Consider the following 57,671-nt stretch of genomic DNA (forward strand, 5'->3'; position numbering starts at 1 on the left):
CCAGCACGCAGCGGTCGGGCCTGACGATGGCCACCCAGCCGAGCGGGACGCGGCGTGGCAGCAGGCTCTCGTCCAGGGCCTCCAAGCGCTGGGCCGGCGCGGCAAGATGCTGAGCCTGGGAGCGCTGGCACCACTGCCAGACACGGCCACCCATGCCCTGCCAGCGCTGCAGCAGATCGGCCGGCATGCCGACCGACGGGTCGACGCCGAAGCCGATCAGGGCCCACTGGGGGCCGAGGGCGTCGTCACTGAGGACGGGCCGGCCATCGGTGGCCTGACGCACCCAACCCTGCGGCAGCATGGCGCCTGCGCGCAGCCACTCGCGGCCACGGGCGCGCCAGAACAGGCCGGCGTCGAAGGTGTTCTGCGGCTTGAGCTTGAGGTCCTCGAAGAGCGCCCGGCCGGCGGGCACCAGGCGCAGCAGGCTGACCAGCCCATGCACGGCGAACGCAGTGGCGCGGTTCTGCGGCATGACGAGGGCACCCAGCCGGCGCGCCAGTTGGATGATCTTGCGGGCATGCGGCCGGCGCTCGTTGTCATAGCTGTCCAGCACATGCTCACCGGCCCGGCCATGGATGACCGCGGCGAGCTTCCACGCGAGGTTGGAGGCATCGCGGAGCCCGGCCACGAGTCCCTGGCCAGCGAAGGGTGGCGTGACATGGGCGGCATCGCCGGCGAGGAAGCAGCGGCCCTTGGAAAAGCGCTTGGCCTCGCGTGCATGGAAGCGGTAGACGGCGGTGCGCTCGATGCGGATGCTGCCGCTGTCGCACCAGGGCGCAAGCAGGCGCCGCACCGACTCGGGCGTTTCCATCTCTTCGGGCTTCTCGCCGGGGCGCAGCATGAACTCCCAGCGCTGGCGGCCGCCGGGCGCCACCATGCGCGGCGACGGTCGGTGCGGGTCACAGCTGAATTCGACATGGTCGATGGGGGCCGGCACATCGAAGGCATCGACGATCAGCCAGTCCTGTTGGAAGCTGCGGCCTTCGAAGTCCAGGCCCAGCGTGCGCCTGACAAACGAGTTCGCGCCATCCACGCCGACCAGATAGCGAGCGCGCACCTGGCTCTCCCGGCCATCGGCATGCTTGAGGCTGGCCTGGACGCAGCGCCCATCGTCCTTGAAGCTCTGCAGGGCGACGCCCAGCCGAATCTCGACGCCCGGGTATTGCGCCAGCTTGGCGCGCAGCAGTCGTTCCAGCTCGGGTTGGTAGAAGGTGACGAGGACCGGGTGGCCGTCGACGATGCCGGCGGTGTTGATGCGGGCAAAGCGGCCAAACAGCGGCGAGTGGTACTGCACATGAGAGATGGCGACCGTCTCGAACTCGCCGTCGCGAACGCCGGCCGACTGCAGGATGCGCAGGGCCTCGTTGTCCAGCGCAATGGCACGCGGCTTCTCGAAGATGGCGCTGGCCTTGTCGATGGCCAGCACGCGCACGCCATGGCGGCCGAGCAGGTTGGCCAGGGCCGCGCCCACCGGGCCGAGGCCGACCAGCAGCACGTCGGTGTCGAACTCGGTGCTCATGGGGCAGTGATCCGGGTGGTCTGGCAGCCCAGGTCGATGCTGCCGTCGTCGGTGCGGATGGCGGCCTCGATCTGGTCGCCGGGGCGCAGATAGGCCGGGTTGCTGCGGCCCTTGCCGATGAAGAGCTTCCACTTGGTGGCGTCGCTGACCAGGTGCTTGAGTACGAACATCGCCAGCTTGCCCGGCGCGCGCGCGGCGCAGCCGGCCGGCGTGCCAGTGGCGATCAGGTCGCCAGCATGCAGGTCGTGCAGCGTCGCCAACTCGGTCAGCGTGGCCGCGGGCTGGTGGATCATGTCGGCGCAATAGGCGTCCTGGCGGCGCTGGCCGTTGACCGACAGCCGCATGTGCAGCTCGGGCCAGCGGGCCCATTCCTCAGCCGTCAACAGCACCAGGCCCGGGCCTACCGGGCCGAAGCCGCGGTAGCTCTTGCCCTTGTAGAACTGGCCTTGCGGAAGCTGTACGTCGCGGGCGGACAGGTCGTTGACGATGGTGACGCCGGCCAGCCACTGCGGCAGGTCCTCGGGCGCGACCTGCGTGCCGGCGGGCAAGGTGCGGCGCATCACCAAGCCGAGCTCAATCTCGTAGTCCAGCAGCTGGACGTGGGCGGGTCGCACTACCGGCGCGTCGGCCGCGGTGATGCACGACGGCGCCTTCGTGAACAAGGTGTTGAAGGGGAAGTTCTCGACGCGCAGGCCGGACTCGGCCAGGTGGCTGCGGTAGTTGACGCCCTGGCAGATGAACTGCTGGCGGTCGGTGACCGGCGCCAACAGCCGCACGTCGTCCAGGGACACGGTGGCCTGCTCGGGGCGCAGGGCCCAGATGGTGTTCCAGGCGTTCTCCAGCAGCTCGCCGGTGCTGGCGGCATCGAAGTTCAGCGGGGCGATGTGGCGGTCGAAAAGCACGCCCCAGCGGGGCACGACCGGCTGGGCATAGCGGACAAGGGTGATGGGCATGGAAGTGGTGGGTCAGAGCCAGGGGCGCGCCGGCGCATCCAGCGCGGCGCTCAGGAGCTTCAGTCGTTGCGGCGTGATGGCCTTGCGGCGGATCAGCCCCAGCAGGCGCAGCAAGGTGGGCAGGTTCTTCTGCGGCTTCATCGAGGCGGGCGCGTCGTCGCCCCAGGCCCAGATGCCGCCGAATTCGAGGGGCGAGTAGCAGGGCTCGACGTCGGCCGTGAACACGTCGCCGTCGGTGTAATGCTCGTACTCGAAGCCGTCGGGGTCGTACCAGTAGTCGAAGAGCTGGCTTCCCAGCAAGTGCCGGCCGATGCCCCACATGTGGCGATGGCCCTGGGCACGCAGCACCTGCTGGCCTTGGCCGAGGGCGTCGAGGTCCAGCACCTCGTAGGCGCTGTGCTCGTACTTCTCCTCAATGCCGCCGACGATGACCAGGCTGTGGTGGTCGGCTGCCTGAGCGCCGAGATCGAGGCGGCAGAAGGCCAGGCTGGGGCTGCCGTCGGGCAGGTATTGCACGTCGGTCGGGATCAGGCCCAGCACGCGCAGATACCACTGAGCCATGGCGTCGAAGTCCAGGGTCTGCAGCACCACATGGCCGAGCCGGGCAACGCGCGCTGCCTCGATGGGCGCGCGCACCGTGCGGTTGACCCGTGGTGTGCGGTCGGCGGTGTTCATTTCCGTCGGCAGCGATGGCCGCATCGGCAAGGCCTCGACACGCGGTTGATGCTGCAGCAGCCAGACACTGCGGCCGCTGGGGTCGAGCAGCTCGACGCCGGTGCCGCCGGCGGGCAGTTGCTGCGGCACCAGCCAGCGCGCGCCCAGCTCCTTCACGTAGCGGTGCAGGTCGGTGTCATCCGACATCAGAAAGGCGGGGCCGACAAAGCGGTCGCGCTCGCCGCGTTCGGCGATGGCGACGCAGGGCGCAGTGCCGGTGCCGCGGGCCAGCAGGCGCTGGGGCGTGGCGGACACGACGTGAAAGCCGAAGTCGCGCCAGAAGGTCTCGGTGGCGCCCAGGTCGCGCTTGTGCCAGCGCAGGAAGGCCAGCTCCATGGCTCGGCCCAGCACCGGTGGCCGCTTCAGCGGGCGGACACCCGGTGGCAGCCGGCTCTCAAGGTAGGAATCGGGCTGTCGCAGTACAGCGCGTTGACCAATCACGGGAAACTCTCTTCAGAACTTGTGTTGATAGCCAAGCAGGAGCATCTGCACCTTGCTTGTCAGGGAAGTACCGGCACTGGGGCCGGTGCCGGTCAAGGTGGTTTTCGGGTTCAGCTCGTAGCCCAGGCTGAGCTCGGCGCCTGGGTCGAACTGCCAGCTCGCACCGACGCTGAACGCGCGCCGGTTGACCGAGGGCACGAGCAGGTTCTGGACCGTTCGGGAGCTGGCGATCTGGCCGCCGTTGCGGCTCAGGCCCGCCCTCAGCGTCCAGCGCTCGTCGAACTGCCAAGACGCCCCCAGGCGCAGTACGGGCTGGTTGCGCCAGGCGAAGCCCTGCGGGTCCTGCATCGCCTTGATGTCACCCCAAAGGATGCGCAGCCAGTCGGCGGCCACGGTCAGGCGCTCGCTGGCCCGCCAGGCCAGCCCGACGCCGTATTGCGCCGGGATGTCCAGTCGCCCGTCGCTGTAGGCCAGCAGATCACGGTCATAACCCTCGAGCTTGCCCATGCGGCTGCGCGACTTCAGGCTCAGCCCAAGCGTCCAGTCCTCGGTCGGCCGCCACATCAGGCCGGCGCGCAGGCCCGCGCCTGTGGCTGATTGCATGCCATGGCCAGGCACCGGGGCCAGGCCACCGGGGACCGGCGCCGGGACGATCACGCCTTGGGCTTCGAACTGCTCGACCGCCAGGGTGACGCCGATGCCGAGCGAAAGCCCGGGGCTGGGCGTCCACGCGACTGCGGGGATCAGCTCCGCGACACGCAGCGTGGTCTTGGCCGCGTCGGCGCCGGGCACCGGCAGCGCGGTCTGGCCATAGCTTGATCCAGCCCCGCTGCCGGCGAGGCTCAGGCCGACCGACCAGGCGGAGTCCAGTCGCCAATTCACGCCGCCTTCGGGCGCCGGTTGGGTCTGCCGGTTGTTCAGCCGGTTGCCAGGCAAGACGTAGTCGGCCGAGGAGTGGCCGTTGAACACCTGCAGGCCGAGATTCCACGACGAAGGCAGGAAGCCCAGTCCGGCGACGTTGTTCGCCGCGGCGGTCGCATCCAGGGGTAGCGCGATGGATGCGCCGCCCATGGAGGCGTTCTTGATGCCGAAGCTGCCTGGCTGGGCACCGTTGACCGCCAGGGCGATGCCGGGACAGGTCAGAACCGCAACGGCTGCGGCGAGAGGGATGAGCTTGGTGGTGGTTTGCATGGTGTCTCCGGAGTGGCTTCTTTGAACCGTTCCAGCAATCATAATGACAATATCGTCATCTTGACAATACTGTCGTTATGAATCGAAGCCCACTGCCACAATCCAGCCATGTCTGAAGAGGATCACCGTCGACGCGTCGCGGCCGGACGCCGTGAGCGCATGCGCGCCAGGCTGCTGGCCACTGCCTTGAAGCTGGTGGCCATCCATGGGCCGGCGGCCCTGTCCATCGACGACGTGATCTCGGCCGCCGAGGTGTCGCGCGGCACTTTCTACAAATACTTCGCCTCGCCCGACGCCTTGGTGCGCGAGGTGGCCGTCGATGTCGCCAATGAGCTGATCAAGATGGCGGAGAAGGCCGTGCAGCGTCACGAGGACCCGGCGGAGCGGGTCTCATGCGGCATGCGGCTCGTGGCCAGGCTGGCCTTGGCCCACCCAGTCGCGGCTAGCTTCCTGGTTCGGTTGGGCTGGCCAGACGTCGGTGGCGCACACATCCTGGTCGAGTTCGTCGAGCGAGACCTTCAGGAGGGCTTGCGACGCGGGCGTTTCACGCCAATGCCGATTGCTCTGGCGCTGAACATCGTCGCAGGCGTGGTCATAGGGGCGGTCGATGCCATGCTCAAGCCAGGCTGCGAGAGCGACTTCGCTGAGCAAAGCGCCGCCGCTGTGTTGCGCGCGCTGGGTGTCGCCGCAGGCGAAGCCGGACGCATTTCAAGGCTGGAGCTAGATGAAGTCGAGATTTCTGCCTCAGGCCTGCTTGCTGAGGTTCTTGCTAGCCATGCCTGAACAGAGTGCGCACGTCATCGGACTGCGACATGCGTAGACCGAGCCGGACCAATCGCTCAGATGCCGCCGGACCGACTGCTCAAGAACTAACGGACTGAACGCTCAGGTAGGGCTGGCGCCGTCGTGGCTGTTGATCAGGATGATCTCGTTGGCCTCCGACTTGGTCTGAACTTGGCCGGCATGGCGCATGCGGATCATGTGCTTCGTGAACTCCGCCTTGCCTTCAACGCGGCTGGCGCCCTGGGCGACCATGAACGGCTCATACCCTTCCTTGCGCAGGCCGTGCAGGACGTCGATGGTCGGAATGTAGGTGTAGCGCTCGGACCGGCTGGCATGCTTGCCCTCCGCGAAGATGGACGGCGCCGCGACGCGCATCCGTTCTTCGCTCAGGGGGTCGTCGCTGCGAACGACGCGAACTGTGCGGGTATCAAACCGGGAGGCCAGTGTGGTGTGTGTCGAGTACATGATGGATTCCTTCGATCATTGAGAGGCTCGAAGGCGGGCACGGATGAATTCGGCATGCCCGCCCGGATGGGTTCAGGCACCGGCACGGGCCGGCTGTCGCGACGGTTGGGGCGCCCCCGCGTCATGGCCACCGCTGCGACGCGCCTCGGCCTCGGCACGCGTGTCCAGGTAGTCGATCTCCTCGACCGTGAACTCCATGCCGTAGACGGTCTCGCCGTCCTTCTCGTAGTTGTTGTTGCGCAGGCGGCCGACGATGTTCACGTGCGAGCCTCGGCCCAGGTAGTCGGCGGCGTTCTCGGCCAGGCTGCCCCACAGCGTCCACTGGATCGCCGTGGCCTGCTGCTCGCGCGCTTCACCCGAACCGCGCACCGAGTTGCTGATCGCCGTCACCGTCGCCTTCGTGATGCGGCCGTCTGGGCGCTCCACGAACTGAACCAGCACCGGACCCGCCAGATGGGCATTGCGTTGAATGACTTGAACGTTGGCCATGACCAATCTCCTTCAAGAGCGACTGCCGGGCCCCGGACTGGATGCCCTGACTGCAGATCCTCTTGCTCGGACTCCTCGCTCCCGCCCACGGGCGGGCGGGGGTGGGCATGGCCCCTTCCCTCACGGGAAGGGGTTGGGGATGGGTAGGGTTGTCTTCAGCAGCAAAGCAATGAGCCGGTTTCCCGGCCCACCGCTAGAAGATCCCCCCACAAGTCCCCCTCGCCCCAGCATGGGGGCTTCGTGGGGGGTCGCGGTGGGACGACCGACGCGGGCGCTGCCCTCCCCTCGGACGACGCAGCGCCGCAGGCGATGTGACAGCTCGCCTGGCGCAGCGCTTGCAGCAAAGTCGACCTCAACGCCACCAGCGGCGGCGGCTCTGCGGCCGGCGTGACACCAAGCGCAGCGATTGGCGCGACGGTCGAGCCGCTGCGAGCACTTCAGAGCGGCCCGGCAACGGGCTTGGCGGGTGACCGGTGTGGCGATCTGACCGGCACGGCGCGCAGCGCAGTTAATCAAGACCGGCCAGTTCGCCAAGCGGCTCGTTCACGCGCAGCGTGAAGGAACAAGAGCCACGATCACCGGGCACGGGAAGGGCCGCGACAGGGTCCATCCGTCTCACTTTCCCGTCGAGCGTGTCCGCCCTCGACGCGGCCTTACCAACGCCACGCCGCGCTCACCGTCGCAACAGCCCGCCCCACGAATCTGCAGTTCGTCCGCCCTCTCGCGCGATCCATCGCCTCGCACTCGCTGCAGCGGCCCCGACTGCAGACACTGCAATCACTGACACAGCCAACCCACCGGAGCCCACCATGAACACCGCCGCCAAGACCCTTTTCATCGCCCTCGCCGCTGTTGCCGCTGCTGCCGCCACCGGCGTCGGCCTGGCTAACCGCGCTGCAGCGCCCGCGACTGAGGTCATAAAGCTGGAGCGCGTGGTCGTGATCGGCAAGCGCGCGGACGGGATGGTCGTCGCCCAGCTGCCGCGTGTCGTCATCGAAGGTCGCCGCGCAGTGGCGAACGAAGTGACGGTGGCCTCGGCCCAGACGGCCGTCCCGATCATCTGAGGTCTCGCTGCTGTCAGTCACCAACCCGCCGCTGGCGGGTTTTTCTTCGCCGCAAAGCGGCAGCGGCCCGGCAACGGGCATGGCGGGCGAACGGGGCGGCGATCTGGCCGGCCAAGCGCGAAGCGCCGTTCATCAAGGCCGGCCAGTTCGCCGAGCGGGTCTTTCATGCGCAGCGTGAAGGACACAGGCCGCGATCCCCGGTCGCGGGAGGGCCGCGCACAGGGAGGCTTGCCTCGGCGGCCCGGAGGGAATGTCTGGAAGAGCCGCCGCGCCTGGACGCCTCTACGGCGTCCAGGTGCGGCAGACGGCAAGCGGCCCGCGCGCCGACAGCGCGCAGGCTGCTTGTCGTCAAAGATCCAGTCGAGACGCCAGGCCGCGCAGCGGCCTGGCGTCATGTGACCCGGCCCCGGGCGTGGCGGGCGCCCGCAAAGCCGAACAGGCCTGCGGCCAGATCGGCAATGCCGGCGCGGGTACGGGCCGCGCGCCGCCCAGGCAACGCCTCGGCGGCGTCAACTCAAACCGGCAGAAGAACGGGCAAGGGGCAAGGCCCCCTGCCCTCAACCTCACCGCAGAGGAGGACCTTGTCTCAGGCCCGTCACACCATCGTCCAATGGCTGTAGCTCTTAATCGCCCCGGGGCGGACAACGGGTCGACTCTCAATTTGCGGTAGGCACGCGAACGCCGGCAATGGCGCGATCACACTGCGGACCCCGCGCCGTCGTTCAGGCGCTCACTGCTTGCCCTTGGTCGGCGACCACCCGTTGGGGCCAACGCCATGTCAAGGCCACGAACCACCCCGACCATCAACATTGATGACTCTTCCCTAGAGTGACGTTCAAGCGGGGTGGCGCGGTGATCGCGAACCGTGCAGCATGAGGCCGGCTTTGCCAATCAAGCAACCCACCGGAGACGTTCATGGGTGCCAGCAAGAATCAGCAGGACAAGACATCGAGTGCACAGGGCGCTTCTGAATCCGCAAGCCCTGTCAATGCCGTAGTCAGTGAAATCACCACGTTGCGCAACGACTGCCTGACGCAATTGAAGGCAATATCCGCACGCGTGCAGCAGCTGTCGATGCAGGCATCATCCGATTGGGTGCGCAGCGTCAACGACGCCCACCTCGGCATGCAGATGCGCCAGCAGTCGCTGTTCATGGACTACCTTGGCAAGGCGCAACAGGCGCCTCTGCGTGCCGAGGCAGCCAAGGAGCTGCATGAACTCTCAACGCGCTGCTCCAGCGACTTCGAGGTCTCGCGCAGCGACGCGCACAAAGCCGTCGAGTCCTCGCGCGACCAGTTGGAAGGCGCCATCGATGCCGGTATACGAGACGCGAACCGCGAATGGGATGCCACTTGCATCGGCTTCGTCAACGCGCTTCGCGAGCGCATCGCCGGCGTAGATCCGACCACCATGGAGCCGGCCTCGCTTGCAGCCGCGGGCCAGTCACTGGCCTGGATCGCCACGCTAATGCGCCCGGTTGCCAACCGCTGAATCAGCGCACGAGGCCGACCATGCTGGTGTTGGGCCTGTCCGGTGGGCTGGATCTCGCACACGAGCGGCGGGAGCACCTGTTCCCCCCCGGCATCTGCCACGATGCCGCGGCTGTGTTGGCCGAGGACGGGTGCGTCGTCGTCGCCATTGAGGAGGAGCGACTCAACCGCATCAAGCACTGCAGCAAAGGCCCTGTGGGCGCCATCGCGAGCTGCCTCAGCGCCCGTGGCGTACGGCTGCAGGACATCGACCAGGTGCGCTATTACGGCACCGAAGTGGGCTGCGAGACCTGGATGCGCAACCTCTTCTACGGCAGCAGCGAGGCCGAGCCGGTGACGACCTATAGGCAGCTGATCCATGAGATGTTCAGCCGCGGCCTCGGTGAGACTCTTGACGACAACAAGCTCCGCTTCGTTCACCACCACCTTGCGCACGCGACCAGCGCGCATGCGCAAAGCGGCTTCGAACGCAGCCTCACGCTCACCATCGATGGCGCGGGCGACGGCCTGTCGGGCAGCGTCACGCGCTGGCAAGGCATGCGCCACGAGGCGCTCGCGACCTATCCCGAGGCGAGCTCTCTGGGCAACTTCTATGACCGCGTCATCCAGATGCTGGGCTATGGATTCACCGAGGAATACAAGGTGATGGGCCTGGCGCCCTATGGCGATCCGCAGCGCTTCCAGGCTGCGTTCTCGCGCCTGTACTCCCTCAGTCCCCACGGCAACTACGCCATCCACTGGCCGCTGCTGGAGTCTCTGTACGGCCTGGTGCCGGTGCGCAAGCGTGGCCAGCCCTTCATGCAGGTGCATAAGGACATGGCGGCTGCGCTGCAGCAGGCGCTGGAAGACATCGTGATGCACATGCTCGCGCACTGGCGCGACAGCACCGGGCTGGGCTCGCTGTGCCTGGCCGGCGGCGTGGCGCACAACAGCACGCTCAACGGCAAGATCCTTTACGGTGGCTTGTTCGACGAGGTCTTCGTGCAGCCCGCATCGGGCGACGCAGGCTGCGCGCTCGGCGCTGCGCTGTCGGCCTTCGCCGAGGCGCAGCCCGCGGCGGCCTGGCCGGGTGGCGCCGCGCGTCACGTCTTCTGGGGCAGCGACATCGGCGCGCGTGAAGCCATCCAGACGCAGCTTGAGCGCTGGCGCCCAGCCATTGAGTTCGAGGCCGTGGGTGACATCGCTTGCCGCATGGCTGCGGTACTGGCGGGTGGCGAGGCCATCGGCTGGGTGCAGGGCCGCGCCGAGTTCGGTCCGCGCGCGCTGGGCCACCGCAGCATCCTTGCCGACCCACGGCCCGCCGCCAACAAGGACCGCATCAACGCGATGGTCAAGAAGCGCGAGGGCTACCGCCCCTTCGCGCCCTCGGTGCTGGAAGAGCGCTGTACCGACTTCTTCGAGCTGCCCTCCCCGCAGGCGAGGGCGCCCTTCATGTCGTACACGCTGCGCGTGCGGCCCGAGGCGCGCGAGCTGCTCGGCGCCGTCACGCACGTGGACGGCACGGCCCGCGCGCAGACCGTCTCGCGCGAGGACGATCCCCTGTTCTGGGCGCTCATCGAGCAGTTCGGCCGCCTCACCGGCGTGCCGGTGCTGCTGAACACCTCGTTCAACAACCATGCCGAACCCATTGTCGACTCGGTAGACGACGCCGTCGCCAGCTTCCTCACCACCGGGCTGCAGCGCCTGGCGGTGGGGCCGTTCGTCGTCGACAAGCGCGTGTCGGCGTCGCAGGCGGTGTTGGGGCTCGCGCCGTCGCTGCCCGTCTTCACGCGGCTCTCGCAGGTCGTGGCCGCAGGCGACGACGGCCTACACGCCACGCTGCACGAGCTCACCACCAGCTTCGACCGCCGCAACCGGCGCCTCTCGCCCGAGGCCTACCGCCTGCTGCGGGCCAGCGATGGCCGCCGCCCGACCGCCGCGCTCGTGCACGGATGCGGCGGCGACGAAGCCACGCTGGCGCAGGAACTGGCCACGCTGTGGGAAGACCGCCTCATCTTGCTGCGCCCACCGGCGCTCTAGCCCCGTGAACACCAGCGCCGCCATCAGCGTCTTCCCGGCCTCGTTCGCGCAGCGCCGGCTCTGGTTCATCCAACATCTAGCACCGCAGAGCGCGGCCTACAACATGGTCGTGTCGCTGGACCTGCCCGCGTCCACGCGCGCCGACCACCTGCAGCGCGCACTCGACCTGCTCTGCGCCCGGCACGAGACCCTGCGTACCGCCTTCGCTCTGCAGGAAGGTGACGTGCTTCAGCGCATTGTGGCCGAGGGCGGTCTGCCGCTGCAGCTGCACGCACTGGCATCGCGCGACACCTTCGTGCCGATCATCTCGGCCGCCGCGGCCTGTCCTTTCGTGCTGGACGCGTCGCCGCTGGCACGCGCCCACTTGGGCAGCGCGCCGGGCGTGCAACCGGTGCTGGCGCTGGTGCTGCACCACATCATTGCCGATGGTGCGACGCTGCAGATCCTGCTCGAGGACCTGCTCGCGTTGCTGCACGGCCAGCTCAGCGGCCAGCCCGTGGCGCTGCCACAGGCGCCCATCGAGTACGCCGACTACGCCGTCTGGCAGCGCCAATGGCTGTCCGGCCAGCGGCTGCAGGCGCTCACCGACTACTGGCGCCAGCGGCTGCACGCACTGCCCGCGCTCGACCTCCCCGGCCGCCGCGCCGGCGCTACCAGCTCGCGCGGGCGCGTCGTGCCGCTGCGGCTGGCGCCGGTGACCTGCGCGGGCCTGCGCGTGCTGGCTGGCGCGTCCAGGGCCACGCTGTTCGGCGTGCTCCTGGCCGGCCTCGCCGTGCTGCTCGGGCGTCTCAGCGGCCAGCGCGACTTTGGCATCGGTCTGCCCGTCAGCGGGCGCAACCGCCTGGAGCTGGAGCGGGTGGCCGGGTTGTTCGTCAACTCCGTCGTCTTTCGCGCCGTTCTGCCCGAGGGCGCCGGCTTTGCCGAGTTGGTGCGCGACGTGGCGGCCCGGCTGGCAGAGGACCTCTCCCACCAGGAGCTGCCCTTCGAGCGCGTGGTGGACGCGCTGCGCGTGCGCCGCGATGCCGATCGCAATCCGCTCTTCCAGGTGATGCTGCAACTGCACCAGCCTGCTGCGCCTGCCCCGCGACAGGCGCCGCCGCGCGAGCTGCTCGACCACGGCCAGCTCAGCGCGCAACTGGAGCTGTCCTTCATCCTGCAGGACATGGGCGACGGCGGCGTGGAAGGCGGCATCGTCTACGCCGCCGAGCGCTTCGACGCGGCCTGGGTGGCGCAACTGGCGTCGTCATGGCAGGCGTTGCTGGCCGCAGCGGCCCAGGCGCCCCACGAGCCGTTCGCGCGACTGCCGCTGCTGGACGACGCGGGCCGCAGCGCCGCCCTGGCACTCGCCGAAGGCCCGCAGCGGCTGGCGCCACCAGCGTTGCTGCACGACGGGTTCCTCGCTCACGCCCGCCATCACCCCGAGGCTCCCGCGCTACGCGGCGCGGGCGACACGCTGGGCGCCGGCGCGCTGGCCGAGCGGGCCCTCGGCCTCGCCGCGGCGTTGCAGGCCGCCGGCGTACGACCCGGCGACGCGGTGGCGCTGTGCACGCCGGCCTCGGCCGACGCCATCGCCGCGATGATCGCCACGCTCGCCTGCGGGGCCGCCTACCTGGTCATCGACCCTGACGCACCCGCCGACTACCGCGAGTTCCTGCTGCAGGACAGCGGCGCCCGCGTGGTGGTGGTGCCCGCGCAGTGCGAGGCGCTGGCCTGCGGCCGGCCGCTACTCACGCTCGGCCCGGCGCGGCCGACGCAAGGCTTCCAGCCCGTGGCTGCCTCGCCCCAATCAGCGGCCTACGTCATCTACACCTCCGGCTCCACCGGCCGGCCCAAGGGCGTGCGCATCCCGCACGCGGCGGCCGTCAACCACATGCGCTGGATGAGCGAGCGCTTCGGCATCGGCACCGACGACCGCGTGCTGCAGCGCACACCGCTGAGCTTCGACGCGTCGGTGTGGGAGGTCTGGGTGCCGCTGCTCTGCGGCGCCACGCTCGTGCTGGCCGAACGTGGCGGGCCGTTCGACCCGGCGCGTCTGGCGCAGCAGCTGCGCCGCCACGCCATTACCGTGCTGCAGACCGTGCCCAGCCTGCTCGGCGCATTGCTGCCTTGCGCGCGCGGCGGCGAGCTCGAATCGCTGCGCCTGCTGTTCTGCGGGGGGGAGGTGCTGCAGCCCGAGCTGGCCCGTGCCACGCATGCGGCCTGTGGCGCCACGCTCGTCAACCTCTACGGACCGAGCGAGACCACGATAGACGCCTGCTTCCACGTCTGCGCGGAAGGCGAGCCCGCCGAGGGCTCGGCCGACATTCCTATCGGTCGCCCCGTCGACAACGTGGTGCTGCGCGTGCTGGACGACCAGCTCGGCCTGCTGCCCTGGGGTGTGCCTGGCGAGCTATGCATCGGCGGCGCGGCCGTGGGCCTGGGCTACATCGGCCGCGATACGCTGACGGCCGAGCGCTTCATCGACGACCCCTACGCACCCGGCGGCCGGCTATACCGCAGCGGCGACATCGTCCGCATGGACCGCGACGGCGCGCTGCACTACATCGGTCGGCGCGACGGCCAGGTCAAGCTGCGCGGCTTCCGCATCGAGCTGGGCGAAGTGGAAGCCCGCCTGTCGGCCCACCCCGCAGTCGCCGAGGCCGCGGTCGTCGTGCAGACGCCCGCCGAGGGCGACCAACGCCTCATCGCCTTCGCCAGCCTGCACGCCGACCACGCGGCCGCCGACCCGCCCACGCTGCTGGCCTGGCTGCGCGCCGCTTTGCCAGCGCACGCCGTGCCGCACGGCGTCGTGCTGCTGGACGCCTTGCCCCGCGGCTCACATGGAAAGATCGACCGTGCGGCGCTGCGCGAACAGGCGCCTGGTCGCGAGCGCGACAGCAGTGCCTGGCGCGCACCAGCGAGCGCGCTGGAAGGTCACATCTGCGCCGGCTTCGCGCGCCATCTGGGCCCCATCGCCGTGGGCAGCGACGACGACTTCTTCCTGCTCGGCGGACATTCGCTGCTGGTCATCCAGGTGTGCGCGGACCTTTCCCGCACGCTGGAGATGCCTGTCGGCGTGGTGGACATGTTCGAGTGCCCCACGCCGCGCGCGCTGGCCGCGTTGCTGCAAGCGCGCCACGACCCGTCGCGCGCCGTCATCCAGCCGCCACGGCTCACGCTGCGAGGTGTCGCATGAACGACAAGCTCTGGTCGTCAACCGAGGGACCCTGGCGCGGCGAAGGCATCGCCATCGTCGGCATGGCCGGCCGCTTCCCGATGGCTGACACCGTCGACGCCTTCTGGCGCCAGCTGCTGGAGGGCCGCGATTGCGTGAGCCGCTTCAGTCGCGAGGAGCTGCTAGCCGAGGGCGTGGCGCCGGCGCTGCTGGACCACGAGCGCTACGTGCGCGCCGGGGCCGTGCTCGACGGCATCGAGCTGTTCGACGCCGCCTTCTTCGGCATCAGCCCGCGCGAGGCCGAGTCGATGGACCCGCAGCAACGCCTGTTCCTGGAGGTCGTGCAGCACGCGCTCGACGCCGCCGCGCTGGACCCCACCCGCTTTCCCGGTCGCATGGCGGTGTACGCCGGCAGCCGGCTCAGCGGCTACTGGCTGCGGCTGATGAAGAACGCCGAGTTCATGGCCGGCCTCGGCTGGCATCAGGTGGCTGCGGGCAACGACAAGGACTTCCTTGCCACGCAGGCCTCCTTCCGCTTCGACCTGCGCGGCCCCAGCGTCAACGTGCAGGCAGCCTGCTCGACCTCGCTGCTGGCCGTGTCGCTGGCCTGCGACGCCCTCATCAACCGCCGCTGCGATGCCGCCGTGGCCGGCGCCGCGTCCATCGCCGTGCCACAGCGCACCGGCTATATGCATCAGCCCAGCAGCATCGCGTCGTCCGACGGCCGTTGCCGGCCCTTCGACGCGCGCGCCGATGGCTCGGTGCTGGGCAACGGCGTCGCCGCCGTCGTGCTGAAGCGGCTGGACGACGCGCTGGCCAGCGGCGACCGCATCACCGCCGTGCTGCGTGCGGTGGCCGTCAACAACGACGGGCGCAGCAAGTCCTCTTTCGCCGCGCCCAGCGTGCGTGCGCAGGCCGAGGTGCTGCAATGCGCGCTGCGCGAGGCGGCGCTCGAACCGGACGACATCGGCTACGTGGAGGCCCATGGCACCGCCACCGCGCTCGGCGATCCCATCGAGGTGGCCGCGCTGGCGCGCGTGTTCGCGCAGCGGCCCGGCAGCCCGCGGGCGCCGCTGGGCATCGGCTCGGTCAAGAGCAACATCGGCCACCTCGACCCGGTCGCGGGCCTGGCCGCCCTCATCAAGGCCGCGCTGAGTCTGCAGGAGCAGCAGATCCCGCCCAGCCTGCACTTCGAGTCGCCCAACCCGGCCATCGACTTCCAGGCCGCCGGCGTGCGTGTGGTGGCGCAGCGCGAGCCCTGGCCACGCACCGCGGGCCGGCCGCGCCGCGCGGGCGTCAGCGCCTTCGGCATCGGCGGCACCAACGTGCATGCGGTGCTGGAGGAGGCGCCGCTGCCGCCACTGGCTGCCGACGAGCCGGCGCAGGCCGAGTTGCTGCTGCTGTCGGCCAAGGCCCCCGAGGCGCTGGACGCGATGGCCGCCGCGCTCGCGCCGGCGCTGGGCGCCGTGCCGCTGCGCGACGCTGCCTTCACGCTGGCCTGCGGGCGACGGCAGTTCCGCCGGCGCCGCGCCGTCGTGGCCGCCGATGCGCAGGAGGCCGCCGCGCTGCTCGGCGCGCTGCCAAGCGCGCAGCCCGCCTGGGCGGCGGAGCGTGCGGCCGTGTTCCTGTTCCCGGGCCAGGGCAGCCAGCGCGTGGGCATGGGGCTGGCGCTGTACCGCGCCGAGCCGGTGTTCCGTGAGGCGGTGGACGAGATCCTGGCCCTCGCCCAGCCGGCCCTGGGCTTCGACGGCCGCGCGCTGATCGACCGCGTCGTGCACGGCAACGGTGGCGGGCACGACCTGACGCAGACCGCCATCGCCCAGCCGCTACTGTTCGCCATCGAGTCCGCCTGCGCACGGCTGTGGATGCATTGGGGCGTGCGCCCCGCGCAGATGCTGGGCCACAGCCTGGGCGAGCTCGTCGCCGCGCAGGTGGCCGGCGTGCTGTCGTTGCCCGACGCCGTCCGCCTGGTTTGCCGGCGCGGCGCGCTGATGCAGGCCATGCAGCCCGGCGCCATGCTGGCGCTGCCGCTGCCGGCCGCCGAAGCGCAGGCCTTGCTGAAGGAGCTGCCCGGGGACGCCTGCATCGCCGCCTACAACGCGCCGCGCCAGCAGACACTGGCCGTGAGCCTCGGCGCCGTCGAGCAGGTGCAGGCCCTGCTGCGCGCCCGTGGCGTCGAGGCGGTACGGCTGCCCACGTCACACGCCTTCCACCACCCCAGCATGGGCGATGCCGCCTCTGGCCTGCGCCAGGTGCTGGAGGGCGTCGCGCTGCAGCCCCCCGCGCTGCCGCTGGTCTCGTGCGTCACCGGCCTGCCGCTGTCGGCCGAGGACGCGACCAACCCCGATTACTGGGCGCTCAGCCTCGTGCAGCCGGTGCGCTTTGCGCAAGCTGCGCAGTCGCTGCGGGCCTCCCACCCCGACGCCGTCTTCGTCGAATGCGGACCGGGTCGCGCGCTGGGCTCGCTGCTGCGCCAAGCCCCAGGCGGCGAGGCGCCGCCGGTGCTGGCAACGCTGCCCACGCCGGGTGACACCGACGGCGAACGCCGTGGCATGCTCGCCGCGCTGGGCCAGGCCTGGCAGGCGGGGCTGGAGATCGACTGGGACCGCGTCTGGCAAGGGCACGGCGCGCGGCGCGCGGCGCTGCCGGGCTACGCCTTCCAGCGCAAGCGTTTCTGGATCGACGAGCCCCGCAGCGCTGAGCACCCACCCACGGCCGCCGCTGCGGTGGAGGACACCGGCCTCTACGTGCGCGGCTGGGCCCCCGCCCCTGCGGCGCCGACCGGCGGCGCGACACCGGGCCATTTCGCCGTGCTGGCCTGCGAGGGCGGCATCGGCATGGCGCTGGCCGAGCGGCTGCAGCGCGACGGCGCGCGCGTGCTTGCCATCCGGCCCTCGGGTGGCCCGCCGGGCGACGGCGGCGTGCCAGTCGTCGATGTCGACCCCGCGCGGCCCGACATCGACGCGGTGCTGCGCGCGCTCGATGCGGCCGGCCTGAGCGGCGCGCCGCTGCAGCTCGTCAATGCCTGGCCGCTGCTGATGGCGCCTGGCGTGCCCACCGCCGAGCGGGCGTTGGAAGGCGTGACGCTGTCCTACCAGGGCCCGCTGCAGCTGCTGCGCGGACTCAAGGTCGCCCAGCGCGCCATCGCGGCGCTGGACACGCTGACGCGCCAGCTCTTCCCCATCCATGCCGGCGAATGGCCCGAGCCGCTGGCCGCGCCCGCGCTTGGCCTGGCGCGCGTGCTGCCGCAGGAGTTGCAGGGCGTGCGCGCTCGCGTCATCGACACCGCGCTGCTGTCGAATGCCGACGAGGCCCAGCGCCTAGTGGAGCTGCTGGCCGCCGAGCTGCGACAGCCCGGGCCGGAGACCGTCATCGCCTACCGCGGCGCGCAACGGCTGACCGAGAGCTTCGCGCCGACGGCGCTGCCGCCGTCGCCGCAGGCGCCCGTGCTGCGGCCCGGCGGCTGCTATCTCGTCACCGGCGGCCTGGGCGCGATTGGCGGCGTGCTGGCCATGGCACTGGCCCAGGCCAGCGCTGGCGCGCGCTTGGTGCTGGTGGGCCGGCGCGGTGCCGAGGGCGCCGACGCCCACCGCGTCGTGGCACAACTGCAGGCCCACGGTGCCGAGGTGCTGGCGCTGGCGGCCGACGTCAGCGACGGCGCTGCAATGCGGGACGTGGTCGGCGTGGCCAGGGCGCGCTTCGGGCGCATCGACGGCGTCGTCCACTGCGCCGGCGTGGCCGGCGGCCGCATGCTGATGGTGCCCGAGGGCGACGCCGCCGGCCGCGTGCTGGCGCCCAAGGTGCAGGGCACGCTGGCCCTGCTGGAAGCCGTGGCGGCGCAGCAGCCGGACTTCGTGCTGCTGTGTTCGTCGTTCGCGGCCGTGTCGGGCGGCATGGGCCAAGCTGAGTACTGCGCCGGCAACGCCTTTGTCGACGCAATGGCCTGGACGGCCCGCGCCATGGGTCTGCGCACCACCGCCGTGGGCTGGCCCGCCTGGCGCGAGGCCGGCATGGCGCTGGCCATGGAGCTGCCGCCCGAGCTGGAACACCTGCGCCGCGCGAGCCTGGACAGCGGCATCAGCTCCGCCGAGGGCGCCGCGCTTTTCCTGCGCGTGCTGCAGGCAGACCTGCCGCAGGTGGTCATCGCGCCGCGCGCTTCCGCGCCGCAGGCCCAGCCGGCCCCGGCCCCGGCGACGGCCGCCGTCGACGCACCTGCGCGCGCTGCCGCCTCGGCACCGATCGAGGCTGCACCGCCGGACCTGCAGCGCCTGCTGGCCGAACGCCTGGGCGCGGTGTGGTCGGCTGTGCTGGGCGTGGCGCAGCCGCAGCCGCAGGACAACTTCTTCGAGCTGGGTGGTCAGTCGCTAATGGCGCTACAGATCGTGTCGCGCTGCGGCGACCAGTTCGGCGTCGCGCTGGCGCTGACCGACGTGTTCGACCAACCCACGCTGGCCGGCTTCGCCGCGCTCATCCACCAGCGCATGGCCGAGCGCGTGGCTGCGATGCCCGACGACGAGGTGCGGCGCCGCCTTGCCGGCGCGGCCGGATGAGCCATGAACACGGACGAAGCCCGCCGACTGCTGCTGCAGCAGCTCCTCATGCAGCATGCCGGCGCGGCGCCGATGGCCGTGCCAGAGGCGCCCCCGCCCGCCGTCCGCGTGGCGCCGGCCTCTTTTGCGCAGCGTCGGCTGTGGTTCGTCGAGCAGCTGCAGCAGGTGCAGGCGCCTTACACGCTGCATGCCGTGCAGCAGCTTTTCTTTGCCGTGGACGCGCAGCGGCTGGAAGGCGCGCTGCGCCAGATCGCGCTGCGCCACGACGTGCTGCGCACCACCTTCGAGCTGCTGAACGACGAGGTGATCCAGCGCATCGCACCCGAACCCCAGTTGACGCTGAAGCAGGTGGACCTGGCCGCCTGTCCAGCCGGGCAGCGCGAGCACGAGGCCAAGCAGCGCATGACGCAGACGCTGGCGCAGCGCTTCGACCTGCGCACCGGGCCATTGTTGCGCGCCGAGCTGTACACCCTCGGCCCGCAGGAGGCGCTGCTGCTGGTCGCGGTGCACCACATCGTGTTCGACTGGCAGTCCTTCCAGATCTTCTTCCAGGAGCTGGACGCCCTCTATGCCGCAGCGCTGCAGGGCCGCACCGCCGCGCTGCCCGCGCTGCCGGAGCAGTACGCCGCATTCGCCCTGGCACAACGCGAGCGGCTGACCCCCGCGCGCATCGACGCCGGGCTGGCCTTCTGGCGTACCGAACTGGCGGGCCTGCCGATGCTGGACCTGCCGCTGGACCGGCCGCGCTCGCGCCTGCCCAGCTTCCGCGGTGACCAGCGCACCATCACCCTGCCGGCAGCCCTGGTGCAGCGGCTGCAGCGGCGCGCACAGGCGACCCAGGCCACGTTGTTCACCGTGCTGCTGGCAGGCCTGGCCGCGGCACTAGGGCGGGTGTGCAGGCAACAGGACTTCGCGCTCGGCCTGCCGCTGACCGGTCGCGACACCCCCGCGCGCCAGCAGGCCATCGGCTTCTTCGTCGACACGCTGGTAGTGCGCCTGCGCTGGGCCGATGACCCCTGCAGCGACGACCTGCTGGCCGTCGCCCGTGAGGCCATGCACCGCGTGCTGACACATCGCGACCTGCCCTTCGATCTGCTTGTGCAGCATCTGGGCCAGACGCGCGACTTGGGCGTGAACCCGCTGTTCCAGGTGGGCTTCCAGCTGATGCAGGCGACGATGTCGCAGGCTGACTCGCACGGCACCGACCCGGCGCGCCTGAGCGCGATGTTCGACCTGTGCATCGACCTCTGGCCCCAGGGCGACGAGGTGCACGGACGGCTGCAGTTCAACGCTGACATCTTCGACCCCGAGACCGTGCTGGCTCTGGGCCAGGCGCTCACCGCCGCGCTGCACTGGCTGGCCGAGCCGGGGCTGCGCTGGAGCGCGCTCGCCTTCGACACGCGCCAGCCCGGCTTCCTGCCGGCACTGCTTGCCGGCGAGGTCGTGCCGCTGCGCGAGCCCAGTTGCCTGGCGCTCATCGCTGAGGTCGCCACTCGCCACCCCGACGCCATCGCGCTGGAAGACGCCGAGGGCCAGGTGCTGAGCTACCGTGCACTACTGCCGCGCGTACAGGCGCTGGCCGGCGCGCTGGCGGCGCGCGGCGCGGTGCCGGGAACCGTGGTCCTGCTGGAGCTGCCGCGCTCGCTGGAGCTGGTGCTGCTGCAACTGGCCGCATGGTGCGCCGGTGCCGCCTTTGCCTGCGTGGACCCGGCGTGGCCGGCCGAGCGCCGTCTGGGCGTGCGCCAGCGCACCGCAGCGCCGCTGGCCGTGGACATGTCAACCGTACCAGCCCTGATGGCCGCCGCGGGCGGCCCGCGTCTGGCCTGGCCCGGGCCGCGCGACGCTGCCTACATGATCACCACCTCCGGCTCCACCGGCGAGCCCAAGACCGTGGTGGTGGAACACCTGGGCCTGCTCAACGTGGCGCTGGCACAGCGGCGCATGTTCGGCCTCGGCGCAGGCCGGCGCGTGGCGCAGATTTCATCGCCCACCTTCGATGCCTCCGTCTTCGAACTGGCGATGGCGCTGTGCAGCGGCGCCACGCTGGCCATCGCGCCGCCTGGCATCGTGGCGGGCGACGCGCTGAGCCGCTTCCTGCAGGCGCGCGGCGTGGACGCGGTCGTGATCCCCCCCAGCTTGCTCGCCACCGTGGAGCCGGCGCATTGCGTGGGCCTGCACCTGGTGTGCGTGGCCGGCGAGGCCTGCCCGGCGGACCTGGCCGAGCGCTATGGCGTCGGTCGAACGTTCTGGAACCTCTACGGCCCTACCGAAACCACGATCTGGGCCACCGCCGGCTGCGCCGCCGTGGGCGCCAGGCTGTCGATAGGGGGGCCTATCGCCAACCTTGCCACCGCTGTGGTGGACGAGCAGGGCCGCGTGGTACCGACCGGCATGACCGGCGAATTGTGTGTGGCAGGTGCGGGTGTGGCCCGCGGCTACCTGCACGCACCGGAGCAAACGGCCCGCGCCTTCATCCCTGCAGCCGCCGAACTTGCCGCATTGGGCCACGAGCGCATGTATCGCACGGGCGACCTCGTGCGCCAGTTACGACAGGGCGAGCTGGTCTTCCTGGGTCGAATCGACCGCCAGGTGAAGGTGCGGGGCTTGCGAATCGAACCCGAAGAGATCGAGGTCGTGCTGCGCGCTCAATCCGGCGTCGCAGACGTGGTGGTGGACGCCGTGCTGCTGCACGGCGAGCCGGTGCTGGTGGCCTATGTGCAGACCGCAGTGGTCGATGAGCGTGCATTGTTCGACGCCTGCCGTCAGCGCCTGCGCGAGCGGCTGCCGGCCTATATGTGCCCCAGCCATTTCGTCGCGCTCGCGAGCTTCCCGCGCAGCAGCAGCGGGAAGGTAGACCGCGCCTCGCTGCCACCGCCCGGTGCGGATGCCGCGCCGATCCCAACGATCCTCTCCCCGGCCAGTGAGACCGAGCGGATGCTGGCCGGTCTGATTCAGCAGTTGCTCCACCGGCCGCATGTGGCGATGGATGACGACTTCTTCCGCATAGGCGGCCACTCGCTGGCCGCTGCCCGCCTTGCGGCCCGTGTGCAGGCAGCCCTCGGCGTGGAGCTGAGCATCGCCGATGTATTTGCCCACTCGACTGTGAGCACGCTCGCTTCTCGGGTAGATGAGCTCAAGTCCAAGCCCGCCGTCGTCGTGGACGACATTCCCCTGGTGCGCCTTCCGCGCGCCCAGGCCCGCTGAAAGGACCGCACCATGGGCCTGTTCGTCACCGCGCTACTTTTCGATCACGGTCGTGGCCAGCCGCAGGTCGCCACGCTGCCGCTGCGCTATGACTCGCTGCAGCCCGTGCTGCTGCCCGAGTGGAAATGGGGTCAACTCACACCCGCCGTCGCGGCCTACGCCATCGACCGCCTCGGACCGAGCGCCAGCGTGCAGGTGCGCTTCTTCGCCACACCCGATGTGCCACGCACACTGGAGATCCGCGCCTTGGCTGAGGCGCCCGGCCGCGGACCGATGCCGTTCGCGCCATTGGCGGGCGACATGGCACCTCAAACAGTGACCTTCGATGCGCACGGCGAGTCCCCCTGGAATTCATTCAGCTTCGACACTGGCGCGCTGCGCACCGGTGGCGTGGACTGCGCGACGCTGCAGTGGCGCTGGCAGGCCCGAGGACACGCCACCGCCCCATGGCTGGACGCTGGCGTCACTCAGCAACGCCTGTACGCGCTGCTCAGTGCGCCGAGCTCACCCTGGGAGACAATGCCCGCAGACCCCGGCAATCCTGCGCTGCCTCGTACCGACATGCTGGACGTGGCTTGCCTGTGGGCACGCGGCGCCCGGGATGCCTCGCAGGCCGCCGCGCGCATCACAGAAGCGGTGAACCGGCTAGGCGGCACCACCCTGACCTACGACGCCCTGGTCGGCGCGCCGCATTACACCGTGCTTGGCGTGTCGCGCTTCTTGTGCGATGCGTTCCTGGAACGACTGCGTGGTGGCGCCGGCGCGGGACCGCTCGTCAACTGCTCCGACTGCGCCACCATCGTCTCCACCTTCGCCAACCTGGTTGGCGCGGACCTGTGGCAATCCAAGATGGGCCTGGTCGGCCCCGGCTTCAGGCTCAATCCGCTGCTGTCCATCGGCTCACGCACATGGTCCACGCTGCACGGGGGATTCACCTTCCATGAGGTGGCGTGGACGGGCAACTGCACGGAGAACGACTCCGTGTACGACGCCTGCTGCCACCTCGACGGCGACCTCGACCCCGCCGCGCCACCGCGCCTGCCGCTGCTACCGATGGGCTTGCGCTTTGGCAGCCCTGGCGATGCCGGCTATCGCGACCGCATCGCACTGCACGACGATCGCGAAGTCTGCGCTCCCCAGCCCACGTTGCGCGTGCGTCGCACCGTGGCCGTCACCCGGCCGGCACCGCCACTGCCGGTGCTGTCGGCCCTTGCCGCGCGCGGCGCTGAACTGCCGGGCCGCGACAGCGGCTACCGTTTCGAAGGGTTCCGCTGGTTTGGTGGCGAACTCGGCCCGGACTGGTTACCCCTGCACGCGATGAGTTTCAATGCATCGCAACTGCGCGTTCATGTGGCCACCTGGCGTTCGATGCAATCGCCCGAAGCCATGCTGCGCGTGGAGGCGACCGAGGCTGACAGTCCAGCCCGCGCACAACAGGCGATGCTTGAAGTGGCCGCAGAGGTGGCGTCACCAAGGCTGCAGCCGTGGCAGATGAGCGAAGGCGAGGAATCGAGCGACGCAGAGCTCGGTCTTTCTCTCGACAACGGCGCCCTCGTGCTCTTCACCCGCGGCAATCTCATGCTGGCCGTGCGTAGTGCCGGGTTGCAGCCCTTGGATGCGCGCAGCGCTGCACTGCAACTGGACTACTGGCTGGTGGGCGCCGACAGCGCATCGACGCCTACAGCCCCCGTCGTTGCGGCGTCGGGCTGGCGACGCTGGCGCCAAAACGCCGACCACGAGCGCTCGCAACTCGCGATGGTGACGCCCGCACACGCCGCCGCCTGGCGGCCTCTGTCATAGATGCAGTAGCGCGAGTACCGCGTCCGCGTGATGGAACACGAAGAAGTGGCCGCCGCCCATCAACAGGGGCTCGAAGCCGGCGGCTGCCACCTCACCCCAAGCGGCAACTGCGGCCGGCGTCACGAAGGGATCATCATGGGCGCCCAAAGCCGTCAATGGCACACGCAATGGCTCGCCGCGCGAGTGATATCCGTCCACGGCGGAAATGTCAGCACGCAGGATGGGCAGCAAGTAGTCCCAAACCGCCTCGCTGGCGGCAGTTTCGGGCGGCATCCCGCCCATCTGGGCCACGGCATCCATGAAGGCGTCGTCGTCGTCGATCCCCGACAGCAGAAGCGGTGGCGCCACCATCGGCCCGCGGCAGCCCGATACCACCACCCGGCGTACTGCGCCCGGATCCTCCTGCTGCAATCGGCACGCCGCCTCATAGGCCACCAGCGCGCCCATGCTGTGGCCGAACAGCGTGGCAGCCCGCAGGCCCTGACGGCGGATGGAGGCGACCGCATAGGCTGCCATGTCGTGGATGCTGCGCAGGCAAGGATCGCGGTGCGCCGCCTCACGCCCCGGCAGCCCGAGTGCCATCAGCGGTGCAGCCGCGCGCTGCTGCCAGCCCCGAAACACCGAGGCACCCGCACCCGCGTGCGGGATGCAGAAGATGGGATGGGGCCTGGTATTCATTGGGCGCAAGCATGACACGGAACGCGACGCTACTGACGCGACGTCTGGTCGCACTCTGGCCTAAGTGCAGTGAAGCACCCATCCTCACGTTGCGTACCGAAGCGATGTGGCGGCGACTGGCCGAGGAATCGCACGCCGCATGTGGTGTATGGGCCGTTGTCGCGGCCCACACCGCCATGCCGGACAACGACAGATCGGCGTGGAGCACCGAGGACAGTGAGCGTGCCGCGCGCTGCACAGCACCCGAGCGGCAGCGTGCCTTCGCCGCCGGCCGACTGATGCTGCGCCTCCTGCTGTCACGCGACGCGGCTATGCCGCTGCATTTCAACGCGCACGGCAAGCCCATGCACCCAGGCGCGGTCCATTTCAACGTTTCGCACACCTTGGGTCACACCGTACTCGCTATGTGCACCACTGGGCCGGTGGGTGTGGATATCGAGTGCACTCAACGTCTGGAGAAACCACTCAGCCTCGTCGACCTCATCGCGCACCCGAACGAAGCCATGCTGCTCAGGCAAGCCTCGGTCGCCAACCTACCCGCACTGTTCCTACGCTGCTGGACACGCAAGGAGGCACTGTTGAAGGCTTGGGGCTGCGGCCTGACGGTCCCACTGCAAAGCGTCGACACCCGCCTGGAGGAACCGGCGCCGCACATCCATGCGCGAGGCGGCTGGCAATTGCTGGATGCTTCCTTGCCGCAGCTGAATATGGCGCTCGCCGTATCGTCCGGCGTATCGACTGTCGCTCTCTCCATCGTGCAGGTACTCGACCAAGCCGACGGTGTGGCGAGCAGCTGGTGCGTGGACTGAACCACCCCGGTTCCGGGGTGGTTCAATCGGCTTCGAACGTGCCAAGGGTGTTTCGGCGTCACTCGCGGTATGGATGCGCTCGCTGGCGGAGGAAATCCCCTCGAAAGCGGATGGAGTTCTACGGGCCGAGCCAGCTGATGCAGGACGGCACGGCGTCGTTGTGCAGCGGTCTGGCCGCGCGGCTGGGCCTTCGGGGCTTATCGACCACCTGAAGGAGGCTTCCAGCAGACAGCCCTTGCGCGCGTCATGCTGCGCCAACACAGCGTGGCCGAGGCGATCCCCAGTCCGGCAAGCTCACAGAGCGGTTCGTACCGAGTGGACCTCTCCGCAACGATTTCGACGCAGTAACTTACGCAGTAGCCAGACTGCCAGACGGCCCGCATTCGCTGTAATCATGCGGGGTGCAGGGACGATTTCGATCCTCCTCCTCTCCACCAACCGATCATCCTGAACAGTGCCACGTGCGACTTTAAGCATTGGCTTGCAGCCGCTGCAGGGCTTATGTTTACGGTGCAGTCTGCAGTGACCCTGTCCCAGGTTCCAATGCCTCCAGTCACATCGCCCCCGTCCGGAAGGTACGTTGCCTCGCCGCATGACCTCGGATTCGCCTTCACTTAGGCGTTCTGGGCCTGCGCGGCCTGCCGAATTGAGTCAGCCAACGAGGCCACTCCCTGCATGATTCTCCCGGCAGATTCTGTGACGAATGACAGCCTCATTGCGTTGCACAAAGGATCAGCCGCGTAGAACGCGGCGCCTGGCACGAAGCTCACACCGCGTTCGACTGCAAGCGGCAGCAACTTCGCGGTGTCCAAACCACTTGCCAAGGTCAACCAGCAAAACATTCCTCCGGTTGGAGTACTCCACGAAGCAAGGCCACGCATATGGGCCTGAAGAGCATCCACCATGGCATCACGCCCTTGCCGGTATTTCGCGCGAACCTCCGTCAGATGCTTTTCGAGAATGCCCCTTCCCAACAAGTCAGCCACCACATGTTGCGCGAATGTCCCGCTGTGCAAGTCTGCGGCTTGCTTGGCTTGAACCAGCTTGCCGTAGACGGCGGTTGGAGCAACTGCGTAGCCGAGCCGCAGTCCAGGCGCGAGAATTTTTGAGAATGACCCTAAATAGACAGTTCCCTCTGGCCAATGAGCAGCGATGGGCTCCGCCGGAGGCTGTTCGAACCAAAGATCACCGTAGGGATCATCTTCAACCAGTGGCAATCCAAGGGATTGGGCCTGATCGGCAATCTGTGCGCGCCGTGCCTTGGAAATGCAGCGCCCTGTAGGGTTCTGAAAATTGGGCAGGAGATAAAGCGCCCGGGCATCACCCACGTCTCGCAGACTCCCTGGCATAGGCCCGAATTCGTCACACCGAACCTCCACGGTGTCCGCCTCGTAGGGTGCAAACGCCTGCAGCGCTCCCAGGTAGGTTGGCGACTCAACCGCTACCTTGGTGCCCCTTTCGAGAAGAACTTTGCCAACGAGATCCAGCCCTTGCTGCGACCCACTGGTGATCAGCACCTGATCAGCACTAACCGTCAGACCTTGTTGCCTCATTCGCTCAGCGACCCATTCGCGCAGCACGAGCAGGCCCTCTGTGGTGGTGTACTGCAGGGCCATGTGAGAAGACTGCGAGAGCACCCTTTGGCACGACTCCCGAATTTCCTCAGTCGGAAAGCTGCCGGGCGAGGGCAAGCCGCCGCCCAGCGAGACAAGGCCAGGGCGCCCCATCAACTTCATGAGCTCTCGAATCATCGAGGGGGACAACTGGCCCGTACGCCGGGCGTACTTGAAAGGATTGGTGATCATGGCAGGCGCTGCGCGACTCTTTTCATCGCAGTGTTCATCGGTCTTGTCGGCCAGCTGGAGCCGGCCGCGTGAAATATCCGGGCCAGGCCGTCGTCGCTGGAAGATGAGCCCCTGCGGAAGCTCGAGCTCTGCACCGGAAGAACTGCTACTCGACCAGGCCGAGATCATCGAGAGACGTTCAATGGTGACTGCGTCCTCAACTGCATGCCTCGCGCGCATGGCTCTTGCGGTCGTGGAAGATGAATCCAATGCTATTGAGCAGGAGCTGTGCTGCCAGGATCGACGTGGTTCCAGCGGGGTCGTAAGCGGGCGCAACTTCCACCAAATCCATGCCAACGATGTTCCCGTTGCTGCGTCGTGAAAGCGCCTGGATGATCTCCAGCACCTCGTAGTAGAGAAAGCCGCCGTGGCTGGGCGTGCCAGTACCTGGTGCGACAGACGGATCGAAGCCGTCGATATCGACGGTGATGTAGTACGAAACGCCCTCAGGAATCTTTGCCAGCACGCCCTCGGATCCCAATCGGCGCACATCCCGAACCGAGAGAATCTGCGAGCCCGCCCTGCGTGCATCGTCGTAGTCGGAACGATTTGATGACGACACGTTGCGGATGCCGATCTGCGTCATCCCGACAACGTGATCCATTTCCGAGGCACGCCGCAGCGGGCTTCCGTGTCCGAATCGCACACCGTGACGTTCGTCTACGAAGTCCAAGTGCGCATCGACGTGCAGGATGTGTATCGGCCCCCGGCCGGCAAAGGCCTTGATTGCCGGCGCATGTACAGAGTGATCGCCCCCCAGCACCACTGGCATCGCCCCCTGCTCAAGCATCTTGCGTACAGCCAACTCAATGTTGGCGTTGCTCTTCGCCATGTCGGTGTGAATGATGTCGGCGTCGCCGACATCGACCATGCGCACCTGCTCCTTGGTCAGATACAGGACGTCGTCCTCGAAGTCGTAGGCGCCAGCATGTCCGAAGGAGAACAACGTCGAGGCCTCACGGATGCCGCGTGGCCCGAATCGCGCGCCTGGGCGCCATTGAGTGCCCATGTCATTGGGAGCCCCAAGTATGGCGACGTCGGCATCGATGTGATTCCAATCGACGCACGCAGGAGACTTGGCAAAGGTGCAGTGCCCAACAAACGGAAGGTTTAGGCGACCGGATTCGTACTCATTTTTGGCCATGAACGTCCTACTGTGTTTGACTCGGCTCGCACGCGTGTCGCGCCGTGGACGGAAATTTGGCCATCGCGCCTGCCTCATGAAAATGAGGAACCAGCGATGCATACATCGGCCGCGGCCGTTGTATTGGCAGGAAGTGGTCAGCAGCGCCACCGTCGCCAGGTGAAAGAGTCAAGATGGCCTGCGGCCGGAAAAACGAGCGGAGCGCCGCTTCGCGCACCAGGGCAACAGCGCAACCCGGGAGATTGCGTCGGTGAGGGACGCACTGGCTACGCTCGATTGCCGTACGGCGCCACGCAAGATCCATTGCCCGGCGTTCGCGTCAACCGCATGAAATTCAATTGACTACCGAGCTGGCGAGCGAAGCCACAAGACCATCGGCGCCGCGCCTCTTGATCACCCCCCCTGTCTGTGCTTTGCCTGGCCTAGCAGCCAAGTGCTGAACTCTCGCACCAGGGTGTCGCCCTGGCGCGAGTGCGGCACCACGAGGTGGTAAGCCTGGCCGGAGAGCACGTGGGCTTCGTCCAGCGCCAGCAGCCGCCCGTCGGCCAACTCAGCCTCGACGAGGACGCGCGGCACCAGCGCCACGCCGAGGCCGGCGGCGGCGGCTTCTGCCACCATGGCGAACTGCTCGAAGTGCGGTCCCTGATGAGCGCGTGGCGCTTCGACCTCGGCGTGCTCGAACCACTCGGCCCACTGCGTGGGCCGCGTCACCTGTTGCAGCAGGCGGCATTGAGCAATGTCGGCGGGACGCTTGAGCGTGTGGCTGCGCTTGAAGGCCGGGCTGCACACGGGGATCAAGGCTTCGACCATGAGTTCCATGCACGTGGCCTGCGGCCAGACCGGCTCGCCGAAGTGGATGGCGAGGTCAAAGGGCTCGGCAGCGAAGTCGAACGGGTGGCTGCGCGCCGCGAAGTTGATGGTCACCTCGGGGTGGGCTTCGGTGAAGCCCGGCAGCCGGGGAATGAGCCAGCGCGTGCCGAATGTCGGCAGCACGGCGATGTTGAGCACGGCCTGCTCCCCGGAGAGGCTCATGATCTTGTGCGTGGCCGCCGACATCGCCTCCAGCGCCTGGCGCAGCTCGGCGGCGTAGAGCCGGCCGGCGTCGGTCAGCACGACGCGCTGGCGCACGCGATGAAAGAGCGCCACCCCCAGGCTCTCCTCCAGGCTGGTAATTTGCCGGGACAACGCGCTTTGCGTGAGGTGCCGCTCCTCGGCCGCGCGCGAAATGCTGGCGTACCGAGCGGCGGCCTCAAAGGCCAGCAGGTGATTCATTGGCGGCAAGAGTTGGCGCTTAAACGTCATGCACGGATTGTGAGTTCATTCGATATTGGAATGAACTACTTCGAATTCATCGATGGCGCCGCGGCTGGTTTTTCAGCACAGTCTCAGCCACCATGCCGATGAGCTTCACCCCCGATCAGACCCGTGCCCGCTTCGCCGAAGCGATGTCTCAGACGTACCGCCAGGAGGTGCCGCTGTATGGCCACCTCGTCGATTTGGTGAACGGCATCAATGCTGAACAAGGCACAGAGGGCTCACGCCTGGCCGTCGAGCGCCACGGCGCTATCCGCGTGGGCACGGCAGCAGAGCTGTCCATGATGCGCCGCCTGCTGGCCGTGCTCGGCATGCAGCCAGTGGGCTACTACGACCTGTCGGTGGCCGGCATCCCGGTGCACTCCACGGCCTTCCGTCCGGTGGGCGAGGCATCGCTGGCGCGCAACCCCTTCCGCCTCTTTTGCTCGCTGCTGCGCACCGAGCTGATCGCCTGCCCGCAGGTGCGCCAGCTTGCCGAGAACGCCCTGACCGGCCGCCAGATCTTCACGCCCGGCTGCGTGCGCCTGATCGAGCGCTTCGAGGCCCGGGGCGCGCTCTCGGCCGACGAGGCCGAGGAATTCGTCCAAGAGACGCTGCACACCTTCCGCTGGCGCGGTCATGCGACGGTGAGCCAGGCGGTCTACAGCGCCATCAAGGCTCAGCATCCGCTGGCGGCCGACGTGGCCTGCTTCCCCAACCCCCACATCAACCACCTCACCCCGCGCGTGCTGGACATCGACGCCGCGCAAGCCGCCATGCGGGAGCGTGGCCTGCCGGCCAAGGCCGTGATCGAAGGCCCGCCGCGCCGCGCCGTACCCATCCTGCTGCGCCAGACCGCCTTCAGCGCCTTGTGTGAGGACGTGACCTTTGCCGACGGCACCCGAGGCGACCACACCGCCCGCTTTGGCGAAATCGAGCAGCGCGGCTGCGCCCTCACGCCCAAGGGCCGCCAGCTCTACGACAAGCTGTTAGAGCGTGCCCGGCGTTCCGCGCAGCAGCATGGGGCGGTCGAGCCCAAGGCCCTGGCCGAGAACCTCCACCGTGAGTTCGAAGCCTTCCCCGACGACCTGGAGGCCTTGCGCCGAGAGGGCCTGGCCTACTTCCGCTATTCGCTCAGCCCCGAGGCGGGCAAGGTCCGTCTACCCGCCAGCCTGGTAGACATCAATGCACTGGTGAGAGAGGGCTTGCTGCACGTGGAGCCTCTAACCTACGAAGACTTCCTGCCCGTCAGCGCAGCCGGCATCTTCCGCTCCAACTTGGGCGAGCAAGACGGTGGCGTGTTCGCGTCGCATTCCAACCGAGCAGCCTTCGAAGCCGCGCTGGGTGCCAACGTGCTCAACGAGTTTGAGCTCTACCGCGAAGCCGAGGGCGCGTCGCTGGCCAACTGCTTGCGCCAGTTGGCGCGCGCCGCATGACCGGACTGGCTGAGCGCATGCGCGCCGAACTTGGCGAGCGGGCCGTCCTGCTGGATGGGCAAGACCTGGCTCCCTACCTGCAGTCTGCCCGCCACGGCGCGGGCCTGACGCGCGGCGTGATCCGGCCCAGCAGCCTGGCGGCGATCTCATGGACGGTCGCCGAGCTGGTGCGCTCGGGCGAGCCCTTCGTGGTGCAGGGCGCCGCCACCGGCCTCGTGGCCGGCGCCACGCCCAGCCGCGATGGCCGCCAGTGGGTGCTCTCCACTCAGTCCCTGCGTGACCGACTGGAAATCGACCCCTTGAGCCGCAGCGCCGTCGTGTCGGCCGGCCACCGGCTCTCGGACCTGAACCGTACCGCCGCCAAGCAGGGGCTGTGCTTTCCCATCGACCTTGGCGCTGACCCGACCTTGGGCGGCATGATCGCCACCAACACTGGCGGCGCACGCCTGATCCGCTATGGCGGCGTGCGCGAGAACTTGCTGGGCCTGCAAGGCGTGCTGCTGCACCCGCCGGGTCAAGCGGTGGGCCAGCTTCACGGCCTGCGCAAGAACAACACAGGCCTGGACTGGAGCCAACTGCTGTGCGGCAGCTTCGGCGCCTTCGGCCTCGTCACCCATGCCGTGGTCAAGCTGCACGCCCTGCCCCGGCAAACCGCCACCGCGCTGCTGGCCTTGCCGTCCGCAGCCGTGGGCGTGCAATTGCTGGCCGACTTGGAGGCCGAACTGGGCGACTTCGTCACGGCCTTCGAGGGCATCTCCGGCCCGGCATTGGCGGCCGTGGTGCGGCACCTGCCGGGCGCGACCGCGCCGTTTGCCGAACTGCCGGTCTATGCCGTGCTCGTGGAGCTGACCTCGACGCTGGGCGTCGACCAGGGCCTCGATCTCAATGCCCTGCTGCTGTCCTGGCTGGAGCGCCAGATGGAGTCGGGTGCCGAACTGCTCGACGCCGTGGTGGACAAGCCCGAAAAGCTCTGGCGACTGCGTCACGGCCTGAGCGAAGCCGTGCAGCACCTCGGACGCATGCTGGCCTTTGACCTCTCGGTCACGCGCTCACGCTTTGCGCCCCTGCGCGAGCAGGCCCTGGCCGTGATCGCCGAGCACCTGCCCGACGCGCAGGTCTGCGACTTCGGCCACCTGGGCGATGGCGGCATGCACCTGAACTTCGTGGTGCCTTGGGACACGGCCGAGGGCCGCATCGCAGCGCTGCGCGAGGCCATTTACGACCTCACCGTGCGCGAGTTCGGCGGCAGCTACAGCGCCGAGCACGGCGTGGGCCCCAGCAACTCGGCCTTCTACCACCGCTACACCGACGCAGCCACGCTGGACTGGGCGGCCGCGCTGCACCGGCACTTCGACCCGGCCAGACTGCTGGGCAACGTTCGACTGGATCAAGCCACGGGTTCCGGGGCGACTCCACCGGGGAGCTCAAGCAGCCTGCATCACGCAGGCTCACTTCAAAGAGTGTCAGGCGCGGGCACGAGCGACACCCCTTGAGCCTGAGCCGCCGCCGCCTGCGCCCGCATCGCGCGCACGTAGGCGTCTCGCTGCTGCAGGCGCAGCCAATACGCCGCCACAGCCGGCGTGAAGCGTTCGGCAATCCCGAGATACTGCGCCAACATCAAGGCATAGCCGACGGAGACGTCCGCGGCAGTGAACCGGCCGGCACACAGATACGGCTGCTCAGCCAGCAGCGGCTCCAGCGTACGCAACCGGGCAAGGAACCACTTCGTGTAGTCCTCGGCCACTGCGGGCTGTCGCCTTGGCTCCGGCTCGAACCGCGAGTAGCGCAGCACCAAGGTCTGCGGGAAGGTCAGTGTCGCCTCGCCGAAGTGAAGGAAATTCAGGAAGGCGCCAAAGCCTGTTTCGCCCGGTTCGACTTGCAGCGTCGTCGGGGCACTCAGCGCGCACAGGTACTCGCAGATCGCGGCGGACTCGGTCATGCGGACATCGCCGTCAACCATCAAGGGCACGGTTCCCAGGGGGTTCTCGTCGAGATACCAGCGCGCCGACACGCGCGGCGGAAACGGCAGCAACAGGAGCTTGTAGGGCAGCTCAAGCTCCTCCAGCATCCACAAGGGCCGGAAGGAGCGTGCGCTCATGCAGTGATAGAGGGTAACCATGAAGTTGCTCCATCGGCGGCCGCAAGCGGCACGCCGGTCAAATCAATGTGCGGGCATGGCGCGCAGCTTCTCGCGCGCCCACGCATCGGCAACACGGTTGGGCGCAGCGCCAGCGGCACGGTCAAGCAGTTCCGCGACCCGTGAACCGCTGCTCATCATTGCGCGTACACCCGGTCTTTGCCCAACATCACCTGCTGATGCCCGCATCCGGCAGGGATCATCGGGAAGCAGTTCTCCTGGGCCACGACTGCCACATCCAGAAAATACGGTTGGTCGGACGCCAGGCATTCGGCCAGCGCTGCGTCCAGTTCGCTGCGCTGGGTGACACGGCGGGCCCGCCAGCCAAAGCCACGGGCCACGGCCACAAAGTCGGGCAGTGCCGCGGTGTAGCTGTGGCTGTAGCGCCCCCCGTGGATCAGTTCCTGCCACTGGCGCACCATGCCCATGTAGCCGTTGTTGGACAACACCACCTTCACCGGCGTGCGATGCTGCACGGCGGTGGACAGCTCCTGGATGTTCATGAGGATCGATGCATCGCCGCTGACGCAGACCACAGTCTTGTCCGGGTGGGCGACCTGCGCGCCGATGGCCGCCGGCAGGCCGTAGCCCATCGTGCCGGCGCCGCCTGAGGTCAGCCAGCGCATGGGCTTCTCGAAGCTCAGGTGCTGGGCGGCCCACATCTGGTGCTGACCGACGTCGGTGGAGACGATGGCGTCCAACTTGCTGAGTGCTGCCTGCAAGCGCGTCATCAGCGCCTGCGGTGCAATCGCACCTGTCCCATCGTCGTAGGCCAAGGATCGCTCGGCCCGCCAGCACTTGATGCGAGTCCACCATGGCGCCAGCCGATCCCGCGGAACAGGCAGGTCTGCAAAATGTGTCAACAACTGGGTGAGAGCAGACTCGCAGTCCCCGACGATGGGGATGTGGGCCTTGACCGTCTTGTTGATCGAGGTCGGGTCGATGTCGATGTGAACAACACGCGCTTGCGGACAGAACTGGTCGAGCCGGCCGGTGACGCGGTCATCGAAACGTGCGCCGACGCAGACGATCAGATCGGCATGGTGCATCGCCAGATTGGCTTCGAGCGTGCCGTGCATGCCCAGCATGCCCAACCACTGCGGGTCGGACGCCGGGTAGGCGCCGAGCCCCATCAATGTGAGCGTGCAGGGCGCGCCGGCAGCGCGCACCAGCTGGCGAAAGGCTTGACAGGCCTCGACGCCCGAGTTGATCAAGCCCCCGCCACCGTAGAACACGGGTCTTTGGGCTTGGCGGATCGCGTGTGCCGCAGCCTCAATCTGGGCAAGAGTGGAGCGCTTGAACGGCATCGGCACCGTCGGCGTTGGCGTTGGCGGCGCCAGCCGTTTCGTGACCTTTCGCTGCTGGAGGTCTTTGGGGAAATCCACCAGCACCGGACCGGGCCGTCCGCTCCGCGCGACGGCCACGGCCTTATGCACCACGGCTTCGATGTCGTCAGCACGGCGAAGTTGCACGTTCCACTTGGTCACCGAGCGCGAGATGCCGAGTGCGTCGCACTCCTGGAACGCGTCAGTCCCGATGGACGACGTGGCCACCTGGCCGCTGATGCACAGCACCGGCACCGAGTCGCACAGCGCGTCGAGCAGCCCGGTGGTGGTGTTGCTCATGCCAGGACCCGAGGTCACAAACACCACGCCCAATCTGCCGGTCGAGCGCGCATAGCCCTGGGCCGCATGCACTGCGGCCTGCTCGTGGCGCACCAGCACATGGCGCAGGCGAGGCTCGCTGTGCAGAGCGTCGTAGAGCGGCAGCACCGCTCCACCCGGATAGCCGAACACCGTGTCGATGCCAAGCGCAAGCAGGGTGTCGATCAGCAGCGCGGCGCCGGTGACCTCGAGCACCTCGTCGGCCGCGCTTGCAGGCGGCCCAAAGGCCCGGGTGGCGGGAACTTCGACGTCGATCATGGGGAGGCTGTTCATGCTGCTACTGTTCCCGAACTTTCGCAAAAAGTGCTTCTGTTTTTTCCGAAAAAAATACCAACCAAAGCAAATCTTGCCGACATATCACAACGAGCGGAAAATATTTCTGAAGCACTAGAAACACGACGGACCATCAGTCCAAGATCATCGCCATGCCCAAACCCAAAGCACCTGAACTCGACCGCGTGGACTTCGCCATCCTGCGGGCACTGCAACGCGACGCGCGCCTGAGCCTGGCCGAAATCAGTGCCGAAGTGGGCCTGACCACATCGCCCTGCTGGACACGCATCAAGCGACTGGAAGACGCTGGTGTCATCGAGGGGTACTCGCTGCGGCTGAACGCCGAGAAGATTGGCCTGAAAGACATGGTGATCGTTCAGCTCACGCTCGACAGCCACTCTGACGAGGCGCTCGAACGCTTCGGCCGCGAGCTTGAGCGAATTCCAGAAATCCTGGAGGTCTTTCTCGTGTCCGGCGACTACGACTACCACTTGCGCATCGCCGTGGCCGACACGCGCGACTACGAACGTCTGCTGCGCGAGAAGCTCTACAAGATTCCAGGCATCCGGCACAGCAAGTCCAGCTTCGTGCTCAAGCAGCTGAAGAGGGGCGAGCTGCCATTGAACAGCCCGTAACCCTCGTGCAGTGTTCATGCGCGACGCGACAAGGCCGGGGCTAAGTTCCCTGTCTCGACGCCCTCGATTTGGCCCAGCAATCGAGCGCGCTCGGCCCGCATCCGCGCCAGATGTGCGGCCTTCACATGCCCGTATCCGCGAATGTGCTCAGGCAATTGGGCCAGTTGGACCACGGCCTGGAGTTGATCGCCTCGCAATTGCTTCAAAAGGCGGCCGAGTGTGCCCTCGTACTCATCCACAAGTTCCCGCTCCTCGCGCCGCTCGCGCGTGTAGCCGAAGACATCGAAGGGCGAGCCGCGCAGTCTCTTGAGTTTGGCAAGCACGCGCATCGCCTTGAGGACCCAGCCGCCGTACTCACGCTTGACGAGATGCCCGGTGGTCGGGTCTGTGCGGGCGAACAGGGGCGGCGCCAGGTAGACGGACAGCCTCAAATCGCCCTCGAACTCCGCGCGCAGCTCGGCCAGAAATTCCGGCGCGCTGTACAGCCGCGCCACCTCGTATTCATCCTTGTAGGCGAGCAGCTTGCTGAAGCCGACAGCCACCGCCTTTGCCAGGCGATCACTGCCCGGCGCCAAGCCTTGCTCGGCCTCTACCGCACGCTCGACCAGGGCACGATAGCGCTGCGCATAGCGCGAGTCTTGATAGTCAGTCAGCAGCTTGCTTCGATGCTCGACGATGGCAGCCAGGCTCTCGGGAGCGGGTTCCAACGAGGCAACAGCGCGATCGCCGCAACGGTGAATCGCCTCCTCGACCGCCGAGGCATCATGCACACACAGGCGCCCGAGCCTGAAGGCGCGCAGGTTGAGCGGCACCTGCACGCCATTGAGTTCAATCGCGCGTTCGATGGCCTCGACTCCCATGGGCAGCCAGCCACGCTGCGCAGCCATGCCCACCATCATCAGGTTGGCCCCTACCGGATCACCGCACAGCAGCGTGGCCCATCTTGTCGCGTCGGCATAGTGGACGCGATGCGGCGGCAGCTTGGCGCTGACCTTGCTCTTGAGCAGCCCGGCATCGACCCGGGCGTCCGCCTGGGTCACGAAGGCCGCTGTCGGCGCCACGCGGTCGTTGCCGAGGAAGCAGGTCTTCTCGCCATCCAGCGTGCGATAGCTCTCGTCCCCCAGTGCCGCGATCAGATCGAAAGCCAGCACTAGCGATGCGTCACCCAAACCCAGGCGTGGGCTGGCCACGACGCCGCCGGCCGGTGCCACACGCAGGTGGCTATAGACGGCACCGTTTTTTTGCGACAGTCCCGTCATGTCGTAGACGGAAGGCACCATGCCCTCGAGATGCGCCGCCATCGCCAGGATGGCACCCACCGTGATCACCCCGGTGCCGCCGATGCCGGCGATCATCAGGCCGAAGCCAGCCTCAGGCACGGGCAGACGCTCCGGCACGGGAACGCAAGCCAGGCGCTCGTCTCCAACCGCCGTGACGGATGGCCGACGCAGCCGCCCGCCTCGCACGCCGACGAAGGATGGGCAGAAGCCATTGGCACAGCTGTAGTCCTTGTTGCACGAGGCCTGGTTGATCGTCCGCTTCCTGCCCAAGGCTGTTTCCTTGGGATCGAGGCTGACGCAGCCGGAGCGCACGCCGCAATCACCACAGCCCTCACACACCGCGCTGTTGATGAAAAGGCGCTTGTCAGGGTCGATCAACTCGCCCTTCTTGCGGCGTCGGCGCTTCTCGGCGGCGCAAGTCTGCTCAAAGATCAGCACGGTGCAGCCGGCCGTGTCTCGAAGCTCGCGCTGCACCTCGTCGAGGTGGTCGCGATGTCGCACCTGAACGCCGGCGGGCAAACCCGAATCAGGGCCATACAGGGCGGGCTGGTCGCTGACCACGACCACGCGCTTGACCCCTTCGTGCTGCACCTGCTGAGCCATGGCGCCCACGGAAAGCGGGCCGTCCACCGGCTGCCCCCCGGTCATCGCGACGGCATCGTTGTAGAGAATCTTGTAGGTGATGTTGGCGCCGCTCGCCACGGCGGCCCGGATGGCCAGCAAGCCCGAGTGGTAGTAGGTGCCGTCGCCCAGATTCTGGAATACATGCCCAGCTTTCGAGAAGTGGTGCATCCCGACCCAATTGAGGCCCTCGCCGCCCATCTGCGTGCTGACCAGGGTGCGCGGTTTGGCCCACATCGCCATGCCATGACAGCCAATGCCCGCCATCGCCACACTGCCATCGGGAATCGCTGTCGAGGTGTTGTGCGGGCACCCCGAGCAGAAATAGGGCTGGCGCCTGCCGGTATCCGCCACGATGGCGGTCAGGGCGCCGCGGTAGGCGCGAAGCGATTGCACGCGTTCGTCGAGAGCGGCATCGGCCAGGCCGTTGGCACGCAGGCGCGAGGCGATAGCCAGCGCCACGTCGATGGGTTCAAGCTGCTGGTCTGAGGCCAGCAGCGTCTGCTGATGCTCATCATTCTTGCCAACGATACGCGGCCGTGCCGCATCGTTGTAAAGGCAGGCGGCGGCCTGCGGCTCGACGAAGGCCTGCTTTTCCTCGACGAAGAACAGTTCCTGGCGCCCCTGCGCGAATGCCCTCAGACCAGTGGGCTCCAGCGGCCAGATCAATCCCACCTTGTAGACGGCCAAGCCGAGCTGCCCCGCGCGCTGATCGTCGATGCCCAGATAGCCCAGGGCCTGAATCACGTCCTGATGCGCCTTGCCTGCGGTGACGATGCCAAAACGGCCCGACGCACCCAGTGTGATGCGATCCACTCCGTTGACCCGCGCGAAGCGATGCACCAGTGGCAGCCGATGCCGGAGCAGGATGGCCTCATCCCGGCCGGGGCTGTAGACGCCCCGATAGTGGACTCCGTCGGAGGGCAGCAGGTCATCGGGCAGGGGTCGCTCGATGTGCAGCGCATCAGGATCCAGCGAGACGACGGTGGTCTGCTCAACCGTTTCGTTGACCACCTTCATCCCCACCCAGCAGCCGCTGTAGCGTGACAGCGCATAGCCCAGGAGCCCAAAGCGGACGATCTCGCCCACATCGGCCGGGTAGAGCATCGGCACGTTGTTGGCGGCCAGGGCCTGTTCGCTGTGATGGGCGATGGTCGAGGACTTGCCGGGATGGTCGTCACCGAACACCACCAGCACGCCGCCCAGTGGATGGGTTCCGGCGTAGTGGCCGTGCTTGATGGCGTCGCCGGAGCGGTCCACACCCGGCCCCTTGCCGTACCAGAGCGCGAACACCCCGTCCACGCGGGCTGGGCCCAGCTGTTGCAGCTGTTGTGTGCCCCAGATGGCCGTCGCGGCAAGATCCTCGTTGACCCCCGGCTGAAAGACGACGTCGGCAGTCTTCAGCGCCTTGGCGGACTTCCAGAGCGCCGTATCGAAGCCGCCCAACGGCGATCCGCGGTAGCCGCTGACGTAGCCCGCCGTATGCAGCCCCGCGCGCCGGTCGAACTCGCGTTGCAGCAGCAGCAACCTGACGAGTGCCTGGGATCCGCTCAACATCACTTCACGGTGCCGCAGGTCATGGCGGTCGTCCAGCGATGCTGCCCTCAACAAACGGGCCTCTTCCAATTCGATCTCCTAGGCGGAAATTGCGACCCCGCGCCGCAAGTGACTTCGACGGTGGATCTTTCAAGCTCCCGGGCGCAACAGTGGCCCGGGCGGCCGATGGCAGCGGTCAGTCGGCGTCAGGCTGAGTCAGGGGCCACACCGTGTTGACCAGATAGTCAAGGAACCTTCCCGGTTCTTCGAGATGCGGCATGTGCGCCGAGCGCTCGAACCACTGCCAATGCTTGCTCGGCGCCCGAAGCGTTTCGTACCACTTGCGTGCCACACCGGAAGGCGTGGCGAAGTCATGGCGGCCTGCTGCGATCACGATCGGGCAGCCCAGTTCGCCAAGCTCCTTGAAGTCGGAATGCATCAATTCGGGCAAGAGGCGCTCCACGGCATCCTCGACTTGCCCGGTGCTGTCCAGATCCGCTGCCGTGTATTCCGGGCACAGCGTCTTGGCGTGGTCGAGGACATCGAGATCCTTGCGTCCATGGATCATTCCGCCCAGGTGAACCACCCACTTGCGCTCGGTCAGAAGCCGCATCAGCGTGGAGGCGGTCGGTGCCATGTCGGGATAGGGCGCCAAGGATTCGAGTTCCGTGATCGCATCGGCCAAGCCCAGCGCCCTCGCCTGCCGGACGACGAAGTCGTAGCTGGCGCGTTCGTTTTCGACCCAGTCGATGACCTGGCCGACGCCGACGTACGCGTGCAAGCGCTCGGGACAGCGCTGCGCCAACAATGTCCCGACCACGCTTCCCCAGGAATGGCCCAGCACCACGATTTTCTGGCGCTTGAACCGACCACGCAGGAAGTCCACCACCTCGCAGGCGTCTGCCACCATGTGATCGATGAGGGAGGCTCCGTCGGCCAGATCCGGCCACGCTGCAGCGCCAGACTTTCCACAACGCCGCTGATCCCATTGCACGACGACGAAGTAGTCTTCCCAGCCGCTTTGGTAGAGCCAGCTGGTGGGCATCTCCGGGCTGCCGGGGCCGCCATGAATGAACAGCAGCACAGGATTGCGTGCATCCCTGCCGCGAATCGAAAGCCATTGCTCAGTCCCACCAATCGAAACGGCCAGGAGGTCCTCGATCCCCTCCTGCGCAACGATCCGGCGTGCATTCCTCAAAATCTCGACAAAGGAGCTTCGCTCCGGGCTAGAAGCGATCTCGCTCATGTTCCCTCCCGTGCTCCGGCCACAGCGGCCAAGTAGGCACGCTCACCAATGGCCAATAGAACTGCTGCCATGGCCAGAGCGCCAGCCCCCACCGAAGACGCCGCATACAGCACGCTTCCTGGATCCGTACCCAGCACGTCAGACAGGATGCCGACCCCCGTTGTTCCCAATGCGGTCAGTGAAATGGATACGAGGGTTCCCAGCGCGACGATGCGCGACACGAAACGAGCATCGGACATGTCCTGCATCATGGTGGGCGCCAAGACAACGCCCGCAATCAACGCCGCAACCATCACCGCCAGCAGCAGATAGACGTGCATCGCCGAACTGGCCGCTGACAACATCACGCACGCAAGTGCGGCCGCCGAGCAGCCGCCAACCATGATGCGCAGCGGTGCCGCGTCCCGAATTCGGCGCTGCAGGAATCTCAACCCCAATGTGCCAACCACGGCTCCCGACACGATCCCGACGAGGAAGCAAGTGGCCATCGAAGCCGCGACGTCGTCAGCCGTAGCACCGAACCGCCGCTCCGCGATCACGGGCACCCATGTGGTGAAGGCCTGCAAGCCCATGCTTCCCAAGCCAAAGGCGCAGAACACGCAGAACAGTGCAAGCCGGTGCTGCCGCAAATACGGCCAGATGGGTGGCGACGCGACCGTCTCGTGAGCCTTCCGTGGTCTGTCGGCCTTCAAGAAGACAAGGAAGAACGAACAAGAGATACCCACTGCGGCCGTCAGCAGCAGCGCGGCACGCCACTCCTCCAGCCCAACCCAAGGGTACAAGCCCCAACTGCCCAGCGTTGAAGCCGCACCGGCGACACCGCCTGCCAGGCCGATCCCTGCGCCGATCAGCAGGAGATTCAAAGTGGCGTAGACACTGTTCGCCAGCGCCCGCGTTCGTTCGGGAAATGCTCGCGGTATGTAGGCATACACGATCGGCGCCATGGCCGTCTCGAGGAGACCCATGCCAGCAGAACTGAGAAAGAGAGCGCCGTAGCTACGACTGTTCGCGCCGGCGACGGTTGCCGTGCCCCACAAGGCCAGGATACCGAAAAGCACCTTGCGCACGTCGTACCTATCGGCAGCCCAACCCACGGCAAGGGCGGTCATCCCCGCGATCAAAGAGATGCCGACGCCCTGTAGAACACCAAGTTGAGTGTCGCTGAGCCCCAACGAGAGTCGCAAAGGCTCTCCCAGCAGCGTGAGTACCTGCCGATCCAGCGAGGCCACCAAAGTCAGGAGAACGAGGATCGACAAGGTGAACCAAGCACGTCCATTCGCCCTAGACTTACCAACGGCCTCAAGGCCAATGCTGTCCACGACCTTCATGGCAGCCTCAACTAGTACGCCGCGGTGACGGAAAGCGTGACCGTGCGCGGTCGCGCCTCGACCACATATGCAGGCGACCCCAATGGCACGAAGTTGGTCTGTGCGCTCATCTGGGTTCTGCGGTCAAAGAGATTCCGAATCGACAGGCCGAGATCGAATCTGCCCATCTTCATGCCGGCCTGGGCATCCGCCAGCGCGTAGCCCGGCAGCCGGTAGGACGGCAATGAAGCGCTGCCCGCAAAGCCCGCGTCACGATGACCGACGCCCCGCACCGCCGCGCCCACATAGCCTTGATGCTCACCTACGGAAAACTCGTATCGAGAGCTGAGGCCGAAAGACCACTTTGCCTGATTTGGCAGTTGTGCACCCTCGACGCCGATTCCGGGCCCGGATTCAGTCAGCCGACCATCGGTGTAAGCGAGGCTCGTGGCTACGGTCCAGTCTGGTGACACCCGCAAGGTCAGACTCGCCTCAGCGCCATCGATCTTGGCCTTGCCAGCGTTGGTCAGGAGGTTCAGTCCCTGAACAGCGTAGTACTGTTGAATATTGCGCCAGCGAATCTGGTAAACGGTGGCCTGCACCGACAGGGTCTGATCCAGCAGATCGGCCTTGTAGCCGCCTTCATAGCTCCACAGCGAATCACTCTTGAAGCTGGCAGGCGCCGCAGGCAATCCAGTGGCGGGATCCAGCAAGACGACATTGGGACCGCCGGGTCGATAACCACTGGCTGCCCGCACGTAGACGTTGCTCGTTGGCGAAAGGGCGTATTTGCCTGTCAGCAGGTAGGTAGCAGTGGTCTCGCTGGACTCAGAACTCAAGTCTGTGGGCGCCGCGATGAGCCCTCCACCGACCTGGCGGTAAGTCTGGCGATTGCGCGAAACCCGCGCGCCACCCGTGATGCTCCACTGGCTTGTCGGATTCCAGGTGACGTCAGCGAAGGCGGCGAATTCCTCAAACTTGCTCGGCAGCGACGCCCGGATGATGTCAGGGCCTTGGGAGCCGTCAGGCATCACCGTGCTTATCGATTGGTCATTGGTGCCCGTTTCGCGGTCGTAGTACAAGCCACCGAGCCAGGACACCTCTTTCTTGGCATCCGAAGACAAGCGGAACTCCTGGGTGGTCTTCCTCAGCACAGTCGCGACGTTCTGCGGCACCGACGCCACGTTGAGGCCGGCCAGCTCCGACAACAGCGGCCCGTACACCGGCGTGGTGTCAAAGGCCGAGGTCAAATCGATCCGCTGCGCTGACGTCGTCGAGTTCAGACGCGCGAAGCCCAAATCTGCCTCCAACTCCGCCGAATAGACACGGATCTTCGATGTGTACGGCTCGCGCATGGCCAGGCTGCGCGTCGAAGGGCTGGTTTTCGGAGTGCGCGTCACCGGGTCGTAGTCGACATAGTCCAGCCCATCGCGATGCAAGTCTTGCGCAACCGCCGACAAGCGCAACTTGAAGTCCTTGCTGGGCTCCAAGAGGCCCACCACCCGGATCCCTTGTGAGTCGCCCTTGTTGACGCCAGCCCCCCCTGCCGGGCCAACGGCCGTGACATAGCCGGGATCCTTGTCCGAAAAGGCAGCGACACGGACTGCCGAGACGCCAGACTGCACAGGCACATTGATGAGTCCACTGACCGTGTGCCCCAGGGAGCCACCATCGGTGGACTGCACCGCCACTCTCGCCCAAGATTCAAAGGACTTGGTATTGGGCTCGTTGGTCACGTACTTCAATACGCCGCCCATGGCTCCTGCCCCATACAGCGTGCCCTGAGGGCCGCGCAGGAGTTCGATATGGCTGAGGTCCAGAAGAGCCATATCCAAGGCGTTGATGGGGCCGCTCACAAAGGGGCTGTAGGAACCGACCGCGATGTCATCAATGTAGGTGCCGACTGTCGCGATGGTCTGGTCACCTGTCGAAACGCCCCGAACGCTGATCGCCCCCAGGCCTGCCCCGCCCTGCGTCTTCACGTCGACGGCGGGCAAGCCAGCCAGGTAGTCCACAAGGCCCTTGGCACCCGATTGCTCGAGCTCGTCCGCCGACAGCCTGTTGATTTGCAGCGGGACATCTCGAGCCATCTCTTTACGGCGGTTGGCCGTGACGACAACCGCCTGCAGTTGGTTTCTTTCTTTTGCACCGTCACCCGGCTTGTCCTTTTCCAGCACGCCGGCGCTCTGCTCCGCCGGTTCGGCCTGGGCCTGGGCTTGCGCCAATGCCATCACCGGCAGGCAAGTGCCAAGGCAAACCACCGCCGCCGCACGAGCGACCAAGGTGCGCGAGTTGGCGAGGTGTCGTGACGGATCCAGTGGCTTGCTCATGTTGACGTCTCAAAAAGGGGTGGAATTGCCTGCCAAGGTATGGCGTGTGATCCGCAAGATTCCGTGCGGGAGCCAGCGACGGGCGCTGGCGTCATGGCACGCGAACCTCAAGCTCGAAGGTGCCGACACGACAGCTTTGGACTTCGATGAGCAGCCTGCCGCTGCCGGCGGTAATCACCGAGACGACCCGCTCGCCGTCGTTGCCGCGAGTCCAAGGCTCGAAGCCGCTGGCGCGGCCGTAGAGGCCACCGCCCCAGCCCTCCAAATGGCCGATGTCGATCTGCGGCGCGGTGGGCGACAGGACCTGCGCTTGTTCAGCCTTGACCGTGAGCCGCAGCCGCTCCGCATGAGGGAGTGCCTTCGCCGACGACGGCCCATAGGTCGCGAAGTACCCGTCGTTGCGAATGCGTACCTCAGTGCAAACATGCGTGTCGAACTGGGTCTGGCGGAGCACCTCCAGTGTCAGCTGGGGCAGCAAGGAAGCCACTCTGAGGAAGGCAGCGCTTTGCGCGTCGCAGGTCTGCGCAATTCGTTCGAGGGGCGGATTGATGATCCCGACACTGGGGTCAAAGCCTGCCAACTCCACTTCACCGAGCTGCGGATGGTTGAACTTACGCCAGGGCTTGAAGATGCGCCCGGCGTTGTGTTCGCGGTCGAACTTCACCAAGGCGCGCATGTCCTTGCGCGTCAGTTTGATGTAGTTGTCCATGAACGGCTTCTTCGGGGCGATGCCCACCTGCTTGAAGACGTCCCAGAGCTCCACCACATAGGCCAGTGCACCCCGCTGGTGGTAGGCGTAGTCCATCAAGTCGCCATGGATGGTTTTGTCGGGCGAATACAGGAACTCATGGAACCCGCTAACCGTCGGATAGCCGGTGTACTCGGCCATCCACGCCTCGACCTGCTCGAATACCGAGAGGTCTAGGGGATCCATCTTCGAGTCGGGCTGATCGCCAAGGGGGCGGATCAGCACGCCGCCGAAGGTGTGAAGACTTAGCCACACCATGATGTTTGCGTGGCGCGTCGCAAACTCCAGCACGGCACGCGTCTCGGGCGCACTCCCGGGATAGGGGCCTGCGCCCGCCTCTTGAGGCTCAGGCACCCAGTGGTGTGGGAAGTTGCGGTTGAAATCTTGGGAGTTGTCTGACAAATAGTGCGGATCCGGAATGTGATGGCCATCGAAGTTCTCGATCTGCCCCTCCGGATACAGCTTGAAGAACGGCCCTTCGTCTTCGGGTAGCCGTGGCACCAGCACAGGAGGCTCGATCCGCACGCCCTCCTCGTCTCGCAGCTCGGATAGCTCACCTCCAGGGCTGATCTGCCGCATGCAACCGATACTCCCATCGCCGTCGATGTCGGCCGTCACCCACCGCGGCGTCTTCCGGTGGATCTGCTCATCGACCGGGCTGGAGCGAAGTGGTCTTCCGGTGGACAAGAATTGCTCGGCGCCATCCGGAGACAGTCGAGGCACGACATAGAACAGGGCCTCGCGCAGTGAGGCCGCCATAGGCTTTGCCAGTGGTTTCCCGCCGACTTGTTCAGCGCCTGACATCAATGCGATCAGGTCGGAAACGATGGCCAGAGCCACATTGGTGCCGCACACCTCGCTGGCATGCATGTTCGCGTCGATCCAGACCGCCGGACGCAGACGGTCTGGATCCCTGCCCACAATGAGCATGGGAATGCTTCTACCCTCGGCGGACTGGCCGAGTGAGCACAGGCGAACGAGGTCTGCGTGCGTAGCCGCCCAGCCCTCCAACTGCCCCATGAGTTGAGCGTAGTTCAGGTAGCGATCTCGGAACATCGTGGTCTATTTCTGCAACGCCCTATGGATGGGCTCGCAGTCAATGTACCGACGTCCTTACACGCGAAAAATGCGCTGTATCTGATGCTTGCATTGACCCAGGCCGATGTTTTCCGACTGCATGGAGCTACTCGACGACACACGGCACTGCAGCGGAATACAACAAATCGATGGGATTTACACTGCGATTACATTGATGAAACTCGATGCAGTGAAGGTTCTATCGCAACGTGCGAGCAGCACTGCAGAACCTCCACCAGGATTCTTCTCATGCGACAAGTACACGATGTAGATCTCAAGTTGCTTCGAGTCTTTGACGCGGTCGTCCGTTGCGGCGGCTTCTCGGCTGCGCAGGCAATGCTCAACGTTGGGCAATCCACCATCAGTGCGCAGATCGGCAGTTTGGAGGTTCGGCTGGGTGTGCGGCTCTGTGAGCGTGGGCGTGGAGGGTTTCGACTCACTGAGCAAGGCGCGGCTGCGCACGCCGCCACTCAGCGCCTGCTTGGCGCGATTGACGACTTCCGGAATGAATCGGCGCTGCTGACCAGCCTGGTGTCGGGAACCTTGAACCTCGGCATCATCGACAACACCGTTGCCGACGAGCGTTCACCGCTGCGCAACGCGTTGAAGCGGTTCTCAGCTCGAGGACCGGATCTGCGTATCAACGTCTACATTGGCATGCCGGCAGAACTTGAGCAGCGCGTGTTAGACGGCCGGCTACATCTCGCTGTCGGCCACTTCCCGTTTCATGCCCCTGGCAGCACGGCTATTGCACTCTATGAAGAAGTCCATGGCCTGTACTGCGAGGCGACGCACCCATTGGCCAAGTCAGGCCGTGAAACCTCTGATGTCATGGAGGGCCTCAAGCAGGCACGAATCGTCTCGCGCGGCTATCTGAGACGACGTGACCTGGATCTGCTTGGCGCCGAATCCGCAGCCTCGACGGCGGACAACATCGAAGCTCAAGCCATACTGATCCTGGGCAACAACTGTGTGGGGTTCCTCCCCAATCACTATGCGGCCCAGTGGGTCGCGGCTGGGGACATGAAGCAATTGATCCCCAGCAAGATGACACTGCGTTCGAAATTCAGTGCCATCTATCGCAAGGCCACGCCACCTGTCATCGTGCAATCGTTTCTCGCTGATCTAGAGCGATCGCGCCGAGAACTCGCTGCGGATCGTGCTGAAGTGGCAAAGCCAAACTCTGATTTCGCTGTCGCCAGCCCAGCCGCTGCGCGGCGCCTTGATGACTGATCCAATGCTCAGTCGTAAGAGCGACATCGCTGCCATTCCAGATAGTGAACAGGTGCGGCTCTGACCACGGCACCTGCACCTGGTCCCGGCGTTCTCGGTCACAGCGACTGCAACCGTAGTAACTGACGCAGCAACCACGCGGCATTTTGGGGACACCACGCTCCAGCCAGGCGTCGCAGTGCTCTCTGCGCATCGGCAATGTCATCAGATGTAAACCCAAATGACATCGATAACATTTGTCAGCACAGTGTGGACTGACAGTCCGGCGGCGGCCGCGCCGGCTCTCGGAAACGCCCACAACGACCAGGGGAGACAACCCATGCACCGCGACCGACCCGCATCACTCAATGGTGATCGCCCTACCTACGACCTCTTCCGCCCGGGCACCCAGGCGCCAGCGGCGAACATGAGACGAAGGACCGCTTCGGCCGGACGCCGGTTGCAGAAGCGATGGTTGAGCTAGCAAAAGCGCTTCATCGCTGATCACCGGCATGCCAGCGCCGGGTCTTCAGTCCAGCGGCGTGGCATGTCCAGGGACGAGAGAGGCAGAGCGCTGCCCATTGCACACCACCGGCGTGTAAGCGATTTCAATGTCCCTGAAATGAGGCTGCTGCCAAAAAACGGTGCATCAATCGCCGTTTGCAGACGTAGGCTGCGCACCCCGAGCAGTTTGAGCAAGGAGCAAGTTGCATCATGACGAGCGGACCCGTTGACGAGATGGCCCACGGCCCGGTAACGCAGTTGCTTCGACAGTGGTCCGACGGCGACGGCCAGGCGTTCGAGCGCCTGATTCCGCTTGTGTATGACGATCTGCGTCATCTCGCGCGCCGCCATCTGCGGGGCGAGCGCTCAGGCCACACCCTCCAGGGCACCGGCCTGGTCCACGAGGCCTTCCTGCGTCTGGCCAAGGAACGCGAAGTGCAGTGGAAGTCGCGCTCGCAGCTGTTTGCGCTGGTCTCCAAGCTGATGCGCCACATCCTGGTCGACCATGCCCGCGCACGCCAGACAGGCAAGCGAGGCGGCGGCCAGATCGCCGTGAGCTTGGAGGAACTTCATGAGTTGCCCACGGATTGGGACCAATCGATCCAGGCGGGCGAGCTGGCACTCAACATCCTCACGCTTGACCAATGCTTGCAACGGCTGGAACGCCTCGACCCGCAGCAGAACCAGGTCGTTGAGCTGCGCTACTTCGGCGGGCTCAGCATCGACGAGACCGCCGAGACGCTGGGTATTTCTCCGGCCACGGTGAAGCGGGAATGGGTGACGGCGCGGGCCTGGCTGCTGCGCGAAATGGCGCGGCCTGCTGCTGTCGCCTCGCGCCGGGAAGTTCTTTCCGCTGTCGCGCCGGCATGAGCTTGCACTGCCGTCCCGGGAGGCAACGGCATTGAGCGCATCGATGGAAGCCGAGCTGTGGCAACGGGCCAAGGCAGTCGTGGCCGACGCCATGGAGCGTCCGGCGAGCGAACGCAAGGCTTTCGTGCGGCATGCCAGCGCCGGCGACTCGACGTTGATGCGCGAGGTCGAAGACCTGCTTGAAGCCGCCGGCGTTGTGGCAAGTCCCCTGGATGCGCCGCCCGCTGAATTCATGCTCGAGGCGCTGGAGCAGCGCGCGACCGGGACATGGGTTGGGCGCACACTGGGTGCCTATCGGCTCGTGTCGCTGATTGCCCGCGGCGGCATGGGCGAGGTCTATCTCGGTGAGCGCGCTGACGGCCAGTACGAGCAGCAGGTGGCGGTCAAGGTGATGAGGGCGGATGCCGACCAGGCCGTTGCCCTGGAACCGTTCTGGGCCGAGCGGCGCATCCTGGCCTCGCTCGACCATCCCAACCTCGCCAAGCTGATCGACGCCGGCGTCACGGGCGACGGCGCGCCGTGGTTTGTCATGGAACTCGTTCAAGGCGACGCCATCGACACCTACTGCGACGACCGCGGGCTTGGCGTGGAAGATCGGCTGCGGCTTTTTGTCACCGTCTGCCAGGTGGTGGGGTATCTGCATGGACGCGGCGTGGTGCACCGCGATCTGAAGCCGAGCAACATCCATGTGCGCGGCGACGGCACGGTCAAGTTGCTGGACTTCGGCATCGCCGAGCAGCTGCATCCGGCGCAGGCCGACAACCAGCACACGGATGGCATCTACCGCATCCTGACGCCCGAATACGCCAGCCCCGAGCAGCTCCGCGGCGAGCCGGTCACGCCGGCGAGCGACGTCTTCTCGCTGGGCGTGGTGCTGTATCGGTTGCTCGCCCGGACGAGTCCCTATGCTCGCGGCGTCGGCGACATCTCGCCGGGCCAGGCCATCCTCGAAGACGACCCGCCTTGGCCAAGCCGGGCCGTCGATGCCAGCCTGACCGGTGCCAGCACACTCAGGCGGCAGCTGCGCGGTGGCCTGGATGCGGTGGTGATGAAAGCCCTGCACAAGTCGCCGGCGCAGCGCTATGCCAACGCGGCGGAACTGGCTGACGATCTCTCCCGGCACCTGCAAGGCCTCGCGGTGCAGGCTCGGCCCCATGCGCGGCGCTACCGCATCGGCCTCTTCCTGCGGCGCCACCGTGTGGCGCTCTCTGCGTCCCTGCTGGTTCTCGTGGCCGCCTCCACCGTGGCGGCCTATGAGGCCTACGAAGCGCGCCGGCAGAAGGCCCGTGCGGAGCAGCACTTCGCCGACGTCCGCAAGCTGGCCACCCTCATGCTGCGCGACCTTCAGAAGGCCATCGCGCCGCTGCCAGGGGGCACGGCGGCGCGGCGGATGGTCGTGCAGAACGCGCTCGACTCGCTGCGGCATTTGAGCGCCGAAGCCGCCGGGGACGCTGAGCTGCAGATCGAGCTGGCCGGCGGCTACCGCAACATCGGCGACATCCAGGGCCGCCCGTACTCGGCCAACCTCGGTGACCCGAAGAGCGCGCGCGACAGCTACGACCGCGGCATCGCGCTGGTGAAGAACCTCGTCGGCAACCCGCGGGTCGCCGAGCCGAGCCAGGCCCATGCCGCGGCCACGCTCGCCCAGCTGTATCAGCGCAAGGGCACGCTGCTGGCCTCCCAGGATGACGACGCCGCGGCGGAGTCACTGGTGGCCCAGGGGGTCGAGCTGATGGACACGTTGGCCGCACATGGCCAGCTGGATCCCGAGCTGCAGACCGTCCATGCCGCGATGCATTCCCAGCTCGCGCAGGTCCAGCGTTTCGTTGACAAGGTGGAGCCCTTCTTCAAGAGCCTGGCAACCGCCCGGCGCCTGTATCTGGCCATCCTCGCTAGCCGGCCTGGCGATGAGACGGCCACATCCGGCCTGGCCACCACCTACCTGGAAGAAGGCACCTACTACTTCGAACGCGATGAGGAGGCTGCGACGGTGCAGCTGGCCATCGCGGCGTTCCGGCGCGCCCTCGAGCTGCAAGGGCCGGTCGTGCAAAGGCATGGCGATGATGCGCGCCTGCAGCGCAATTTCGCGGCCCACCACGCCAATCTGGCCGCGGCCCTGATGCGCGCCAAGCAGCCACGTGACGCGGCCAACGCCTACCGGCAGGCGGTCCAGATCCTGTCCGAACTGAGCGGCCGGGACCCCAGCAACGCACAACTGCGCGCCGAGGTGGCCATCGTCACCGGTTCGATGAGCAAGGCGCTGCTGGCCAACGGCGATGCGGCGGCCGCCGTAGCAGCGGCGCAGCGGGCGGTGGAGGGCTACAACAGCCTGCCAGAAGGCTCATTGCGCGACCTGAACACACGCTACAAGCAGGGCGTGGCCCACTACCTGCTGGGCCAGGCGCTTGCCGCCGGCCACCAGAACGCCCGAGCATGCGCCGCGTGGCGACGCAGCCTGGTCATCCTGCGCGACGTGCAGAGCCGCAACGGCATTGGCCGGACCGACACCACGCCGGCCGTCGTGTCGCAGTCACTGCAGCGCTGCGACTAAAGCGTATCCAGCTGAAACGCCATGAGCCGGTCGCTCCGCGTTTCTCGCCTTATGCGGTATCTGGAACTGATGCGCAGCCGAGGTGTTTGGCATGGGAATGTTGATGTCTTTGGGAGCGGCGTTCGGCCGTGGCGACCATCCGCTTCCGCCCGGAGCGAACGGCACCACGCCGGTATTGCTGCACGACGAGCCGCCAGGGTTGCAACGAGACCTGACCCAGCCGCGGCTGCAGCCGGCGCTGCTCGTCGCGCTGATGGCGGCAGAGACACCCGAGCTGCGCCAACGCTCGGTGAAGGCGCTGCTGCAGTCGCTCGGCTTTGAATGGCTGGGCTACGGCTGTTTCAGCCAGGCGGGAGACCGCCCCGTGCCGCGGTCGTTCTGCACGACCTACGCGGATCCCGCCTGGACGGAACGCTACTTCGCCGAGACCTATCACCTGGTCGACCCGCGGTTGCAGCGCGTGCCCGAATCCGGCCTGCCGGTCATGTGGACGCTGGACGAGCTGCAAGCCGAGGCCGAGACGCCTTCCTACCTGCAGGGCCTGCGCCAGCGCTTCTTCGACGACCTGCGCGCCACCGGTGCCGGCAGCGGCGTGATGATGGGCCTGCCGAGCTTGCCGGGCCGTGATCGGCACATCATCAGCCTGATCTCGAAACGACCGGGCCGCGACTGGATGACCGATGCGGTGCTGGGCCAGGTCCTGACCCTGGCCCTGTGCCTGCACGAGTTCTACAGCCGCTATACGCTGGCACCGCAAGCGGACGGCCTGCGCAGCGCCGCCGGCGCGCTGACGCCGCTGCAGAACGAGATCCTGGCGCGGCTGGCGCGCGGCCTGCCCGACAAGCTCATCGCTGCGCAGCTCGACCTCTCGCTGCACAACGTCGACTACCACATGCGCCAGCTGCGCAAGCGCTTCGGCGTGCGCAACCGCCTGCAACTGATGCAGGCCGCGCTGGGGCCGGCGCCTCACGCCGCCTGAGCCCTGACGGCGGCCCGCACGGGGCCGTTGCGCCGACGGCTGAACGCGGTGGCGCAACGCTGTGCCGAAGCGGCACGGACGCACATCACGCCTTCGGTGCGTGATACCCATCGGGAAGCACCAGCACATCGCCCACTTCGATGTAGTTGGGGTTCTGGCCGCCGCGCGCGTTGATGGGGCGCTTGTCGCTTTCCATGCGGTCGTTGAGCCACAGGTTGTGGCCATAGATCCACTCCACGACCTTGGGATCATTGCCGGCGATGCTCCAGACGCTCTCGTCCGCCTTCACGGTGTAGGTGTTGCCGCGTGCGGTCTTCGACGTATCCACCGGCGTGGGCGGCATGGCGTCGGGCTTGGGCAGGGGCGGCGGCGCCATGCCATGCGCCTGCAGCCAGTTCTTCAAGCCCTCACCCCCACGGGCAGACAGCCGGATGTTGACGTCGGCCATGCAATGGATCTCGCGCGACTTCGGGTTGTAGTCGATGAAGTAGTGCGCCTTGTTGGGATCGTTGACCTTGGCGGCGCCGGGTGCGGCCGCGATGTCCTTGTCGTAGACCCAGCTGCCACCGCGGTAGTAGGTCTGCGTCATCGGGTCCTCGAAGCGCTTCTTGCTGCCGTTGTAGGCCACGCTCGAATAGGACAGGTCCACCTTGGTCGGGTCCTCGGGCAGGGCCAGGAAGGCCTCGTAGTGCTCCGGCGCCTGCTTGTCGGTGTCGTATTCGGACGCCTGGCGTACCTGCTCCAGCCGACCCGTGCGCTGCAGCTCGTTGACCCAGTCCACGAACTTGTCGGGGTCGCCCTTGGCATCGCTGTAGGCATCCAGCAGCCCCTCGGCCAGCGACTCGCCGCTGAGCCAACGGTTGAAGTTGGCCTTCAGCAGGTCGCGGTCGGCAAGATTGTCAGCAGCGCCGGGCGACATGCCGGCGGCGGAGAGGAAGTCTCGATCCACCGATTCCAGCTGCTTGTGGATCTTCTGCTCATTGCCGTACCAGTTGACCAGGTCGGTCGCCGTCCAGGCCATGGTGGCCAGCCAGCCTGCAGGGCCGGCCTCCATGAAGGGGAGCTTCTTGGCCATGAACTTGCCGACAGCCTCGTAGATGTTCGCCGGCGTCATCACCGCCTTCAAGCCGAAACGGCCGAGCGCGTACTTGTTGACGGCGCCCTCGATGGCCAGTTGCGCCGCCTTGATCGGCCCATCGCGCGTCACAGCCGCGCCACCCTGTGCGGCGATCCGCTTGGCTTCCTCGGTGGTGACCAGCGGGTCCTTCAGCAGGTTCCAGGCCCCCTTGAACTCGAGCGTCGAGATCGCGACGTCGTTGGACAGGTTGACGGTGGCGGTCCAGAAGTTGCGCTGGTCCACCGGCTTGCCGTCGACGAAGTTGTTGATCTCGCTGTTCACCCGGCTCGCGTCCCACACCGCAGCGTCGGCATGCAACAGGCCGAAGAAGCCGATGGACTTCCATTCGGCGGTGCGGGTGAACTCGCTGCCGCGCTCGATCGTGCTGAGGCTCGGCAGGCCCCTGGTGTCGTTGAGAACCCTCTGCATGCTCGGCGGCAATGCCTGCGCGCCCTTGTGCGCCAGCGCGGCGCCGGCCTCGAGCACCTTGATGCCCGCGAAGCCCCCCACCAGCCCCAGCAGCACCGGCTTGCGCCAGGACTCGCTCGAGTCGAACTTGAGGTTGTGATAGAGGTAGTCCGTGAACCACAGCTGCGTGACGCCCACTGCGCCCCAGCTCGCCGCCGCCGCCGGGCCATGGTTGCCCAGCCGCCCATAGCCAGCACCGTAGACCCCCTTGAGCTTGTTGTTCTCGATGGCGTTCTCGGCGAAGTCGCCGGTCCACTGCAGGTACAGGTTCACCGGCACCACCCCTGCAGCCGCAGGCGGTGTGATGCCGGCGTCGCGCATCCAGTTCAGCGACGAATGCACCGCCTGCTCCTTGATGCGGGTCGAGGCGGCATCGCTGCCCATCAGCATGGTCTTGGTGTAGTCGTCGTCCAGCAGCGCCTTGCGCTTGTCGTCCACCTGGCTGTAGCCGTCCTGCTTGCCCAGCCTGTCGTCCTGGCCATAGAAGGTGACCATCTCGGTGTCGCGCAGCAGCTGGTAGCCGCGCGCGTCCAAGGTGCGCTTGCCGTCCTCGAAGGCCTTGGCGAAGTCGGGGTGCTGCTTGATCACGGCCTGCAGCGCCTTCTGCTGCTGCTCCTCGGTCATCAGTTTGCCGAAGCGCAGCTGCGGCACTTCAAGCGCGGCCATGTCCTTGTGCTTGTCTTCGAACAGCTGGCGCGAGTTCTTCTTCAGGTCGTCCAGCCCCTTGGCGGTGCTTTGCAGGGTTTCCTTCGCGAGGTCGACCTCATGCCCGCCGGCCGGGCCCCAATCCATCTTGAACTGGAAGTCCTTTTCCTGCCTGGCCGTCTCCAGAGCCAGCGTCGCCCCTGAACCGTTGGCGATGGCGCGCTGGAAGCCGCCATTGAGACGCCCCTGCTGCGGCCCCCAGTTCTCGACGATGTTCATCGTGAAGGACTGCCCCGCGGATTCGACCGCCTTCTGAACCTCGCTCGATTCCCAGGCCATCACCGGCTTGCCGTCCGCGCTGTTGCCAGTCGGATGCGAGCCGGCCGCGGCGCGGTCGATGACCATGCTGACGCCGCCGATGATCTCGTCGAAGTCCTTCAGGCCGTAGCCCATCAGCATGTCGTTGTCCATGCCGCGGAAGGACTTGAAACCCTCAGGCGTGCCGTCGATCGTCATCAGCTCCGCGGAGTGGTCGCCATGCAGCGAGACGTCGTCGATCACCTTGTCCAGGGTGCCGTTCCCGTCCGGACCGAAGAGCTTGTTGACGATGCGCGCCGTGATCTCGGGCGTGAGTTCGGGATGCTTGGCCGGGTCGGTCAGCTCCATCAACTTGCGCGTGGCCGCCGTGGCGGGCGCCGCATAGTTCTTGTCCCGCCGGTAGGTGTCCCCGTACTCGTCCTTGTAGTCCTTGACGCCCTTGTCGTAGGCGTCGGTGACGGCCTGGGCCGATTCGTTCACATAGCTGTCGACGAGCTTCTTCACGCCCGGGTCCGACATCACCAGCTCGCGGATCTGCAGGCTGGTGTCGGCCGGCATCGCCTTGCCGAGGGCGAGCATCTGGTTGGTCGTGCCGCTGGCGCTCTCGGTGTGGCTGATGATGCGCGCCGCTGCGGCCATGCGGGTCAGGTCTTCGTCACCCAGGTAGCGGTCGACCAGGCCCATCGCGGCATCGTCGATCGCCTTGTCGCGCGCGGCGCCGTCCGGCTCCCCGGCCGTGGCCAACGAGATCTCGTGGCCCAAGGCCTCCATCACGGCATTGCGCTTGGTCTCGTAGTCAGCCAGGGCCGTCTTGTAGGCGCCCTCGTCGGTGTGGCCGGTCGCGTTGAGCTGCGCCTGCAGCGTCGTGACCTGGTCGGTCGCGCGGTGGAACTCGTAGAGCTTGTTGCCGGTGTCGCGCTGCTGGGCGTTCTCGGTCTTGACCGTCTTCAATGCAGCGTCGACCACCATCTGCGCCTCGGGGTCGTCGCGGAAGCGCTTGGCGATCTCGTGCGCCGCATCCTCGGTGGCCACCGCGTTCTTCGCGTCGGCCTTGTAGGTCTGGCGCAGCTCCGCCGCGATGGCCTGCTCGCTCTTGGCGCGTTCCCGGATCGTCAGGTTGGCGGCGCTGCGGTAGGCCTGGGCCGCCTTCTCGTAGTCCTCGCTGCCGGGCTTGTACTTGGCGAGTTCCGCTTCCTTCTTGCGCGCGTCCAGCAGCAGCTCGTGGGACAGGTCGATCTCGTCGTCCGTGTAGGTCTTCATCGCCGCCAGGTCGGTGGGCGACGCACCTGCCACGCCCGCCGGCTCCGGCACGCCAGCGATCAGCCGCACCGTGGACGCGAGCGTGTCGGGCGATGCCGCCAGCACCGAGCCCGCCGGCGCGTTCTGCGGCGATTGCAAGGCAAACAGCACCGCGTCGTGCAGCGCTCCCTTGCCGACGTTGTGCGCGCGCAGGGCATCGCCGAACAGGTCGAGCCCGTCGGCACCACCGCCTGGCTTGGCTGGTGCGGCGAGGTGATCCAGCAACGTGCGCGCGAGTTGCCGCGCCTGCGCCGGGTCGCCAGCGGCATCGGCCGCCGTGGCCAGGTCGTCGACCAACGCGTGGTACTCCGCCTTGTCGTCGATGCCCGTGGTCTTGCCGGCCTGGCCGTCGGCCGGCAGGTCGGTGTGGCGCGCCTCCTGGCCCGCCGTCTCGGCAAGCTTGCTGACCACCGGCTGGGCCTTGGCCATCAGCTGCTTGCGCTGCTCGGGGCTCAGGCTCGTGTCGCCCATCGCCTGCGCGAGCTGTTGGGCAGCGGTGGCGGCGCCCGACTGGGCGTAGACGTCCTGGATCTGCTGGGCATAGCCGTCGACGTCATGCTTGGCGACGGGCACGCCCTGCATGGGCTGCAGGAACGGTGGCGGATTGCCGCCCAGGGGTGGCTTTGGCTGCAAGGGCCCCAGCCCGGGCGACAGCGGGTTGTTGCCACCGAGCGGAGGCGTGGCGCGCAGCGGCCCCAGGCCGTTGACGAAGGGCGAACCGCTGTTGAATAGGGGCGCGGCTGCCAATGGATCGTAGAAGGCGTAGGTCGCCCGCGCCTTGTCGACCTGCTTCTGCGCATCCTGGGTGGCGGCCGACGGCGCGGCCGGCGCGCGGTTGTCCTGCGCATCCTTCAGCCTGGCCTTGGCGAGGCCGTGTTCCTTCTCCTTGAACACGGCCTGGGCTTCGGCCTTGAGCGCATCGGCCCGCTTGGCCTTGAGGTCGGCCTTGGCCTCGGCGGCCTTGTCCTTGTCCTGCTGGGCCTGGGTCTGCTGCGCCTTGGCCTCGGCTTCCTCCGCGGCCTTGCGCGCGGCTTCGGCCTGGCGCTTGGCTTCTTCGGCGCGGCGACGGGCTTCCTCGGCGCGCCGACGCGCTTCCTCGGCGGCGCGGCGTGCGGCCTCCTCGGCACGGCGACGCGCTTCTTCGGCCTGTGCGGCGTCGTCCCGGCCGACGAAAGAACTGGACCCTACGGCGTCAAGCATTCACTCTCTCCTTGTCTATGGCGGATGGGCCTGATGTGCATTCCTGCCCGGCGATCAACAGTAGTTGCAGGGGTGTCGCCCTCGCAACTACGAGTCCACGTAGCGCGGGCCTGTTAACGCTATGGCAATGGGCCGCGAAGGCCCGCCACAAGGGGCCAATCAAGGCGCGGCGCGCCGTCCGCACTCGTGTGCCGGCAAGCGATGCAACGCAGAGTGGCCCCTTGTGGCGGGCCTTCCCGAAGGGTTGTCGCCAAAAAGGCCGCGTGCGGCGTTGCCAATGCTCGCCGGGTGCCCAACCCGGCTCCGCTTTGCGCCCTTTTTGGCGACAACGCGACCCATTGCCATAGCGTTAACAGGCCCTAGTTATCCCCCTGGGCCCACTGCAGCAGCCGGGCCACCGGCGCATACAGCGAGCGCGGAATCGGCTGGTCCTGCGGCACCTCGTCGTACAGCAGCTCGGCCAGTTGCGGGTCGAAGGCCATCGGAATCAGCGCCTCGCTGGCCACGCGGCGGATCTGTGCGGCCAGCTCGGCCTCGCCGCGCACCAGCACGCGCGGCAGGTCGTGCTCGCCGAGGTACTGCAGGGCCACCGCCACGCGCTGCGAATGGATGAC

At 67.2% G+C, this 57,671-nt stretch carries 34 protein-coding genes and 1 pseudogene (2 of these 35 cut by a window edge); 16 read left to right on the forward strand and 19 right to left on the reverse strand.

Features of this window, described 5'->3' with window-relative positions:
- The 4 genes in view from ACXJKM_RS22940 to ACXJKM_RS22955 are tightly spaced (at most 12 nt apart) and all read right to left on the reverse strand, a layout consistent with a single transcriptional unit that may run on beyond the window.
- A protein-coding gene (locus ACXJKM_RS22940; RefSeq protein WP_457355419.1) for a bifunctional 3-(3-hydroxy-phenyl)propionate/3-hydroxycinnamic acid hydroxylase crosses the window boundary here: on the reverse strand, window positions 1-1,519 show its 5' portion. The gene continues 107 nt to the left of window position 1, outside the view; 1,519 of the gene's 1,626 nt are visible here — the first part of the coding sequence; the start codon lies at window positions 1,517-1,519; the stop codon falls past the left edge of the window.
- The gene (locus tag ACXJKM_RS22945) at window positions 1,516-2,472 is read right to left on the reverse strand and encodes a fumarylacetoacetate hydrolase family protein (protein WP_457355421.1); all 957 of its coding nucleotides are present in this window, start codon (window positions 2,470-2,472) and stop codon (window positions 1,516-1,518) included. The genes ACXJKM_RS22940 and ACXJKM_RS22945 overlap by 4 nt, the downstream gene beginning before the upstream one ends.
- A 12-nt stretch (window positions 2,473-2,484) precedes the next feature.
- Window positions 2,485-3,627, reverse strand: a complete 1,143-nt coding sequence (locus ACXJKM_RS22950; protein ID WP_457355423.1) for a VOC family protein — start codon at window positions 3,625-3,627, stop codon at window positions 2,485-2,487.
- A 12-nt stretch (window positions 3,628-3,639) separates the two neighbouring features.
- Window positions 3,640-4,818: an OmpP1/FadL family transporter gene (locus ACXJKM_RS22955; protein WP_457355425.1), complete on the reverse strand. Its 1,179-nt coding sequence runs from the start codon at window positions 4,816-4,818 to the stop codon at window positions 3,640-3,642.
- 159 nt (window positions 4,819-4,977) lie between these two features.
- On the opposite strand from ACXJKM_RS22955, the gene ACXJKM_RS22960 reads away from it, so the two are divergent.
- Window positions 4,978-5,601 (forward strand): TetR/AcrR family transcriptional regulator, encoded by a 624-nt coding sequence (locus tag ACXJKM_RS22960; protein ID WP_457355427.1) that lies wholly within the window; start codon window positions 4,978-4,980, stop codon window positions 5,599-5,601.
- A gap of 111 nt (window positions 5,602-5,712) precedes the next feature.
- Here ACXJKM_RS22960 and ACXJKM_RS22965 read toward each other — a convergent pair.
- Window positions 5,713-6,066, reverse strand: a pseudogene (locus ACXJKM_RS22965) (DUF932 domain-containing protein); the annotation flags it as partial.
- 72 nt (window positions 6,067-6,138) lie between these two features.
- Window positions 6,139-6,555, reverse strand: coding sequence for a single-stranded DNA-binding protein (locus tag ACXJKM_RS22970; RefSeq protein WP_457355429.1), 417 nt, complete (start codon window positions 6,553-6,555; stop codon window positions 6,139-6,141).
- Between the two features lie 809 nt (window positions 6,556-7,364).
- On the opposite strand from ACXJKM_RS22970, the gene ACXJKM_RS22975 reads away from it, so the two are divergent.
- The 7 genes from ACXJKM_RS22975 to ACXJKM_RS23005 all read left to right on the forward strand — a co-directional run bounded on the left by ACXJKM_RS22975 (window position 7,365) and on the right by ACXJKM_RS23005 (window position 23,836).
- Window positions 7,365-7,619 (forward strand): hypothetical protein, encoded by a 255-nt coding sequence (locus ACXJKM_RS22975; protein ID WP_457355431.1) that lies wholly within the window; start codon window positions 7,365-7,367, stop codon window positions 7,617-7,619.
- Window positions 7,620-8,534: 915 nt separating this feature from the next.
- The gene (locus ACXJKM_RS22980; RefSeq protein WP_457355432.1) at window positions 8,535-9,110 is read left to right on the forward strand and encodes a hypothetical protein; all 576 of its coding nucleotides are present in this window, start codon (window positions 8,535-8,537) and stop codon (window positions 9,108-9,110) included.
- A gap of 20 nt (window positions 9,111-9,130) precedes the next feature.
- Window positions 9,131-11,128, forward strand: coding sequence for a carbamoyltransferase family protein (locus tag ACXJKM_RS22985; protein WP_457355434.1), 1,998 nt, complete (start codon window positions 9,131-9,133; stop codon window positions 11,126-11,128).
- A gap of 4 nt (window positions 11,129-11,132) precedes the next feature.
- Window positions 11,133-14,303 (forward strand): amino acid adenylation domain-containing protein, encoded by a 3,171-nt coding sequence (locus ACXJKM_RS22990; protein WP_457355436.1) that lies wholly within the window; start codon window positions 11,133-11,135, stop codon window positions 14,301-14,303.
- Complete coding sequence (locus ACXJKM_RS22995; RefSeq protein WP_457355438.1) at window positions 14,300-18,832, forward strand: type I polyketide synthase; 4,533 nt, start codon at window positions 14,300-14,302, stop codon at window positions 18,830-18,832. The genes ACXJKM_RS22990 and ACXJKM_RS22995 overlap by 4 nt, the downstream gene beginning before the upstream one ends.
- Before the next feature lie 3 nt (window positions 18,833-18,835).
- Window positions 18,836-22,036: a non-ribosomal peptide synthetase gene (locus ACXJKM_RS23000; protein WP_457355440.1), complete on the forward strand. Its 3,201-nt coding sequence runs from the start codon at window positions 18,836-18,838 to the stop codon at window positions 22,034-22,036.
- A 12-nt stretch (window positions 22,037-22,048) separates the two neighbouring features.
- A complete protein-coding gene (locus tag ACXJKM_RS23005; protein ID WP_457355442.1) occupies window positions 22,049-23,836 on the forward strand; it encodes a hypothetical protein in 1,788 nt (595 codons plus the stop codon).
- On the opposite strand, the gene ACXJKM_RS23010 is transcribed toward ACXJKM_RS23005, so the two are convergent.
- Window positions 23,831-24,514, reverse strand: coding sequence for a thioesterase II family protein (locus ACXJKM_RS23010; RefSeq protein WP_457355444.1), 684 nt, complete (start codon window positions 24,512-24,514; stop codon window positions 23,831-23,833). The two genes, ACXJKM_RS23005 and ACXJKM_RS23010, sit on opposite strands and share 6 nt — an antisense overlap.
- 176 nt (window positions 24,515-24,690) lie before the next feature.
- Between ACXJKM_RS23010 and ACXJKM_RS23015 the strand changes: the two genes are divergently transcribed.
- Entirely contained in the window at window positions 24,691-25,323 is a 633-nt protein-coding gene (locus ACXJKM_RS23015) for a 4'-phosphopantetheinyl transferase family protein (protein ID WP_457355446.1), read from the forward strand.
- A gap of 614 nt (window positions 25,324-25,937) precedes the next feature.
- Here ACXJKM_RS23015 and ACXJKM_RS23020 read toward each other — a convergent pair.
- From ACXJKM_RS23020 to ACXJKM_RS23030, 3 genes are all read right to left on the reverse strand, one after another.
- Complete coding sequence (locus ACXJKM_RS23020) at window positions 25,938-27,377, reverse strand: aminotransferase-like domain-containing protein (RefSeq protein WP_457323614.1); 1,440 nt, start codon at window positions 27,375-27,377, stop codon at window positions 25,938-25,940.
- Complete coding sequence (gene speB / locus ACXJKM_RS23025; protein WP_457323613.1) at window positions 27,325-28,311, reverse strand: agmatinase; 987 nt, start codon at window positions 28,309-28,311, stop codon at window positions 27,325-27,327. Before speB ends, ACXJKM_RS23020 begins: the two co-directional genes overlap by 53 nt.
- 393 nt (window positions 28,312-28,704) lie before the next feature.
- Window positions 28,705-29,583: a LysR family transcriptional regulator gene (locus ACXJKM_RS23030; RefSeq protein WP_457355448.1), complete on the reverse strand. Its 879-nt coding sequence runs from the start codon at window positions 29,581-29,583 to the stop codon at window positions 28,705-28,707.
- Window positions 29,584-29,705: 122 nt separating this feature from the next.
- Between ACXJKM_RS23030 and hglS the strand changes: the two genes are divergently transcribed.
- Together hglS and ACXJKM_RS23040 are read left to right on the forward strand one after the other, a co-directional pair.
- On the forward strand, window positions 29,706-31,040 hold the full coding sequence (gene hglS / locus ACXJKM_RS23035; protein WP_457355450.1) for a 2-oxoadipate dioxygenase/decarboxylase HglS: 1,335 nt from the start codon (window positions 29,706-29,708) through the stop codon (window positions 31,038-31,040).
- Window positions 31,037-32,533, forward strand: a complete 1,497-nt coding sequence (locus ACXJKM_RS23040; RefSeq protein WP_457355452.1) for an FAD-binding oxidoreductase — start codon at window positions 31,037-31,039, stop codon at window positions 32,531-32,533. The genes hglS and ACXJKM_RS23040 overlap by 4 nt, the downstream gene beginning before the upstream one ends.
- Here ACXJKM_RS23040 and ACXJKM_RS23045 read toward each other — a convergent pair.
- The gene (locus ACXJKM_RS23045) at window positions 32,494-33,159 is read right to left on the reverse strand and encodes a glutathione S-transferase family protein (protein WP_457324749.1); all 666 of its coding nucleotides are present in this window, start codon (window positions 33,157-33,159) and stop codon (window positions 32,494-32,496) included. The two genes, ACXJKM_RS23040 and ACXJKM_RS23045, sit on opposite strands and share 40 nt — an antisense overlap.
- Before the next feature lie 155 nt (window positions 33,160-33,314).
- Entirely contained in the window at window positions 33,315-35,114 is a 1,800-nt protein-coding gene (ilvB, locus tag ACXJKM_RS23050; protein ID WP_457355454.1) for a biosynthetic-type acetolactate synthase large subunit, read from the reverse strand.
- A gap of 152 nt (window positions 35,115-35,266) precedes the next feature.
- Between ilvB and ACXJKM_RS23055 the strand changes: the two genes are divergently transcribed.
- Window positions 35,267-35,749, forward strand: a complete 483-nt coding sequence (locus tag ACXJKM_RS23055; protein WP_457324747.1) for an Lrp/AsnC family transcriptional regulator — start codon at window positions 35,267-35,269, stop codon at window positions 35,747-35,749.
- 14 nt (window positions 35,750-35,763) lie between these two features.
- On the opposite strand, the gene ACXJKM_RS23060 is transcribed toward ACXJKM_RS23055, so the two are convergent.
- The 5 genes from ACXJKM_RS23060 to ACXJKM_RS23080 all read right to left on the reverse strand — a co-directional run bounded on the left by ACXJKM_RS23060 (window position 35,764) and on the right by ACXJKM_RS23080 (window position 45,873).
- Window positions 35,764-39,276, reverse strand: coding sequence for an indolepyruvate ferredoxin oxidoreductase family protein (locus ACXJKM_RS23060; protein ID WP_457355456.1), 3,513 nt, complete (start codon window positions 39,274-39,276; stop codon window positions 35,764-35,766).
- Window positions 39,277-39,382: 106 nt separating this feature from the next.
- Window positions 39,383-40,432: an alpha/beta fold hydrolase gene (locus ACXJKM_RS23065; RefSeq protein ID WP_457355458.1), complete on the reverse strand. Its 1,050-nt coding sequence runs from the start codon at window positions 40,430-40,432 to the stop codon at window positions 39,383-39,385.
- Window positions 40,429-41,760 (reverse strand): MFS transporter, encoded by a 1,332-nt coding sequence (locus ACXJKM_RS23070; RefSeq protein ID WP_457324728.1) that lies wholly within the window; start codon window positions 41,758-41,760, stop codon window positions 40,429-40,431. The genes ACXJKM_RS23065 and ACXJKM_RS23070 overlap by 4 nt, the downstream gene beginning before the upstream one ends.
- 11 nt (window positions 41,761-41,771) lie before the next feature.
- Window positions 41,772-44,069, reverse strand: coding sequence for a TonB-dependent receptor (locus ACXJKM_RS23075; protein WP_457355460.1), 2,298 nt, complete (start codon window positions 44,067-44,069; stop codon window positions 41,772-41,774).
- A gap of 91 nt (window positions 44,070-44,160) precedes the next feature.
- On the reverse strand, window positions 44,161-45,873 hold the full coding sequence (locus ACXJKM_RS23080; protein ID WP_457355462.1) for a M14 family metallopeptidase: 1,713 nt from the start codon (window positions 45,871-45,873) through the stop codon (window positions 44,161-44,163).
- 270 nt (window positions 45,874-46,143) lie between these two features.
- Between ACXJKM_RS23080 and ACXJKM_RS23085 the strand changes: the two genes are divergently transcribed.
- The 4 genes from ACXJKM_RS23085 to ACXJKM_RS23100 all read left to right on the forward strand — a co-directional run bounded on the left by ACXJKM_RS23085 (window position 46,144) and on the right by ACXJKM_RS23100 (window position 52,010).
- On the forward strand, window positions 46,144-47,127 hold the full coding sequence (locus ACXJKM_RS23085) for a LysR family transcriptional regulator (protein ID WP_457355464.1): 984 nt from the start codon (window positions 46,144-46,146) through the stop codon (window positions 47,125-47,127).
- A 717-nt stretch (window positions 47,128-47,844) separates the two neighbouring features.
- On the forward strand, window positions 47,845-48,480 hold the full coding sequence (locus tag ACXJKM_RS23090; protein ID WP_457355466.1) for a sigma-70 family RNA polymerase sigma factor: 636 nt from the start codon (window positions 47,845-47,847) through the stop codon (window positions 48,478-48,480).
- A 43-nt stretch (window positions 48,481-48,523) separates the two neighbouring features.
- Window positions 48,524-51,031: a protein kinase domain-containing protein gene (locus ACXJKM_RS23095; RefSeq protein WP_457355468.1), complete on the forward strand. Its 2,508-nt coding sequence runs from the start codon at window positions 48,524-48,526 to the stop codon at window positions 51,029-51,031.
- Between the two features lie 91 nt (window positions 51,032-51,122).
- Entirely contained in the window at window positions 51,123-52,010 is an 888-nt protein-coding gene (locus tag ACXJKM_RS23100) for a helix-turn-helix transcriptional regulator (RefSeq protein WP_082532448.1), read from the forward strand.
- Between the two features lie 85 nt (window positions 52,011-52,095).
- Here the strand turns inward: ACXJKM_RS23100 and ACXJKM_RS23105 are convergent, their stop codons facing one another.
- Together ACXJKM_RS23105 and ACXJKM_RS23110 are read right to left on the reverse strand one after the other, a co-directional pair.
- Window positions 52,096-57,057, reverse strand: coding sequence for a hypothetical protein (locus ACXJKM_RS23105; protein ID WP_457355470.1), 4,962 nt, complete (start codon window positions 57,055-57,057; stop codon window positions 52,096-52,098).
- Window positions 57,058-57,416: 359 nt separating this feature from the next.
- A protein-coding gene (locus tag ACXJKM_RS23110; RefSeq protein WP_457355472.1) for an EscU/YscU/HrcU family type III secretion system export apparatus switch protein crosses the window boundary here: on the reverse strand, window positions 57,417-57,671 show its end. 777 nt of this gene lie beyond the right edge of the window; only the last 255 of its 1,032 coding nucleotides appear in the window; its start codon lies off the right edge, out of view; it ends in the stop codon at window positions 57,417-57,419.

This window comes from Roseateles sp. P5_D6 (assembly GCF_054049415.1).

Excerpts from the sequence above, each read along its gene's own strand:
- ACXJKM_RS22945 (WP_457355421.1), bottom strand. The coding sequence starts at position 2,472 with ATGCCCATCACCCTTGTCCGCTATGCCCAGCCGGTCGTGCCCCGCTGG.
- ACXJKM_RS22955 (WP_457355425.1), bottom strand. The coding sequence starts at position 4,818 with ATGCAAACCACCACCAAGCTCATCCCTCTCGCCGCAGCCGTTGCGGTT.
- ACXJKM_RS22960 (WP_457355427.1), top strand. The coding sequence starts at position 4,978 with ATGCGCGCCAGGCTGCTGGCCACTGCCTTGAAGCTGGTGGCCATCCAT.
- ACXJKM_RS22970 (WP_457355429.1), bottom strand. The coding sequence starts at position 6,555 with ATGGCCAACGTTCAAGTCATTCAACGCAATGCCCATCTGGCGGGTCCG.
- ACXJKM_RS22975 (WP_457355431.1), top strand. The coding sequence starts at position 7,365 with ATGAACACCGCCGCCAAGACCCTTTTCATCGCCCTCGCCGCTGTTGCC.
- ACXJKM_RS22980 (WP_457355432.1), top strand. The coding sequence starts at position 8,535 with ATGGGTGCCAGCAAGAATCAGCAGGACAAGACATCGAGTGCACAGGGC.
- ACXJKM_RS22985 (WP_457355434.1), top strand. The coding sequence starts at position 9,131 with ATGCTGGTGTTGGGCCTGTCCGGTGGGCTGGATCTCGCACACGAGCGG.
- ACXJKM_RS22995 (WP_457355438.1), top strand. The coding sequence starts at position 14,300 with ATGAACGACAAGCTCTGGTCGTCAACCGAGGGACCCTGGCGCGGCGAA.
- ACXJKM_RS23000 (WP_457355440.1), top strand. The coding sequence starts at position 18,836 with ATGAACACGGACGAAGCCCGCCGACTGCTGCTGCAGCAGCTCCTCATG.
- ACXJKM_RS23005 (WP_457355442.1), top strand. The coding sequence starts at position 22,049 with ATGGGCCTGTTCGTCACCGCGCTACTTTTCGATCACGGTCGTGGCCAG.
- ACXJKM_RS23010 (WP_457355444.1), bottom strand. The coding sequence starts at position 24,514 with ATGAATACCAGGCCCCATCCCATCTTCTGCATCCCGCACGCGGGTGCG.
- ACXJKM_RS23015 (WP_457355446.1), top strand. The coding sequence starts at position 24,691 with ATGCCGGACAACGACAGATCGGCGTGGAGCACCGAGGACAGTGAGCGT.
- speB (WP_457323613.1), bottom strand. The coding sequence starts at position 28,311 with ATGGCCAAAAATGAGTACGAATCCGGTCGCCTAAACCTTCCGTTTGTT.
- ACXJKM_RS23030 (WP_457355448.1), bottom strand. The coding sequence starts at position 29,583 with ATGAATCACCTGCTGGCCTTTGAGGCCGCCGCTCGGTACGCCAGCATT.
- hglS (WP_457355450.1), top strand. The coding sequence starts at position 29,706 with ATGCCGATGAGCTTCACCCCCGATCAGACCCGTGCCCGCTTCGCCGAA.
- ACXJKM_RS23040 (WP_457355452.1), top strand. The coding sequence starts at position 31,037 with ATGACCGGACTGGCTGAGCGCATGCGCGCCGAACTTGGCGAGCGGGCC.
- ACXJKM_RS23045 (WP_457324749.1), bottom strand. The coding sequence starts at position 33,159 with ATGGTTACCCTCTATCACTGCATGAGCGCACGCTCCTTCCGGCCCTTG.
- ilvB (WP_457355454.1), bottom strand. The coding sequence starts at position 35,114 with ATGAACAGCCTCCCCATGATCGACGTCGAAGTTCCCGCCACCCGGGCC.
- ACXJKM_RS23055 (WP_457324747.1), top strand. The coding sequence starts at position 35,267 with ATGCCCAAACCCAAAGCACCTGAACTCGACCGCGTGGACTTCGCCATC.
- ACXJKM_RS23065 (WP_457355458.1), bottom strand. The coding sequence starts at position 40,432 with ATGAGCGAGATCGCTTCTAGCCCGGAGCGAAGCTCCTTTGTCGAGATT.
- ACXJKM_RS23070 (WP_457324728.1), bottom strand. The coding sequence starts at position 41,760 with ATGAAGGTCGTGGACAGCATTGGCCTTGAGGCCGTTGGTAAGTCTAGG.
- ACXJKM_RS23075 (WP_457355460.1), bottom strand. The coding sequence starts at position 44,069 with ATGAGCAAGCCACTGGATCCGTCACGACACCTCGCCAACTCGCGCACC.
- ACXJKM_RS23080 (WP_457355462.1), bottom strand. The coding sequence starts at position 45,873 with ATGTTCCGAGATCGCTACCTGAACTACGCTCAACTCATGGGGCAGTTG.
- ACXJKM_RS23085 (WP_457355464.1), top strand. The coding sequence starts at position 46,144 with ATGCGACAAGTACACGATGTAGATCTCAAGTTGCTTCGAGTCTTTGAC.
- ACXJKM_RS23090 (WP_457355466.1), top strand. The coding sequence starts at position 47,845 with ATGGCCCACGGCCCGGTAACGCAGTTGCTTCGACAGTGGTCCGACGGC.
- ACXJKM_RS23095 (WP_457355468.1), top strand. The coding sequence starts at position 48,524 with ATGGAAGCCGAGCTGTGGCAACGGGCCAAGGCAGTCGTGGCCGACGCC.
- ACXJKM_RS23100 (WP_082532448.1), top strand. The coding sequence starts at position 51,123 with ATGGGAATGTTGATGTCTTTGGGAGCGGCGTTCGGCCGTGGCGACCAT.
- ACXJKM_RS23105 (WP_457355470.1), bottom strand. The coding sequence starts at position 57,057 with ATGCTTGACGCCGTAGGGTCCAGTTCTTTCGTCGGCCGGGACGACGCC.